This window comes from Bacillus sp. P4_E1 (assembly GCF_056401715.1).
The window spans coordinates 1-57,671 of the sequence record NZ_JBFUIV010000022.1; the positions used below are offsets into that span (position 1 = coordinate 1).

Below are 57,671 nucleotides of genomic sequence, written 5' to 3' on the forward strand. Positions count from 1 at the left end.
AGTCAAAAAAGAAAAAGAGTCAAAAAAGAAAAAGTGAAGAAAGATACAATACCTCAAGTAGAGCATGTTCTTGATCTGTACTTTAAAACAGATGATCCAAAAAAGAAAAACAGCCTCCTAAAGTCGGTTTTAGAAAAGGCTGTTTATAAGAAGGAAAAGTGGCAAAGGCTCGATGATTTTGAACTTGTGCTTTACCCTAAGCTCCCTCAAGATGGCGACATATAAGCGTTCGCGCTTTGTCGTCACCTTGTTGGTGTAATTAGGTTTACTCCATTAAGCCCTAAAGCATCATTCGTCGAAACAGCCAATACGACAGGCTTCCCATTTCTAAGCGTCGCTTTTGCTGCCATTAATACTGGAGAGTCTGTCATTGCATTTGCAAATTTACTCATCGAATTCCCTGTTAGTGGTGCAATCACCATGCAATCTAGTGGAATTTTCGGTCCTAGTGGCTCTGCGCCAACGATTGAATTAATTGCCTTAAAACCGGTTATTTCTTCGATCTTTTTAATCCATTCTTCCCCTTCGCCAAATCTAGTATTTGTTGATTGGACAGTATAAGAAACAACGGGACGTACTTCTGCACCTTCTGCAATTAACTTCTCTAAATGTGGCATAACTTCTTCATACGTACAATGTGACCCTGTAAATCCGAAACCAATTCGTTTTCCCTTCAAACTCATTTCTCATCATCCTCCTTTGCGATTGCATCTGCTATTAATAACTGAGAAAGAACATTCGCTAATATTTGTCCTGCTGTTTTCGGTGCAACAATCCCAGGAAGACCAGGTGCTAATAGTGCCTTCACTCCACGCTTCTCCGCATAGCGAAAGTCCGTGCCACCTGGCTTAGAAGCTAAATCAATAACTAGCGTATGAGCTGGCATTTTTGAAAGAACATTCGCTGTCACAACAAGATGCGGAATTGTATTAATAACAATATCGATATTACCTACTTCTTTCTCTATGTCTTGCATATGAAAAGGAGAAAACATCATTTCTGTAATACGAGCAATATGTTCCGAACGTCTCGCTCCAACTTTGACATGTGCTCCTAATGATTGAAAGGCTCTTGCAACACTCATACCAGTTCTACCAAATCCTAAAACCATTACATTCGATCCATGAATTGTGTAATCAGTATGTTGAATAACCATCATTAGTGTACCTTCTACGGTCGGAATAGAGTTATAGATTGCAACATCATCACGATCAAATAATTTTACAAGTTTGCGATTTGTAGTAGCTACGAGATTTTCCAAGTAAGGTGTACCAATACCTGAATATATAGTGAAGTTTTCTGGCGTCTTTTCAATTTGTTCTTTCGTTATGGAAACTTTCTCATTTGAAAAAATAGTATCTACTTCTCCTCTGGCATTCGTCCCTGCAACCGGCAAAATAATTGCATCTAAGGAAGTGAAATTTAAATCTTGTATACTTTCCTTTGCTGCCCCTGTGAAGCCATGATCTAACTGTTCAAACCCTATTAATGAAAGTTTCGCGTCCAGTTCGACTAGCTTGCGAATTACTTCTAGCTGCCGTGCATCTCCTCCTATGACAGCAATATGCATCTCAGTCAACATTCCCTAATTCACCTTCTTTTTCTTTCATTTATAAGAAAAATGCCTACTTTTTCTTTTTCCTCCACATCATATGTAATGTACGAGTTTGAGGTGATTGAAAAACAAAAAGCACACGTGATTTATCTTCTTTATATAAAGATAAAAAAAAGACAACCAAAATGGTCATCTTTCACTATGATCTTGAATGGTTCGTAAGATCGCAAAGTATCATATCATTTCCAACCTTCTTTATTTTGCTCCATTCTACTCTCACTTCTTGCTGTTCTCTTTTAAAACCTCCCCATTTCCCAGCAGGTATAATAAGCGCTTGTATTTTTCCATCTCTCTCATCAATTTCTAAATCTGCATGACCTAAAACTCCCATTTTTTCTGCTCTTTCTAAATCCACAATCTCTTTGCCACTTAATTCACTTAAACGCATTAAATCTCCCCCTATCCTACTTTTTATGAAGGTTATCCTATAATAAGTACCTATTCTGCATATATAAAAAAAATAACCGTATCTCATATAAAAGAGATACGGTTATTTCCGAAAGCGAATGAATTACAAGATCGATTAAAGTTTCATTCCTTTTGGCAGTTTTCCATCCGGACTAATAAGTGCCGCAGAGAATTCATCGGTAAACATATTGCGAATTAACTCGTCTACATTTTGCTTTGTTACAGTGTTTACACTTTCAATAATCTCATCAAGAGAACGATGTTTACGAAGAAGCAATTCGTTTTTACCATTACGGCTCATACGACTATTCGTACTTTCTAAACTTAACATTAAGTTTCCTTTTAATTGTTCTTTACTGTTAACAAGCTCTTTTTCTGTAATACCTGTATTTTTCAACGTATTTAACGTTTCTTGCATTGTTTCATACAGTGTATCTAATTGTTTACTACCTGTTCCACCGTAAAGTGTTAACATTCCTGTATCTTCATAAGAAGAGTGATAAGAGAATACTGAGTACGCTAACCCGCGTTGCTCACGTACTTCTTGGAATAAACGGCTACTCATACTACCGCCTAAAACATTATTTAATACAATTAAGTTATAAATATCTTCGTGTCCCATTTGCAAGCCTTTATATCCTAAACATAAATGAGCTTGTTCTGTTTCCTTCTTACGTGCTACTTTATTGAAATGGAAAATTGGGCTATGTACTTGTTCACGGTTTGTTGTCCCTTCGTAACTACCGAAATATTGCTCTACAGTTTGTAAAAATGCTTCATCAATATTCCCTGCAATTGATACAACAACATTTTCAGGTGTGTAATGATCTTTCATATATTGACGTAACGTATCACCTGTAAATGTTTCAAGCGTTTCTTCTGTTCCTAAAATAGGATATCCAAGCGGATGCGTTTCATATGTTGCTTTCGTTAACATATCATGCACAATATCATCTGGCGCATCTTCGTACATTTTTATTTCTTCACATACAACATTCTTCTCTTTTTTCAGTTCTTCCTCATCAAATGTTGAATTAAAGAACATATCTGCTAAAACATCTAATGCATATTTAGCATGCTCATCTAGCACTTTCGCATAGTAACATGTATATTCTTTTGAAGTAAAAGCATTTACTTGTCCACCAATGCTATCAAATGATTCTGCAATCTCTCTTGCACTTCGCGTTTCTGTTCCTTTAAAGAACATATGTTCCAAAAAGTGTGAAACCCCATTATTTTTTTCATTTTCATTTCTTGAACCTGCGTGGATCCATATACCAATCGCAACCGAGCGTACAGTTGGTATATTCTCCATAACAATTCTTACACCATTTTTACACGTATATTTTTTAATCAAAAACTTTCCTCCTAATGCCAGTTTCTCTAAATAATTGCTATTATTTAATGATAACAAGTTTAGAGATGAATGTCATGCAAATGTATTTAATCCACACGTTTTTCATCTAGTAATTCTGTAATATTCCCCACTTTATATCCTTGTTCCTTTAAATTTTTAATCATAGTATCTAGCGCTTCTGTTGTAGATGAAGTAGGATGCATTAGCACAATAGCACCTGGATGTATTTTTCGCATTACTCTCTGCAATAGCACACCCGGTTCTGGCCGCTTCCAATCAATTGTATCTACAGTCCACATAATCGTCCCCATTTGGAAATCATCCGCTATTTTTACTACCTCATCCCGAAAGCTTCCACTTGGCGGAGCAAACCATCTCACTTTCTGATTTGTAGCTGCTTCTATCATTCGATTCGTTTTTTGTAATTGATCTCGTATTTCATCTGTAGACAGCGTTTTCATATTAGGGTGTGTATAAGAATGATTTCCTACTTCTTGATTTGCATCGACAATCATTTTGGCAAATCGTAAGTTTTCTTTCACCCAGCGTCCTTCTAAAAAGAAAGTCGCCTTCACATCATGTTTTTTCAATATCTCTAATATACGTGGCAAATACTCATTACCCCAGGCCACATTAATTGTTAATCCCACCATCTTTTTATTTGGATGTCCTCGATAAATGGGAGCTGGTGGTAAATCTTCTAAGTGAACACTCGGTGATACTTCCTTAAATTCAAGTTGTTTTTGATCAAACTTCTTGATTTTCTTCATATTATTATAGGACGCTTCTATATCCACTTGTTTTCCATTATACCCAGGCGTCGCCTTCCAAATCTTATCAATCATCGCATTTTGCGGCATAATCTCGTACTGTTTTACATGCTTTTGAATCTCTTCATGCAAGTTATCCTGCGCAAAAACGGAATAAGAGCCACAACCCATATATAAAGAAAATATAAATATGTACGCTAATATACGAGCTTTCATATAAACCCTCCCATTAACTATAAAAAAGAAACCATTTTCTTCTTATCTTTGTTAATTTGAGCGTTATGATGAAAACTATACCTATACTCACATAAAAATCTAAATGAATCACATTTTTTACATAACAAAAAAAGCCAGCTAAACTGGCTTTCACTTATTGTTGCTCTTGTGCGTTTTCTTCTTTAGCTGCTTCTTCTTTAGCTGCTTCTTTTTCTTGCTCTTCTTTTAGCAATACTTTTCTAGATAAGTTTACACGACCTTGTTTGTCAATCTCGATAACTTTAACTGAAATCTCATCACCGATTTTCACAACGTCTTCTACCTTACCTACACGCTCAAGTGCAAGTTCAGAAATGTGAACAAGTCCATCTTTACCGCTAAATAATTCAACGAACGCACCGAATTTTTCAACGCGTTTAACTTTTCCTAAGTAGATTTCGCCTACTTGTACTTCGCGAACGATATCTTCGATAATTTTCTTCGCTTTTTCATTCATCTCTTGATTAATTGATGAAATGAATACTGTACCATCTTGCTCGATGTCAATTTTAACGCCAGTTTCTTCAATGATTTTATTGATTTGTTTACCACTTGGTCCAATAACATCACGAATTTTATCTGGGTTAATTGCCATTGTAATAATCTTCGGAGCATACGCAGATAACTCAATGCGAGGTTCAGCGATAACAGATAACATGTGATTTAGAATGTGCATACGACCAACTTTCGCTTGTTGTAATGCTTCTTCTAAAATCTCACGAGATAAACCATCGATTTTAATGTCCATTTGTAGTGCAGTTACACCTTTTGCAGTACCTGCTACTTTAAAGTCCATATCACCTAAATGGTCTTCCATTCCTTGAATATCTGTTAAAATTGTGTAATGCTCACCAGATTTCACTAGACCCATTGCAATACCAGCAACTGGTGCTTTAAGTGGTACACCCGCATCCATCATCGCTAATGTACTACCGCAAATACTTGCTTGTGAAGTAGAACCATTTGACTCTAATACTTCAGATACAAGACGAACTGTATATGGGAAATCCTTTTCAGATGGAAGTACAGGTTCAAGAGCACGTTCTCCTAGTGCTCCGTGACCAATTTCACGACGACCTGGTCCACGCATTGGTCTTGTTTCACCAACACTAAATGAAGGGAAATTATAATGGTGCATAAAGCGTTTTGACTCTTCTACACCTAGACCATCTAAAATTTGCACATCGCCTAATGCACCTAATGTACAAATACTTAATGCTTGCGTTTGTCCACGTGTGAATAGACCAGAACCATGTGTACGAGATAAAATGCCAACCTCTGATGCTAAAGGACGAATTTCGTCACCTTTACGACCATCTGGGCGGATTTTTTCAACTGTAATAAGACGACGTACTTCTTCTTTTACAATTTTATATAAAATCTCACTTACTTGTCCTAATGTATCAGCATCAGCTTCCTCAGCTTCGTAATGCTCAATTACACGCTTTTTCACTACGCTAATTGCATCTTCACGTGCATGTTTTTCGTGCACTTGAATTGCAGAATGCATATCTGTCTCAGCCATTTCACGTACAGCTTGGTTCAAATCAGCATCCACTTCATAAAGTTTCACTGCTGTTTTCTCTTTACCGACAGCTTGTAAAATCTCTTCTTGGAATGCAATTAGACGTTTAATTTCATCGTGTCCAAACATAATTGCTTCTAACATTGTTTCTTCAGGTACTTGATCCGCTCCTGCTTCAACCATGTTAATTGCATCTTTCGTACCAGCTACAACAAGGTGCATATCACTTTGTTCTTGCTGTTCTACTGTTGGATTAATAACGAACTCGCCATTAATACGACCAACTGTCGCACCTGCGATTGGACCTTCAAATGGAATATCTGAAATAGATAATGCTAATGAAGAACCAAGCATAGCTGCCATCTCAGAAGAACAATCTTGATCAACACTCATTACGATGCTGACAACTTGTACTTCATTACGGAAACCATCTGCGAAAAGTGGACGGATTGGACGGTCAATTAAACGACTTGCTAAAATTGCTTTTTCACTTGGACGGCCTTCGCGCTTAATAAAACCGCCTGGGATTTTTCCAACTGCATATAAACGCTCTTCATAGTTTACTGTAAGCGGGAAGAAATCTACATTTTTTGGCTCTTTTGATGCAGTTGCTGTAGATAGAACTGCTGTGTCGCCATATCTTACTAATACTGCTCCGTTTGCTTGTTTTGCAAGCTGACTTGTTTCAATTGTTAGCTGACGACCAGCTAAATCTATCGAGAAGACTTGCTTTTCCTGACTCATTTAAGTACCCCTCTCAATTTAAAATATTCAATTCTTCTATGTAAATGGGTAGTATATCACAATATTCTTTCCTCTAGTATTGCCGAAAATTAAGTAAGCTATAAAGAGTAGAAGATATATTTTTACCTAACAAAAAAGCGGGAATATTCCCGCTTCTTTGACTATCGACGTAAGCCAAGCTTTGTGATTAATTCACGGTAACGTGTGATATCGCTATTACGAAGGTAAGTAAGTAAGTTACGACGTTTACCAACCATCTTTAATAGACCACGACGTGAATGATGATCCTTCTTGTGAGTACGTAAGTGCTCGTTTAGAGTGTTAATTTGCTCCGTTAGGACAGCAATTTGAACCTCTGGAGAACCAGTATCAGTCTCATGAGTTCTAAATTGTGCAATGATTTCATTTTTACGCTCTTGTGTTAAAGCCATCCTATTTCACCTCCTAATAATTAAACCCCCAGTTACCTAGCAAGCATCGGTGAGTCGCAATGCCAAGTAATGGTTGTCATAAAGTACATAACATAGAATACTACTTTTCATTTGAAAAAGCAAGTATATTCTTTACGCTCGCAAAATATTCTTGGGCAACCTTTTTATCTTGAGCGATTTGCGCAACTAACTCATCAATTCCATTAAACTTTTTTTCTTCTCTTATACGCATGTGCCATTCCACTGTAACACTTTGATCGTATATGTCTTTATTAAATTCAAATAGATGCACTTCAATAGATAATTGACGCTCATTCTCTTTGAAAGTTGGTTTATATCCGATATTACATACACCATCATGCCATTCATCATGAACCTTCAACCTTACCGCATATACACCTACAGGTGGCAACAAATATTCATCACTTAAACCTACATTTGCAGTTGGGAAACCAATTTGACGTCCACGCTTATCACCGTGTACAACTGTTCCTTCTACCGTGTAAGCTCTCCCTAAAATAGATGGAATTTGTTCCATTTCACCGTTTCGAATTAACTTTCGTAATGAAGTAGAACTTACTTTTTCTTCTTGATATTCAACTTTTTCGATCACGGTCTGTGTAAACTCCCCTCTTGCATGAAATGGTAAAGTCTCCATCTTCCCTTTTCCTAAACGTCCATATGAATAATCAAAGCCTGCTACTACATGCTTTACATTTAAACCAATAATATACTCATCGACAAACTGCTGTGGTAATAATCCAGCAAATGGCTCATCGAATTTCACCACATATAAGATATCAATTCCTAAACTTGCGATGATTTCTTCTTTAAGGCGCATCGGTGTAATATACTCCACATGCGCTTCTTTTTTTCCTAATACAACAGATGGGTGTGGATGGAACGTCATGACAGCACTTTTACATCCTCTTTCATCCGCTATTTTTTTCGCTGTTCGAATCACACGTTGATGTCCTAAATGAATGCCATCAAAATATCCTAATGCCATTACAGTAGGTGGTAATTCTATTTTATTTTGTTCATGTGGATGAGTTAAATGAATAAGTTTCACGCTTGAATTCACCTTTTTCTGTAATAATCCTTCCAATAATTCATTATAGCTTTAGTTCTTGATTATTCACAAGTACTTTCATTGGCTTTAGCATTCCAGGGTGTTTTGGGTGATGTTCATAAATTGCTAAGCAACGATCATTTTTATCAAATACTGTAATAAATGGTGCTGTTGTTTCTAATTCATTCTTTAAGAACATACCGTTCTTTATTTTTTCAGCTTGCTTTTCATCTACAACCATTTTTGGAAACTTACTTAGCGCCTCATCAATTGAGATGAAAATAGACTCTACTGTTCCATTTTGCACGTTTTCTTCAATTTCTTCAAATGATATGCAATCTTCTAGTAAAAATTCACCAGATGCTGTTCTTACAAGGTGAGACATATGTGATGGAAATCCAAGTTTTTCACCTATCATTACTGCTAGTGTTCTTACATATGTTCCTTTACTACACGTTACACGGAAACGAAATGAAATATTTTCCCCTTCAAAAACTTCACGTTCATCAAGTAATACAAATTCATGAATTGTAATTGTACGAACTGGACGTTCAACTTCTTGTCCTGCCCTTGCATATTCGTATAGTTTTTTCCCGTTAACTTTTACAGCTGAGAACATCGGCGGCATTTGTTCAATTGTCCCTGTTAATTCCGCTAGTACCTCTTCTACTTCTTTACGTGTAATGACACGATTTACATCTTGTTTCTCCACAACTTCACCAGAAGCATCTTCTGTTGTTGTCGAAAATCCTAATGTCACTTCACCTTCGTATGTTTTTGTTTCACTTGTTAAAAATTGCGCAATTTTTGTTGCACGCCCAACGCAAATAGGTAATACTCCTGTTACATCTGGATCCAGTGTCCCTGTATGACCAATTCGTTTCTCACGCAATATCTTTCTTAATTTGAACACACAATCATGTGATGTCATTCCCTTTGGCTTATGTAATAATACTACACCTTCCATATACTCACCTCATCATTATTCTTTTGTAGTAATTGCAATTATGCAAAACTTATTTTACATTGAAAAAATGGATAGACAAATGTCTATCCATTATTCTTCACGTTTACCGTCTTTATTAATTTCATGTAAAAGTGTATCAATTCGATGACCATATCCGATAGACTCATCAAACTCAAAGGTAATTTCTGGTGTTTTACGAAGACGAATACGTTGGCCAATTTCTGAACGAATAAAGCCTTTTGCCTTCGCTAAACCTTTTAATGTATTTTCTTTCTGTTCTTCGTCACCTAAAACAGAAATGTATACTTTAGCAATTTGTAAATCTCCACTCACTTGTACATCTGTTACTGTAACAAATCCAATACGTGGGTCTTTAATTTTACGACTGATAATGTCGCCTAATTCTTTTTTCATTTGCTCGCCCACACGGTTCGCACGTAATTTCATAACTCTTCACCTCATTCAATACCATTCCAAATGTGTTATCGTACGTTCAATTTCAGGAAATGAATCGATATACTCAAGTACACGATTCATTTCTTTTTCACAGACAACACGATTTGAGGATACGGAAACAATTGCAATTTCTGTACGTTGCCATACATCTTGATGCMCAACTTCAGAAACAGCTACATTATAGCGCTGTTTCACACGAGTTAACACACGTTGCAAAATTGCTCGTTTCTCTTTTAAAGAATGCACATCGTAAATCATACACTCGAATGAGAGTGAAGCGATAATCATCGCTTCACTTCTTCCATAACGTATGCTTCAATGATGTCCCCTTCTTTAAGATCATTATATCTCTCAATTGTAATACCACACTCATAGTTTTGTGCAACTTCTTTTACGTCGTCTTTGAAACGTTTTAACGTATCAAGTTTTCCTTCGAAGACTACTACGCCATCACGGATAATACGAACGCCACTATCACGTGTAATTTTACCGTCTATTACGTAACAACCTGCGATTGTTCCAACTTTTGTTACTTTGAATGTTTGACGAACTTCCGCTTGACCGATTACTTTTTCTTCGAATTCTGGATCCAGCATACCTTGCATTGCTGATTCAATTTCTTCGATTACTTTATAGATAATACGGTGTAAACGAACATCAACTTTCTCTAATTCAGCTGTACGCTTCGCATTCACATCAGGGCGTACGTTAAATCCAATTACAATTGCATTAGATGCAGAAGCTAAAATAATATCAGATTCTGTAATCGCACCTACGCCTGTATGGATAATTTTTACTTTTACGCCTTCAACATCAATTTTACGAAGTGATGCTGCCATTGCTTCTACAGAACCTTGTACGTCTGCTTTCACAATTAAGTTAATTTCTTTTACATCGCCCTCTTGGATTTGTTGGAATAAATCTTCCAGGCTGAATTTAGATTTCTCACCACGTTGTGCAACTAACGCTTCTTGTGCACGTGATTCACCGATTTGACGAGCTTTCTTCTCATCAGCGAATGCCATGAAACGATCTCCCGCTTGTGGCACTTCATTTAAACCTGTAATTTCAACAGGAGTTGATGGACCAGCAACTTTTACACGACGACCAATATCACTTACCATTGCACGAACACGACCGAATGATGTTCCAACAACAATTGGATCCCCAACTCGAAGTGTACCGTTTTGAACAAGTAATGTCGCGATAGTTCCTTTACCTTTATCAAGCTGTGCTTCAATTACAGTACCAGCTGCATAGCGATTTGGATTTGCTTTATATTCTTCTACTTCACTCACAAGAAGGATCATTTCTAGTAAGTTGTCAATTCCCTCGCCTTGAATTGCAGAAATTGGTACGAAAATCGTGTCTCCGCCCCAAGCTTCTGGAACTAATTCATATTCTGTTAATTCTTGCATTACACGATCAGGATTTGCCGCTGGTTTATCCATTTTATTCACAGCAACAATAATTGGTACTCCAGCTGCTTTCGCATGGCTAATCGCTTCAACTGTTTGTGGCATAACACCGTCATCAGCTGCAACAACAAGAATTGTAATATCTGTTACTTGTGCACCACGAGCACGCATTGTTGTAAATGCCGCGTGACCTGGTGTATCTAAGAACGTAATTTTCTTATCATTTACATCAACTTGGTATGCACCGATATGCTGAGTAATTCCACCAGCTTCGCCAGCAGTTACTTTTGAATTACGGATAGAGTCAAGCAATGTTGTTTTACCATGGTCAACGTGTCCCATAATTGTAACAACAGCTGGACGTTCTTTTAAGTTTTCTTCATCATCTTGCTCATCGATGAATGTTTCAAATTCAGTTTCACTTACAACTACTTCTTCTTCTACTTCAATACCGTAATCAGTAGCAATTAACTCAATTGTATCTTTATCTAAGTCTTGGTTAATTGTCGCCATAATTCCTAGCATGAAGAGCTTTTTAATAATTTCAGATGGCTCTTTGCTTAACTTTTTAGCAAGGTCACCTACTGTAAGGCTTCCAGAGAAAGTGATTTTATCTGGTGTTTCTACTATCGGTGTTTGTTGTCTTCCAGCAAAGTTATCTTGACGTTTATCTTCATTTGCTTTGCCTTTTTTCTTATTCTTATTGCTGTTCTTTTTACTGCGAACAACTTTCTCTTCTACTTCAAACTCATCTGCAACAGAAGGTTTTTCCGCTCCAGCGCTATATTGATTATCTAATTTGTTTACTACTTCATCTTCTAACATTGTCATATGATTCGAAACCTCGATATTCATCTCTTTTAGTTTTGTCATAAGATCTTTACTTGAGATATTATTTTTTTTTGCATATTCATGTACTCGAATTTTACTCATACCTTCACCCCCGGTAATTTGTATCGAGCATGCTACGTAGCTTTTTCGCAAAGCCTTCATCTAAAACAGCTACAACGACTCGCTCGTCTCTCCCAATCGCATGCCCTAATTGTTGTCGATTTTCGACTTTTCTCATTGGTATGTTGTAGTACGTGGTTTTATCAATGATACGTTTTGTAGTGTTCGCTGACGCATCTTCAGAAAGCAATACTAGCTTTGCTTTGCCACTTCGTACTTCTTTTAAAACGAGTTCTTCACCCGAAATAAGTTTTCGAGCGCGGTTTGCTAGTCCTAAAAATGATTTCCAATCAGACACTTATTTCGACTCCTTCTCAACAAGCTCAAGAAGCTCTTCGTACAGAGAACTGTCGATTTTCGCTTTTAGATGATGTTCCAAAATGTTTTTCTTTTGGGCTTGAATAATGCTTTCTTTATCTTTTGATAAATATGCACCTCGTCCTGATTTTTTTCCTGATAAATCAATAGACACTTCGCCCTCTTTGGAACGAACAATGCGAACTAGCTCTCGTTTTGATTTCATCTCTTGCGTCGCAATACATTTTCGTAACGGAACTTTTCGATTGCTCATACTCATCACCTCTATTCGATTTCGTCTTCAGCTGAATCGAATCCGAATGCGATTACGCTATCTTCTTCTGTCACAATACCAAGTTGTTTCGCATCAGACTCACTTTTAATATCAATTTTCCAGCCTGTTAATTTAGCTGCAAGACGCGCATTTTGTCCACGCTTACCAATCGCTAATGAAAGCTGGTGGTCTGGAACAACAACAGTTGTTGCTTTCTCTGCTTCATCTACAAGTACTTTAACAACCTGTGATGGACTTAAAGCATTTGCAACATATTCAACTGGGTCATTCGACCAGCGAACGATGTCAATCTTTTCACCTTTTAGTTCATCTACAACGCGTTGTACACGTTGTCCTTTCGGTCCTACACAAGAACCTACTGGATCAACATCGATATTCTCTGCATATACAGAAATTTTAGAACGGTCGCCTGCTTCACGTGCTACAGAGCGAATTTCTACAGTTCCATCATAAATTTCTGGAACTTCCATTTCGAATAAACGTTTTAAAAGACCAGGATGTGTACGTGATACGTAAATTTGTGGTCCTTTTGTTGTCTTTTCTACTTTTGTAATAAATACGCGAATACGATCATGTGGTTTATATTGCTCATTTGGCATTTGCTCACTTACAGGTAATAAAGCTTCTACTTTACCTAAGCTTACATAGATGAAACGAGCATCTTGGCGCTGTACAATACCAACCATAATGTCTTCTTCACGATCACTAAATTCTGAATAAATTACACCACGTTCCGCCTCACGAACTCGTTGTGTTACAACTTGTTTTGCAGTTTGCGCTGCAATACGACCAAAATCTTTTGGCGTTACTTCAATTTCTAGTACGTCACCATCTTGGTAGTTTGGATTAATTTGTCTTGCCTCTTCTACAGAGATTTCAAGACGTGGATCAAACACATTATCTACAACGTCCTTACGTGCTAAAACTTGAATTGTTCCCACTTCTGGGTTAAAGCTCACACGAACGTTTTGTGCTTGGTTAAAATTGCGTTTATAAGCAGAGATTAATGCTGCTTCAATCGCATCAATAATAATATCTTTGCTAATACCTTTTTCTGACTCTAATACGAGCAAAGCATCTAACAACTCAGTGCTCATGAAGATCCCCCTTCTTACTAAAACGTAACAGCAAGTCGCGCATTTGCAACTTTATCCATTGGAATTTGGATTTCTTTTTTACGTGTTTTAATTGTTAATAGTAGTGTAATTGTATTACCGTCGTAGGAAAGTAGCTTTCCTTCAAACATCTTCTCACCATCAATCGGCTTATATGTTTTAATTGCCACTTGTTTTCCTACCGCTTGCTGGAAGTCTTTCTCTTTCTTTAATGGACGTTCCGCTCCAGGAGATGATACATCCAAAAAGTAAAGATGAGGAATTGGATCCTCTTTATCTAAAGCTTCGCTTAAACGTTCACTTACCGCACCGCATTCTTCAATTTCGACTCCCTTTTCAGAATCGATGAATACGCGTAAGAACCAGTCTTGTCCTTCTTGCACATACTCTACATCTACAAGTTCAAGATTTAACTCTTCAACGATTGGCTGCGCAAATGCTTCTACAATTTCTGTGACTTTCTTATCCATAAACAGCCTCCTTCCTGCCGCCATGTACCATTTACAAGAAAAGATCCCGTTCATAAAGACGGTCTATCTTATTCTTTCTCGTTAGCTAACAAAAGCCCCTGCCGTTAAGCAGGGAATATCTGTCTTAGTATTACCAAATTTAAGAAGTAAAACTTGTAACAAAATATGTATATACGACAGAAATATCTTTACTATCTACATAAGCAAAATGTAGATAGTAACACGAAAGAGTGGGTTTCCCCACTCTCTTTTTCACAAAATATACATGACATGGTTATCTCGGTTTATAGTATACCATAGCAAATGTTGATTTGCAAAGATTTTTCCTACCTATTAGAACAGTGACAATTGGTTTTGATCCGGTAAATCTCCTAGACAACCTTGACCATCTAAATACTCAATAATCGTTTTAGAAACCTTACTGCGCTGCTGTAAGTCTTCTTTTGATAAGAAATCACCATTTTTACGAGCTTCAACAATACTGAAAGCTGCGTTTGTACCAAGACCGGGAACTGCATTAAATGGAGGAATTAAAGTATCCCCATCAATTATAAATTCGGTTGCATGCGAGCGGTATAAATCAACCTTTTGGAATGAATAACCACGCTCACACATTTCAAGTGTCATTTCTAGTACCGTTAATAAACTCTTCTCTTTCGGTGCTGCATCCAATCCTTTTTGTGCAATCTCATCAATTTTTACACGTATGGATGCTGAACCTTTCGCCATCGCCTCTACATCAAAGTCATCTGCACGAACTGTAAAATATGCCGCATAGAATAAAAGTGCGAAATGTACTTTAAAGTATGCAATACGTACAGCCATAAGTACGTAAGCAGCCGCATGGGCTTTAGGGAACATGTACTTAATCTTCTTACATGAATCAATATACCAACCTGGTACATTGTTATTTCTCATTTCCTCTTCCCATTCTTCAGGTACACCTTTACCTTTACGCACCGACTCCATGATTTTGAAGGCTAATGATGGATCCAAGCCTTGATAAATTAAATATACCATGATGTCATCACGACAACCGATAACTTCACTCAGTGTACACGTACCGTTATAAATTAATTCATTCGCATTACCTAACCATACATCTGTACCATGGGACAGTCCAGAAATTTGGACAAGCTCTGAAAACGTCGTTGGTTTCGTTTCTTCTAACATTTGTCTTACGAATTTCGTACCAAACTCTGGTATACCAAGTGTACCTGTTTTACAGTTAATTTGTTCTTCCGTTACCCCTAAAGATTCTGGACCAGAGAAAATTTTCATTACTTCTGGATCATCCGTTGGGATTGTTTTCGGGTCAATACCACTTAAATCTTGAAGCATACGAATAACAGTCGGATCATCGTGTCCTAATATATCAAGTTTCAATAAATTATCATGAATTGAGTGGAAGTCAAAGTGCGTTGTTCTCCACTCAGCACCTATTGAATCAGCCGGAAACTGAATTGGTGAAAAGTCAAAGATATCCATGTAATCTGGTACAACGATAATACCACCTGGATGCTGTCCGGTCGTACGCTTTACACCTGTACATCCTGCAACTAAGCGATCAATCTCTGCATTTCGAATTGTTAAGTTATGATCATTAGCATAACCTTTCACATACCCATAAGCGGTTTTTTCCGCAACCGTACCAATTGTTCCTGCGCGGTATACATAATCTTCACCGAACAGTAATTTCGTATAGTTATGGGCGCGTGGTTGGTATTCTCCGGAGAAATTCAAATCGATATCCGGTACCTTATCCCCTTTAAATCCAAGGAACGTTTCGAAAGGAATGTCATGGCCATCTTTCACATATGGAACATTACATGTTGGGCATTCTTTATCTGGTAAATCAAAACCAGAACCTACAGAACCGTCATTAAAGAACTCTGATTGTTTACACTTTGGACATACATAGTGCGGTGGTAATGGGTTTACTTCTGTAATTTCCATCATCGTTGCAACAAATGATGAACCTACCGATCCACGCGAACCTACTAGATAACCGTCCACTAACGATTTTTTCACAAGCTTATGTGAAATTAAATAAATAACGGCGAATCCATGTCCAATAATACTTTTCAATTCTTTTTCCAAACGAGCTTCTACAATTTCCGGTAGTTCATCTCCATAGATACTTCTTGCCATTATATAGCTCATATCACGTGTTTCATCATCAGCACCTTCAATTTTCGGTGTGTATAAATCATCTTTTACTGGACGAACATCACCAATTAATGATGCGATTTTGTGTGTATTTGTCACAACAATTTCTTTTGCTTTGTCTTCACCTAAGAATGAAAAACAATCTAGCATTTCATTTGTTGTACGGAAATGTACAGGCGGTAATGAATGGCGATTTAACGGATTAGCTCCTCCCTGCGAACTGACTAAAATTTTCCGATATATCGCGTCCTCTGGATCTAAATAATGCACATTCCCAGTAGCAACAACTGGCTTATCTAACGTCTCACCTAGTTTTACTAAGTTAGAAATTATTGTTTTTAACTGTCCTTCATCTCGAACGAGTTCACGTTCCACTAAATGACGTAACACTTCTGGAGGCATAACCTCAATGTAATCGTAAAACTGTGCAATTTCTTCTACTTCTTCAGGCGCTTTTTGCATCATAGCTTCAAACACTTCACCTTTGTCACAAGCTGTCCCTACTAAAATGCCTTCGCGATATTTTTTTAATAGTGATCGTGGTACACGTGGTACACGATAAAAGTAATTCAAGTGAGAATATGAAACAAGTTTATATAAGTTTTTCAACCCAACATCTGATGTGGCAAGTAACGTCATATGACTTGGACGCCCACGTTTATACGCATCCCCTTGTCCCATACTATCGTTTAGTTGATCGTGATATTCAAATCCCTTTTCAATCACATCTTTTAACATCTTCACAAGTAAATATCCCGTTGCTTCTGTATCATAAATCGCACGGTGATGTTGCGTTAATTCAATATCAAGCTTTTTACACATCGTATTTAATCGATGATTTTTCATTTCTGGGAATAAGAACCGTGCAAGTTCTAACGTATCAATAACTGGATTTTTCGTTTTTTCTATCCCAGCCTTTTTAAAACCTACGTTAATAAAGCCCATATCGAAGCTTGCGTTATGAGCAACAAGTGTATGGTCACCCATCCATTCCTCAAACTTTTTAAACACTTCGTCCACTTCTGGTGCATCAGTTAACATATCATCTGTAATACCTGTTAATTCAATAATCGTCGCCGATAATGGTTGATGAGGATTTGCGAAAGATTCAAAGCGATCAATAATTTCTCCACCTTTTACCTTTACAGCAGCTAACTCAATGACTGTATCATATACAGCAGATAACCCTGTTGTCTCAACGTCAAAGACAACATATGTTTCTTCTGCAAGTAGACGATGTGCTTCGTTATATGCTATCGGCACACCATCATTAACTAAATTTGCTTCTACACCATATAGAACTTTAACTCCAGCCTTTTTACCAGCAGAATATGCTTCTGGGAACGACTGTGCAACAGCATGGTCTGTAACTGCAATAGCCTCATGCCCCCATTTTCCAGCTTGGGCAACGAGCTTAGAAACAGAAGTAACAGCATCCATTTGACTCATTGGAGTATGAAGATGAAGTTCTACTCTTTTTTCCCCTTCTTTTGCTTTATCTTTACGAGAAGGTCCCGTTATTTCATTTATATCATTTGCGATCATAACTAAATCACGCACGAATGTATCATTTTGAACTGAACCACGCGCTTTTACCCAAGTTCCTTTTTTCAAGGATTGTAACATCGGGATATCTTCTTTATCACGTGAGAACATCTTAATCATAATAGAGTCCGTATAGTCAGTTATCTTTAAAGTTAATAATGTACGTCCACTACGAAGTTCTTTCGTCTCTACATGGAAAACATACCCTTGAACGGTTTTTCTTCTTTCTTCATCTTGAATTTCACGCAGCGGCGTAATCTCTTCATCTGGCTTAATAAGATAACCAAGCACAACTGGTCCTTCGTGAACAACATCACTTTCTTCAGCTTGCCTTTTAGCCATCTCTTCCATAGCCTGTATAACTCGTTGACGATCTTCTTCCTGTGTTTGCTCACGAAACTTTTGCATTTCTTCTGCATTTTGCTTTATATGTGTGTCTAACTGAAAACGCGGGAATCCAAAAGCTTCGTATTGATCACCTACTGGTTTCGCAACGTTTTTCTTTAAAGTAGTAGATTCCAGCTCATTATTCACATTTAATAGCAACTTCACGCCATTGACCTGCGGAAGTTGCTTCTTTAAGTACGCGAACATAGGTGAAAATGTAATTCGTTCTGTACAAAGCGGCCAATATGCCTTCACTTCTTCTTCTGTAAATTGTTTATTCTCTGCTTCTAATGCAAATGTTGTTCTTGCAATATGAGAAAATGATTGCTTAAGCTTTGTTTCTAGCAACTCATATAATTCTGTCGGCAAAATACGTGGCACTTGTAAGTCAAAATGCCAACTTTTATTCGCTTTATCAATAACTAGCTTTTCAATACCACCGCCATGTAAATATTGATTTATAAGGTCTTCTGGTATTTGCAACTGTTGGAGCAAAATTTGAAATCGCTCTTGTTGTTCATTTGTTAATGACATAAGCACTCTCCTTCCATTTGCTATTATAAATTGAAACGTACTACAAAGAAAGATTTCTTCCTTCTTCTTTTACAAAATACGTTTACAAAGAAAGAGAAGGTACCTCATTACGAGGTACCTCTTCTTATTTTAAAATATTAGCAATATATGTTTGAAGTTCTTCTACTTTCACTTCTTCAGACTCGCCTGTAGCACGTACTTTCACTTCTACAATACCTTCATCTGCTTTTTTACCAACTGTAACACGAACTGGAAGGCCGAATAAATCTGCATCTGCAAATTTAACACCTGCACGTTCTGCACGATCATCTAGTAATACTTCGTATCCTTGCTCTTGTAATGAGTTATAGATATTTTCACCCATTTCACGTTGTGCATCAGATTTCATATTTACTGGAATTACATGCACATGGAACGGTGCAACAGATTTTGGCCAAACTAAACCATTCTCATCATTAAACTGCTCTGCGATTGCTGCCACTGTACGAGATACACCGATACCGTAACAACCCATAATAAGTGGTTTTGTTTTTCCGTTTTCATCTAGGAACGTTGCGTTCATTGCTTCACTATAACGAGTTCCTAATTTGAATACATGACCAACTTCAATTCCACGTGCGAAAAGAATTGTTCCATTTCCATCTGGAGATTGGTCTCCTTCTTGGATGAAGCGTAAATCTGTATATTGACTTACTTTAAAGTCACGTTCTGGATTTACATTTACATAATGGAACCCTTCTTCGTTCGCTCCTGAACATCCGTTGACAATTGATGCTACAGCATGGTCAGCGATAATTTCGATATCCCCTGTAACACCAATCGGTCCTAAAGAACCTACTTCACAGTTTAATAACTCTTTTATTTCTTCATGTGAAGCAAGCTCAACGACTGAAGCTCCGTATACATTCTTCACTTTTACATCATTGACTTCATGATCGCCACGAACAAGTACTACTACTAATTTCGCATCTACTTTAAACACCATAGATTTAATGCATTTTTCCGCTGCGATATTTAAGAATGCAGATACTTCTTCAATAGCTTTTTGATCTGGAGTTGCTACTTTTTCAAGTGCTTTTTCGGCTTCATCGCTCTTCGTATACGTAGCAACAACAGGAGCCATTTCAATATTTGCCGCATAATCAGATGTATCAGAATACGCAATTGTATCTTCACCTACATCAGATAACACCATAAATTCGTGTGTATCTTTTCCACCCATTGCTCCAGAATCAGCGATAACTGCACGGAAATTCAAACCACAACGAGCAAAGATATTAGAATACGCTTTGTATAAACCGCTATATACTTCATCCAAACTTTCTTGTGTTGCATGGAAAGAATACGCATCTTTCATTAAAAATTCTCTTCCGCGTAATAAACCGAAACGTGGTCTTTGCTCATCACGGAATTTTGTTTGAATTTGATATAATGTTAATGGTAGTTTTTTGTATGATTTAATTTCATCACGTACAAGATCTGTAATTACTTCCTCATGAGTTGCCCCTAGCGCAAACTCGCGAGCATTACGATCTTTCATACGCATTAATTCTGATCCGTAAGAATACCAACGACCTGATTCTTGCCATAATTCAGAAGCTTGCATAGCTGGCATTAATAGTTCTACTGCCCCTGCGCGCTCCATTTCTTCACGAACAATACGTTCTACTTTGTGTAACACTTTTAAACCAAATGGTAGAAAACTATAAATACCAGAAGCATTTTGACGCATAAACCCTGCGCGAAGTAATAATTGATGACTCTTAATTTCAGCATCTGCTGGAACTTCACGTAATGTAGGACTGAATACCATACTTTGTTTCATTTATTCGCACCTCTTCATTTTACTCTTACACGCAATAAAATCCCTCACCTCGAGTTAGGTGAGGGATTTTATTCTATGAGCTCTATTTCATTATAAACTTCTTCTTATTTTACAAGAAAAACTTACGGATGTCATTCCATGTTACAACTAACATAAGCAACATTAATAATGCAAACCCAATAAAGTGAACCATTCCTTCTTTTTGACGATCAATTGGTTTTCCTCGTAATGCTTCAATTAAGAAGAAGAACAAACGTCCACCGTCTAAAGCTGGGACTGGTAATAAATTAAATAAACCAAGGTTAATACTTAAAACTGCCGCTAAACTTAGTACACGCGTAAATCCATAATCTACAACTTGATCTGTTAGATTATAAATTCCTACTGGACCTGACAACTCATTAATAGAAAATTGACCCGTTACTAATTTCACAAGAGAATCAAAAATTAGTTTCGTCCATTCGTATGTTTGTTCAAACCCTGATTTAATAGAACCCATCACTGTTTTCTCTACAGGAGAATAAACACCAATTCTACCAACTTCGTCTTTTCCTTCTTTATCAAGCGTTGGTGTTACTTTCACATTAAATTGCTCACTATCACGCTTTACATGTAACGTAATTTCTTTATTTGGGTTTTCACGTACAATCGTTACAACATCTTTCCATGTACTAGTGTTTTTCCCATTGATTGCTTGAATTGTATCGTTTTCTTTTAATCCAGCTTGTTCTGCAGCACTATTCTCCATTACTTTTCCGACCATTGGTTTGTCAACAGGAACTCCTTGTACAAATCCAAGAATCACAAAAATAACAAATGCTAGAATAAAGTTCATTGCAGGACCTGCAAAGATTGTTAGAGCACGTTGGCCCAATTTTTTAGAGCCAAATTGTCTATTGTACGGAGCGATTTGAATTTCTTCTCCCGCAGAAATGATACGAGCTTTTTCATTTACTCGGAATGTTTGCAGCTCTTCCTCGTACTCTTCATAACCCAAAATTGTAAGATTATGCTCTAAATCAGCTTGTTCGACTTCAATGACACGAACATTTGGATATTTTTCATGTCCGTCAAAAACTAATTTCACAACTTCGTCTTTTTCATTTAATACAAGTCCAACCTTTTTTCCAGGTTTTAACTCAACTGTGTCCGCATCCTCGCCAGCCATTCTTACATAGCCACCAAGGGGCAGTAATCGAATCGTATACACCGTTTCATTCTTTTCAAATGAGAATATTTTCGGACCAAAACCAATCGCAAACTCGCGGCACAAAATACCTGCTCTTTTTGCGAAATATAGATGCCCTAGCTCATGGAAAAATACGAGTGCACCGAAAATTAATATAAAGGCAATCGCTGTATTCAATTCCATAACCACCTTTGCTAAATTTGTTCCATCACAAACCGTCTTGTGGCTGCGTCAATTTCCTGAATTTCCTCTAAGCTCGGACGTGCAATGACAGTGTGATGGTGCATTGCTTTTTCAATGAGGTCTTCCACTGTTAAGAAACCAATTCTCTTTTGTAAAAAAGCTTCAACAGCTACTTCATTTGCCGCGTTCATTACAGCCGGCATACTTCCACCTGTCTTTCCAGCTTCATACGCAAAACGTAGACAACGGAAACGCTCTTGATTCATTTTCTCAAAATGCAATGTTCCCATTTCCCATAAATTTAACTGTTTCGTGTCTGAAAGAGGCAATCTATCAGGATATGTAAGCGCGTATTGAATCGGTACTCGCATATCAGGTGAGCCAAGCTGTGCCATTACACTACGATCTTCAAATTCAACCATAGAATGAATAATACTTTCTTTATGTAGAACAACATCGATTTGCTCATAAGGGATACCAAAAAGCCAGTGTGCTTCAATTACTTCTAGCCCCTTATTCATCATTGTAGCAGAATCAATTGTAATTTTCGAACCCATTGACCAGTTTGGATGACGAAGTGCATCTTCTACGGTCACTTGATGCAATTCATCTCTCGTTTTATCACGAAAACTTCCGCCTGAAGCAGTTATAATTAAGCGAGAGATTCTTTTTTCATTTTCACCATTCAAGCATTGAAAAATAGCTGAATGTTCACTGTCTACTGGAAGTAACGATACATTATGTTTTCGTGCTGCTTCCATTACAAGATGCCCTGCAGTTACTAACGTTTCTTTATTTGCAATTCCAATTGTTTTTTTCGCCTCAATTGCGCGGAGTGTCGGTAACAACCCTACGCTACCTACAACAGCATTCACTACAATTTCTGTATCTGGGTGCAGCGCTACTTCTAATAAGCCTTCGCTACCATATACTACTTTTGTATTACCAGAAACAGCTTGTAATTTTAAAACATCTTCCTCTCTTTGCACAGAGACAATTTGCGGGGAAAATTCTTGAATTACCTTTACTGCATAATCAACATTTTTCCCTACAGAAAAAGCAACGAGACGGAATTGGTCTGGGTGCGAGCGTAACACATCTAATGTTTGTGTACCGATTGATCCGCTTGCACCTAGTAAACTAATGTTTTTCATGACTCCAACCCCTCGTTCATTTATTAATTGTATTGTAATAAGAAGTATAGAATTGGTAACACAAATAACCAACTATCTGTTCGATCTAAAATACCACCATGTCCAGGTAAAATTGTACCTGAATCCTTTACACCATAATGGCGTTTAAATGCAGATTGCACTAAATCACCAATTTGTCCAAAAATAGAAATGATAATCGTCAGAACGATTAAAACTCCTACATTCGCTTCAACTGGGAAGAACATATTGTAAACAAGTGCAACAACAATTCCACAAACAATACCGCCTAATGAACCTTCAATCGTTTTATTCGGACTAATTTCTGGCCATAATTTTCTTTTTCCAAATGCTTTCCCTATGAAATATGCACCTGAATCAGTTGCCCATATGACAAATAGTGCACAGAACACATATTTGATTCCTAATATTCTCGTTTCATTTAAATATAAGAATCCCATTCCAACATATGTCGTTGCCATAAGTAAAAATGAAGCATTGTCAAAAGTAAATGTATTCTTAGAAAGGACTGTATATGATAAAAGTAATAAAACAATCACAAATGTGATTTCTAATTTACCTAACCCAATCCACGTAAACAGTTCTGATGCACTACTCGGAATTAAAATAATCCACAATAATACTGCAGCTAAAACTGTTGGTACCGAAATAAGCGTAAGCTTGTTCATACGAATTAATTCATATAAACCTATAGAAGCAAGTGCATACACTAAAACTGTAAAAGGCACGCCACCGTAAATTACGATGGGAATGAATAGCGCGGCAGCAATCACTCCAGTAATAATTCTCTGTTTCACTACCAAACCCTCTCTTTCTACACGCCTCCGAATCTGCGCCCTCTATGTTGAAAGTCTGTAATCGCATTCAGCAAATGTTCCTCGGTAAAATCTGGCCAATACACATCTGTAAACCAAAATTCCGAATAAGCAATTTGCCATAACATGAAATTACTAATACGTAGCTCTCCGCTTGTACGGATTAACAACTCTGGATCAGGTAAAGAACTCGTCATTAAGTAAGAAGAAATCTTTTCTTCACTTATTTCTTCCGAACGAATTTTTCCTTCCTCACTATCTTTCATCATATGTTGCACAGCAGAAACGATTTCATCTCGACTTCCATAGTTTAACGCGAAATTAAGAATTAATCCCGTATTCTCTTTCGTATCTTCCATGGCTTTTTCCATCGCTCTGCGCGTATGCGTAGGAAGACGATCTTTTTGCCCTATTACTCGGACTTGTACGTTTTCTTCAATCAACTCTGGTAAAAATGCACCTAAAAATTCTTCTGGAAGCTTCATCAAATAATCAACTTCTTTTTTCGGTCTTTTCCAGTTCTCAGTCGAAAAAGCATAAAGAGTTAATACTTTCACATCAAGCTTACTTGCAAATTTTGTGATTTTCTTCACAACTTGCATACCTTCATGATGACCAGCAATGCGAGGCATGGCTCTTCTCTTTGCCCATCTTCCATTACCATCCATAATAATAGCAATATGTTCTGGGATATATCCTTTTTTCACTTTTTCAATGAGATGATCAAACGATGTGACCTTTTTACTTTTAAAAAAAGGAAACTTTTTAAACATCATTCATACCCTCCAACAAGCAGACGTATGCCTAAAAGTGTAAAAAGACCCCCTTAAGAAGAGGGTCATATTTGCGAAATTATCGCTATTACACTTCCATAATTTCTTTTTCTTTGTTTTTTGCGATTTCGTCAACTTTTGCAATATATTTATCTGTTTCTTTTTGGATATCTTCAGTATATCCTCTTAAATCATCTTCTGTAATGTCGCCAGCTTTTTCAAGCTTCTTAAGGTCATCATTACTGTCACGACGTACGTTACGAACAGCAACTTTTGCTTCCTCAGCATATTTCTTCACAACTTTTACAAGATCGCGACGACGCTCTTCTGTTAATGCAGGAAATGCAATACGAATTACAGTTCCATCATTAGAAGGGTTTAAGCCTAAATCTGCTTTTAAAATTGCTTTTTCAATATCACCGATAGAAGTTTTATCATAAGGTTGAATTACAAGCAAACGTGCTTCTGGAACTGTAATGTTCGCTAATTGCACAACTGGTGTTGGTGCACCATAGTAATCAACTTGTACCTTATCTAATACAGACGAGCTTGCACGACCAGCGCGAACTGTTGCTAATTCACGAGAATAAGCAGCAACTGCTTTTTCCATTTTTTCATTTGAAGACTTCAATACTTGTTGTCCCATAATTTATTTCCCCCTTACAACTGTTCCAATATTTTCGCCTAAAACGGCACGTTTAATGTTACCTTTTTCCATAACCGAGAATACAATTAATGAAATATCATTATCCATACATAAAGAAGAAGCTGTAGAATCCATTACACCTAAACCTGCTTTTAATACATCTAAGTAAGTAAGTGTTTCGTATTTCGTAGCTGTTGGGTCAATAGATGGATCTGCACTATATACGCCATCCACATTATTTTTCGCCATTAAAATAACGTCCGCTTCGATTTCAGCTGCACGTAATGCTGCTGTTGTATCTGTAGAGAAGTATGGGTTACCTGTACCTGCAGCAAAGATAACAACACGTTTTTTCTCTAAGTGACGAATTGCTTTACGACGAATGTAAGGCTCTGCCACTTGACGCATCTCAATTGAAGTTTGTACGCGAGTTTGAATTCCAATATTCTCTAAGCTATCTTGAAGAGCTAATGAATTCATAACTGTTGCTAACATGCCCATGTAATCTGCTCCTGCACGATCCATGCCCATTTCACTTCCAATTTTCCCACGCCAAATGTTACCGCCACCAACAACAACAGCAACCTCTACATCAAGTTCTGCAATTTCTTTCACTTGTTCCGCAACTGACTTAATAACAGCTGGGTTAATTCCAAATCCTTGCTCGCCAGCTAAAGCTTCTCCACTCAGCTTTAAAACGACACGATTATATTTCGGTTTACTCATAATGAACCTCCAATTGCTTACATCTTTATTTTAAAAAAGGGAACACAATGTGTTCCCTAATCTGTATTAGTTGTTACCTTTTACTTGGTTCATTACTTCTTCAGCAAAGTTGTCTTCGCGTTTTTCGATACCTTCACCAACAGCGTAGCGAACGAATCCTTTTAATGTTCCGCCTTTAGACTCAACGAATTGACGAACTTTCATGTCAGGATTCTTAACGAATGTTTGGTCAAGTAAGCAAATCTCTTCAAAGAATTTGCCAAGACGGCCTTCTACCATTTTCGCAACGATTTTTTCAGGCTTGCCTTCGTTTAAAGCTTGTTGTGTTAATACTTGACGCTCATGCTCAACTTCTTCAGCTGTTACAGCATCGCGGTCGATGTATTTAGGGTTAACTGCTGCGATGTGCATTGCTACATCTTTAGCAGCTGCTTCGTCAGTAGAACCTTCAAGAACTGTTAATACACCAATACGTCCACCCATGTGTAGGTAAGCGCCGAATGCATCAGCATCAGTTTTTGATACGATTTCGAAACGACGAAGTGTAAGTTTTTCACCAATTTTAGCGATTGCTTCGTTGATGTGCTCTTCTACTGTTTTGCCGCCTTCGATTGTTTGAGCCATAGCTTCTTCAACGTTAGCAGGTTTGTTAGCTAATAAGTGAGCAGCTAATTCTTTAATTAACGCTTGGAAACCTTCGTTTTTCGCAACGAAATCAGTCTCAGAGTTTAATTCTAAGATTAAACCTTCGTTACCGTTTGTTTCGATGAAAGTTAAACCTTCAGCAGCGATGCGGTCTGCTTTTTTAGCAGCTTTCGCAATACCTTTTTCACGTAAGAAGTCAATTGCTTTCTCCATGTCGCCGTTAGTTTCTGTTAAAGCTTTTTTGCAGTCCATCATACCTGCGCCAGTTTTTTCGCGAAGTTCTTTTACCATTTGTGCAGTGATTGCCATATTTTTCATCCTCCTAAAATATGTATTTATACCTTTTATAAAGGTGTTTATACCTTAAAAAAGGTGATAAAAGGCCGAACCCCTTATCACCTTTCCAAATTTGTTACGCAGTAACAGTTTCTTCACCTTGTTTTGTTTCAAGGATCGCGTCTGCCATTTTAGATGTAAGAAGTTTTACAGCACGAATTGCATCATCGTTTGCTGGAATAACGTGATCGATTTCGTCCGGATCACAGTTTGTATCAACGATACCGATGATTGGAATGTGTAATTTGCGTGCTTCAGCAACTGCAATACGCTCTTTACGAGGGTCTACTATGAATAATGCACTTGGAAGACCTTTCATATCTTTAATACCGCCTAAGAATTTCTCAAGACGCTCTAACTCTTTTTTAAGTTGAACAACTTCTTTCTTAGGAAGTACTTCGAAAGTACCATCTTCTTGCATTCTTTCGATATCTTTAAGACGCTTGATACGCTTTTGGATTGTTTGGAAGTTTGTTAAAGTTCCACCTAACCAACGTTGGTTAACGAAGTACATACCAGCACGAGTTGCTTCTTCTTTAATAGCTTCTTGTGCTTGTTTTTTAGTACCTACGAATAAAATGTCTCCACCTTCAGCAGCGATGTCACGCATCGTTCTGTAAGCTTCCTCAACTTTTTTCACAGTTTTTTGTAAGTCGATGATGTAGATACCGTTACGCTCTGTGAAGATGTAACGCTTCATTTTTGGGTTCCAACGACGAGTTTGATGTCCGAAATGAACACCAGCTTCAAGCAATTGTTTCATAGAAATTACTGACATAATTTAGTTCCTCCTAAATGGTTTTTTTGATATCCTCCGTTTACTTCATCTCTAAGCGAAACTACGAACGTAGCACCAACACTTAAATCAGTAAACGTGTGTACTTTGTACTGACACCACTGCTTACTATATCATACTGAAATATTACAATCAAGTCGAAAATGCGAACAATGTAAAACTTTCTTTTTTTCACGCTCAAATCCTAGTATTACCAACCTTCAATTCCTTTAAGCAAGGAATTGAAGGTTAATTAATAGTTTTCTAATGAATGTTGTCATGACGCCTTACGTAAGCAAAATCATTCACTTAAAAAAACAAAAAACTCTCCTCAAGCGAGGAGAGTTTTTTTATAAATTAGTTTGTTTTTAATTTAGCAAGTTCCTGTAGAAACTTGTCGTTTAGCACTTTAATGTATGTTCCTTTCATACCTAAAGAGCGAGACTCAATAACACCAGCACTTTCTAATTTACGTAGTGCATTTACGATTACCGAACGAGTAATTCCTACGCGATCAGCAATTTTACTTGCAACAAGTAAACCTTCTGTTCCATTTAATTCTTCGAAGATATGCTCGATTGCTTCTAACTCACTGTAAGATAATGAGCTAATCGCCATTTGAACAACAGCTTTACTACGTGCTTCCTCTTCGATTTCTTCTGCTTTTTCACGTAAGATTTCCATACCTACAACAGTTGAGCTGTATTCAGCAAGAATTAAATCATCGTCTAAGAACTCTTGACCAAGACGAGCTAATACTAGTGTACCTAGACGCTCACCGCCACCAACGATTGGTACGATTGTAGTTAAACCTTGACCGAATAATTCTCTATTTTCTACTGGGAATGCTGTGTAGTCACTATCCACACCTAAATTTGAAGATGTTTCTGTAACATTGAATAAACTTTGCGTATACTCTTCTGGGAATTGACGCTCTGCAAGCATGTGCTTCATACGTTCGTTTTCGATTTGTTGGTGAATCGCATATCCTAATAATTTACCGCGACGACTTACAACGAACACGTTCGCTTCAATTACTTCACACATTGTGTCAGACATCTCTCTAAAGTTTACAGGCTTTCCTGCTGCGCTCTGTAATAACGCATTTAATTTTCTCGTTTTTGCTAATAATTCCATTTCAAAATTTCCTCCTACATGTTACTTACATATTTTTTCATCACTTGGAAACTAGGGCGAGTCACCTGATGACACTATTACAAAATAAACTGGCTCACATCTTTATTTTTAGCTATTGTCGCTAATTTTTCCTCAACATATTGAGGTGTTATCGTTATTTTCTCTAACGTAATTTCAGATGCCTCAAACGATAAATCTTCAAGGAGCTTCTCCATAACAGTATGAAGTCTTCTCGCTCCAATATTATCTGTATCCTGATTAACTTGATAAGCAATCTCAGCAATCTTACGAATAGCTTCGTCTGAAAATTCAATTTCTATACCTTCAGTCGCTAATAACGCCGTGTACTGTTTAATTAGCGCATTGTCAGGCTCGATTAATATTTTAACAAAATCATCCGCCGATAATTTTGTTAATTCTACTCGAATCGGAAATCTCCCTTGCAATTCCGGAATTAAATCCGACGGTTTAGACATATGGAACGCTCCAGCTGCAACAAATAAAATATAATCGGTTTTTACTGATCCGTATTTCGTTGCTACATTCGATCCTTCTACAATCGGTAAAATGTCACGTTGCACACCTTCACGCGATACATCTACGCTATTCGACTGCTTACCAGCAATTTTGTCAATTTCATCGATAAAAATAATCCCGAGCTGTTCAGCACGATAAACAGCCTCTTGTGTAACTTCATCCATATCAATTAAGCGCTGTGCCTCTTCATTTGTCAAGAGTTTTCTTGCTTCTTTTACAGAAAGTTTACGTTTTTTCGTTTTTTTCGGCATGATACTTCCTAGTGCATCTTGGAAATTCATTCCCATTTGTTCCATGCCAGTTCCTTGCAACATATCAAACATAGAAGACTGTTGTTCCGTCACTTCGATTGATATCACTTCATCTTCAAGAAGGCCTGCCGCAAGCTTTCTTTCCACATCTTGACGTTTCTTTTCGATTTCATCATCTTCCTGTGCATCAGATGTTTGGTTTGAATTTTGATTACCACCAAAAAGCATTTCTAATGGATTTTTAAATCCAGATTGCTTCTCCGGACTCGGCACTAAAATTTCAACAAGACGTTGATTCGCTTGCTCTTCTGCTTTATCTTGAACTTTAACTACCATTTCCTCTTTCACAATGCGAACAGACGTTTCAACAAGGTCACGGACCATCGACTCTACATCTCGACCCACATATCCAACTTCTGTAAATTTCGTCGCTTCAACCTTAATAAAAGGTGCTCCAACGAGTTTCGCCATTCGCCGTGCTACCTCTGTTTTACCAACACCTGTCGGTCCAATCATTAAAATGTTTTTAGGTGCAATTTCATCACGTAAATTTTCAACTAATTTACTGCGACGGTATCGATTTCGTAGAGCTACAGCAACCGCTTTCTTTGCATCTTTTTGACCGATGATGTATTGATCTAATTTTTCCACAATTTGACGCGGAGTAAAATGTAAATGCATATAAAATGCCTCCCTTACGATTCTACAATTCTTCAACAATTATGTTGTGGTTCGTATAAACACAAATATCGCCTGCAATTTCTAAACTGGCCTTCGCAATTTGTTTCGCTGTTAAATGTTCACTTGCATGTTGCTTTAAAGCACGACCAGCAGCAAGTGCATAATGTCCGCCTGAACCAATTGCTAAAATACCATCATCTGGTTCAATCACTTCTCCTGTACCTGAAACAAGGAGCATCGTTGTTTTATCCATGACAATGAGCATTGCTTCTAGCTGACGTAGCATTTTATCACCACGCCATTGTTTCGCCATCTCAACTGCAGCGCGCTGCAAGTTGCCATTATACTCTTCTAATTTTCCTTCAAACATTTCAAAAAGAGTAAATGCATCAGCAACTGATCCTGCAAAACCAGCTAAAACTTTCCCTTGGAAAAGTTTGCGAACTTTGCGAGCTGTATGTTTCATTACAACAGCATTTCCCATCGTTACCTGACCATCTCCAGCCATTGCACATTCTCCATTATGATGAACTGCAAATATCGTTGTAGCGTGGAAATTTCCCATAGAAAAAACTCCTTTATATGTTTTTATAGCCTTAAAAGCAATTTATGCCCGCGGGTGATGCTTCATGTACACAGAACGCAATCTTTCTTTAGAGACATGCGTATAAATTTGTGTGGTTGACAAATTCTCATGACCTAATAGCTCCTGCACAGTACGTAAATCCGCTCCTTCATCCAACATATGTGTAGCAAATGTATGCCTTAACATATGGGGACTTATCCGCATTGTAAGTGAAGCTTTCTTAATGAGTTCGTTCAAAACATAACGTACACCCTGATCTGTTAACGGCTTACCTTTCGCATTTAAAAATACCATATGAGATTGTTCTTCAGTCTTTTGAGCTAACTGTTTTCTCCCGTTCTCTATATAAGTAATTAAAGCATCTTGTGCATAGCTTCCGAACGGAATATATCTTTGTTTTTTCCCTTTTCCCATCACTAAAATTGTTCCCACTGCAAAGTCAATGTCGGTAAGTTGCAAATTAACGCATTCGCTTACACGAATCCCAGTTGCATACATCAACTCTAATAAAGCTTGATTCCTTTGACCTAATGGTGCCCCTGTATCAGAAACTTCAAACAATTCCTCTAACTCTTCAGCATATAAAAACTTTGGGATTGACAATTCTTTCTTGGGAAGTGACGCAAGTGCAAACGGATTATCTTTTTGATAACCTTCACGCATCAAAAAACGATATAAACTTCGTAAGCTTGATACTTTCCTTGCGACAGATTTACGGGCTAACTTCTGATCGTGCAACGTCGTCAAGTATAAACGAACATCCGCGTATGTAACATCTAAAAAAGAGGATATGCCTTCTCGCTCCATAAATTGCACAAAATGTTCTAAATCATTTTGATAACTTGCAATTGTATATTTTGAATAATTTCTTTCAATTTGTAAATATCCAACGAATAATTGTAACAATTTCTTCACATTCACATCCATATAATTCACCTCAATAAAGGCTACTAAATCGTATCACAACTTAGTAGCCTTTGCAAGAAATTTAATTAAATATTTACAAAATTTTGAATTGTTTCCAAAGCGCGTGTAGCATATGCTTCATTTCGCTCTTGTTTCTTTTTAATTTTCTTCTCTAACGGTGTAAATAAACCGAAGTTTGCATTCATTGGCTGGAAGTTTTTCGCATTTGTCGCAGTAATATAATTTGCCATACTTCCCATTGCAGTTACAGGTGGTAATACAACTGGCTCTTCACCTTTTACAAGTCGAGCAGCGTTAATACCCGCTAATAATCCTGATGCTGCTGATTCAACATAACCCTCTACACCAGTCATTTGACCAGCGAAGAATAAATCATCACGTTGTTTATATTGATATGTTGGACGAAGTAAATTAGGCGAATTAATAAACGTATTACGATGCATTACACCATAACGTACAATCTCTGCGTTTTCTAGTCCTGGAATTAGCTGTAACACTTCTTTTTGTGGCCCCCACTTTAAATGTGTTTGGAAGCCTACAATATTATATAATGTTCCTGCTGCATCATCTTGACGTAATTGAACAACCGCATACGGTGTTTTCCCTGTTTTCGGATCTTCTAACCCAACAGGCTTCATCGGTCCAAATACTAACGTCTGTCTTCCTCTACTTGCCATAACTTCTACTGGCATACAACCTTCAAAGAAAATTTCTTTTTCAAATTCTTTTAAAGGCACTGTCTCAGCAGCAATTAAAGCCTCATAAAAACGATCAAACTCTTCTTCTGTCATTGGACAGTTTAAATATGCCGCTTCACCTTTATCATAACGGGATTTTAAATATACTTTATTCATGTCAATGCTGTCTTTCTCAACGATTGGCGCTGCAGCATCATAGAAATAAAAATAATCTTCACCTGTTAGTTTTTTTAATTGTGCAGAAAGATCCGGAGACGTAAGTGGACCTGTCGCGATAACAGTTGGTCCCTCTGGAATTTCAGTGATTTCCTCATTCATTACAGTTACGTTCGGATGATTTTTCACATATTCAGTCACTTTCGCCGCGAATTCATGACGGTCTACAGCTAAAGCACCTCCTGCTGGTACAGAGCACTCATCAGCTGCACGAATAATGACAGAATCCATTAGACGCATTTCTTCTTTAATAACACCAACAGCATTTGTCAATGTGTTTGCGCGAAGTGAGTTACTACATACTAATTCAGCAAATTTATCTGTATGATGAGCTGGTGTTTGCCTTACTGGTCTCATTTCATATAATTTTACTTGGACACCACGCTTTGCAATTTGGTAAGCTGCTTCGCTTCCTGCAAGACCTGCGCCAATGACGTTTACTACTTGTGTTGTCATATATATCACCTTTCCTTTTCTTCCCGAAAAAAATGTGAGCAGTTACGCTCACATTTGTTGTTCTTCTTCATAATCACACGAAATACATTGTACTTGCACGCCTTTTTTTAACTTTTTCTCTACGAGCATACCTTCACACTTCGGACATTTACGACCAATCGGCTTATCCCAAGATACAAAGTCACATTCTGGATACGTACCGCATCCGTAGAAAAGGCGTTTCTTTTTATTACTACGGCGTTCAATAATTTGCCCTTTATCACACTTCGGACAAGTAACACCGATTTCTTTTACAATCGGTTTTGTATTACGACATTCCGGGAAATTTGAACAAGCCATAAACTTCCCATATTTACCCATTTTAAAGACCATCGGGTGACTACATAATTCACAGTCTTCCCCAGCTGGTTCATCTTTAATTTCCACTTCACGCATTTCTTTTTCCGCTTTTTCTAAGCGCGGTTCAAATCCTACGTAGAAATCATCAACAATTTTCACCCAATTTGCATTTCCTTCTTCTACTTCATCAAGGCTTTGCTCCATATTGGCAGTAAATTCAATGTTAATAATTTCTGGGAAAAACTCTAAAATAAGTTCGATTACTATTCCACCAAGCTCAGTCGGAACGAAGCGTTTATTATCTAAAGCAACGTATCCTCGTTTTTGGATTGTTTCAAGTGTCGGTACATAAGTAGACGGTCTCCCAATTCCAAGCTCTTCAAGTGTTCTTACTAGACGAGCCTCTGTGTAACGCGGCGGAGGCTGTGTGTAATGTTGCTTTGGTTCTATATCTTTTGAAAATACAGTTTCACCTACTTCTAACGGTGGCAACATCTTATCCTTTTCTTCCGCACCATCATCTTTCGACTCTACGTACACTTTCATAAATCCTGGGAACTTTACAACTGATCCACTTGCACGGAACTGAACATTGTTATTAATGAGTTTCGCTGTAACAGTATCCATTATAGCAGATGCCATTTGACTTGCAACAAATCGCTCCCAAATCAGTTTATACAAACGGAGTTGATCACGACTTAAGAAACTTTTTAGTTCCTCTGGCTTTCTCATTACCGAAGTAGGACGAATCGCCTCATGCGCATCTTGTGCTTTCGACTTTTTCGTTTCTTTCCTCTTCTCTGTTCCTATGTATTCCGCACCAAACGCCTCAGTAATGTAATCACGAGCCTCTGTTTGAGCTGTTTCTGAGATACGTGTTGAATCAGTTCTCATATACGTAATAAGACCTACAGTCCCTTGTTTTCCAAGATCTATCCCTTCATACAGCTGCTGTGCAAGCATCATTGTTTTCTTTGCTCGCATATTTAACTTACGCGCTGCCTCTTGTTGCAAGGAAGATGTTGTAAACGGTAATGCAGGGTTACGCTTTCGCTCTTTTCGCGTTACATTTTCAACCGAAAACGCATTGTCTTTCATCTTTTCGATTATTTCGTTCACTTGTGCTTCGTTCGTTAATTGAACTTTTTCACCATCTACACCGTAAAAGCTTGCTTCAAATGTGTCTTTCCCTTTCACAAATTCTGTTTTAATTGTCCAGAATTCTTCAGGTTCAAAACTTTGAATTTCTTTTTCACGTTCGATGATTAAACGAACTGCTACAGATTGTACGCGTCCTGCACTTAATCCTTTTTTTACTTTCTTCCATAATAAAGGACTAATATTGTAACCAACAAGACGATCGAGTATACGCCTTGCCTGTTGTGCATCTACTAAATCCATATTAATTGCACGAGGATATTTAAATGATTCTTTTATTGCATCTTTTGTAATCTCATTAAATACAACTCGGCAATCTGATTCAACGTCCACATTTAACGTATTTGCTAAATGCCAAGCAATTGCTTCTCCTTCACGATCCGGATCGGCCGCGAGATAGACTTTCTTTGCTTTTTTTGCCGCTGATTTTAAATCTTTTAAAACGGGACCCTTACCACGAATGGTAATATACTTCGGAGTGAAGTTATTCTTTACTTCTATCCCCATTTGGCTTTTAGGTAAATCGCGGACATGTCCCATGGACGCGACGACTTTGTATTTTTTCCCTAAATATTTTTCAATGGTCTTCGCCTTAGAAGGCGACTCCACGATTACGAGGTAATCTGACATGCTAGTGCCTCCTTAAGAGGTGGATTCAAGTCTTCATCAATCTTATTGATTTCTCTTGTTTTTGTCAATCAAGAATGAATATACCATACAGCGACAATCTACCATTTGTCAATAATTGTTTAATAAAAACATAAAAATATATGGTTAATTTAAAATTTCTTCAAGGATATCCTCCGCATTTCTTACTAGCTTGGCGCCTTGTTGAATTAGATGATTCGTTCCCGCTGCACTCTCTATAAATATAGGTCCAGGAAGCGCAAACACCTCTCTATTTTGTTCTAGCGCAAGGTCTGCAGTAATAAGGGATCCACTTCTCGTTTTTGCTTCTACAACTAAAACACCTTTACTTATACCGCTAATAATTCGATTTCTTTTTGGGAAATACCATTTTTTCGGCACATAATGGGGCGGATACTCTGTCAATAACAATATATAATCTTTCCACGTGTCATATAAACCTCTATTCTCCTTTGGATACATATAAGATAATCCATGTCCTAATATTGCAATGGTCGGGCAATGCTGCCTTACTGTAACTTCATGAGCAATTGTATCTATCCCTCTTGCAAACCCACTAACAATAAGCCATTCTTTTTCAAGTAAAGGTTGTAAAATAAACTTCATACTCTCCTTTCCATATAAAGACGGTTCTCTCGTTCCAACAATCGCTAATTTATTTACTTTATTTAGAAAATCTCTTTCTCCTTTTCCGTATAAAACAAAAGGGGGATCTTGTATTTCTCGCAGTAATTGTGGATAGTCCTTATCCCATATTGTTATATAAAATATTTTCTTTTTTTCTAACTGGGATACATATTGTTGGAGATTTGAAATTTGAAGAAAATTTACTAGTTCTAAAGATTTTTCCGAGGATATTCCAGCGTAATATTCAAATTGTTTCGGACTAAAAGTGTATATTCCCTTCAGTTCTGGATCAACATATAGTAGTCTCTCCATCGCCTTCCAATGATCCGCCAACATGTAATGAAGGTGCAATAAACGTTCTCTTTTCATCTCAATTCTCCTTACCCATAATTTTTATTATGTAAACAAAAAATGTGTAAAAAGACACCCTCTAATAAGAAGGTGTCTTTCAAAAAGATTAGTAGTTTTTACAAGTCTCAAATAATCCCTTTTCTTTTAAAACAGAGATTAATGTTTCACCCATAACAGCTGGTGTTTCCGCTACTTTAATACCACAAGCTTCCATTGTTTTAATCTTTTCAGCAGCAGTTCCTTTGCCGCCAGAAATGATCGCCCCAGCATGACCCATACGTTTGCCTTCAGGCGCTGTTTGACCACCAATGAAGCCTACAACTGGTTTTGTCATATTAGCTTGTACCCATTCTGCTGCTTCTTCTTCTGCCGTACCGCCGATTTCACCAATCATAATTACAGCATGCGTTTCTTCATCTTCATTAAATGCTTTTAACGCATCAATAAAGTCCGTACCGTTAACAGGGTCTCCCCCGATACCTACAGCAGTAGATTGGCCAATACCTTCTTGCGTTAACTGATGTACAGCTTCATACGTTAATGTACCAGAGCGAGATACGATACCAACATGACCTTTTTTGTGAATATATCCTGGCATAATACCAATTTTACATTCGTCAGGTGTAATGACACCAGGGCAGTTTGGTCCAAGTAAACGTGTATGTTTACCCGCCATATATCTCTTTACATTTACCATATCTAATACAGGGATTCCTTCAGTAATACATACTACTAAATCAACCTTTGCATCAACAGCTTCCATAATTGCATCAGCCGCAAAAGCGGGTGGAACGTATACAACTGAAGCGTTTGCGCCTGTTGCTTTCACAGCATCTTCTACTGTATCAAATACTGGTACGCCTTCAATATCAGTGCCACCTTTACCTGGTGTTACACCACCTACAATTTTCGTACCGTATTCAATCATTTGCTTTGTATGGAATAACCCTTGAGAACCTGTAATACCTTGAACAATAACTTTTGTATCTTTATTAACTAATACGCTCATTTTTCTCCCCCGCTTTCTATTAGCCCACTAGTGAAACAATTTTTTGTGCACCGTCTGCCATAGATTCTGCTGCAACAATATTTAAACCAGACTCATTTAAAATTTTCTTTCCTAGCTCTACGTTTGTACCTTCAAGACGTACAACTAAAGGCAACTCAAGACCTACCTGCTTCGTCGCTTCAATAACACCTTCTGCGATAACATCACACTTCATAATGCCACCAAAAATGTTAACGAAGATACCCTTTACATTTTTGTCAGAAAGGATAATTTTGAATGCTTCTGTAACTTTTTCAGCTGTTGCGCCGCCACCAACATCTAAGAAGTTAGCCGGGTCACCATGGTAATGTTTAATGATATCCATTGTAGCCATTGCTAAACCTGCACCATTAACCATACAACCGATATTTCCATCTAAAGGAATGTAGTTTAAATCATATTTAGAAGCTTCAATTTCTTTTGAATCTTCTTCTTCAAGATCACGAAGTTCTAAAATGTCTTTATTGCGATATAACGCATTAGAATCAAAGTTTAATTTTGCATCTAACGCCATAACTTTACCGTCACCTGTTGTAACAAGTGGATTAATCTCAGCGATAGAGCAATCTTTTTCGATAAACGCACTGTATAAGCCCATCATAAACTTCACAGCTTGTCCTACAAGTTCTTTTGGAATATTGATGTTAAACGCGATTCTACGCGCTTGGAAACCTTGTAAACCTACTGCTGGATCAATATATTCTTTAAAGATTTTTTCAGGCGTTTTTTCTGCTACTTCTTCAATTTCTGTTCCACCTTCTTCAGATGCCATTAAAACAACTTGAGAAGTTGCACGATCTAATACAAGACCTACATAATATTCTTTTTTAATATCGCAACCTTCTTCGATAAGTAAGCGTTTTACTTCCTTACCTTCAGGACCTGTTTGATGCGTCACAAGTGTAGTTCCTAAAATGCTTTCTGCATATGTACGAACTTCTTCTAAATTTTTCGCAACTTTTACACCGCCAGCTTTGCCGCGTCCACCAGCGTGAATTTGCGCTTTAACTACACATACTTCCGTTCCTAATTCTTTCGCTGCTTCTACAGCTTCTTCTACTGTAAATGCAACCTTCCCGTTCGGAACGCTAACCCCATAGCTTCTAAGGACTGCCTTACCTTGGTACTCATGGATATTCATGGTCCCATCCTCCCCTGTTTTCCTGTTTTACTCGAAAAGTTTTTTAATGTTTAAAAAACATTACATTGCCATTGTATAAGATGATTGGCACGCTGTCTACAATAAAGTGTCAGAAAACTGAAATCGCTTTATTCTTTTTCGAAAATAATAATGTTTATATACCAAAATAAAAAATAAGCTGTGAATATACAGCTTATTTTTGAATCATATCTTTAATTGGCGCGAATGATTTTCGATGTTCTTCTAATACTCCATGTACTTCAATCGCTTCTAAATGCTGTTTCGTCCCATATCCCATATGTTGTTCGAATCCATATGCAGGATACTTTCCTCCTAACTCTTTCATCATGCGATCTCTCGTCACTTTCGCAATAATAGATGCAGCTGAAATAGAGACACTTTTCGCATCACCTTTAATGATTGATGTTTGCGGAATTGATGTAGGAAGCTTCATCGCATCGATTAATAAATATTCTGGTGTACATGATAAATTAGCAACGGCATCTAACATCGCTTGCTTCGTCGCTTGATAAATATTTATTTCATCAATAACTTGTGGTGATATAATTCCAACTCCAATCGCAATTGCATGCTCTTTAATTTCATCATAAAAACGCTCACGTTTCGCTTCACTTAATTTTTTCGAGTCATTTAATCCTGGAATATAAAAATCTTCCGGAAGGACGACTGCCGCCGTCACAACCGGTCCTGCTAACGGCCCACGACCCACTTCATCAATACCAGCAATGTATGTGAGCCCTTTTTCACGTAACTCATTTTCGTACTTTGACATTTCTAGAAATTTTTCTCTTTCTTTTTGCGCTAACTCTTTTTGTTTATACCACTTCAAAATTAGTTTTTGAACACCTTTTCGCTCATCTTTCACTAACATTTGAAAACGCTCGTCTTCTTCATTCATAATTTCTTGCAGCAAACATTCCGCTTCATGAATAGTCATTTTTTGCATCTATTTACACTCCTTTTAAACGTAACCAAAAAGAAAAGACGTACAAACGCACGTCTTATACTTCTTCTACTTTTTCCGCATCTTCTACCTGCTCTGCAAACTCTTCTGGTGTTTCAAATGTCATTTTTCCTAATCTTCCACCACGAAGCTCACGAAGTATAAGCTCAGATGTTTTATCATAATCAATCATTCCGCCGCCCATTAAGCAACCTCTATTTTTTCCAATTGCATCAAATAACTCCACAATTTCTTCTGGAATGTCATTTAAATTATATCGCTCTTTTAAACGTTCCGGATAATGTTTTTCCATAAAACGTAACGCATAAATAGCTACATCCTGTAGATTTAATATAGAATCTTTAATTGCACCAGTCGTCGCTAAACGAAGACCAACTAATTCATCTTCAAATTTAGGCCACAAAATACCTGGTGTATCTAATAATTCCATTTCTTTCCCAACTTTAATCCACTGCTGGGCCGTTGTCACACCAGGACGATCTCCTGTTTTTGCTATATTCTTCTTCGCTAATTTATTAATTAGTGTAGATTTACCAACGTTTGGAATACCTACAATTAAAGCACGAATTGCTCTTGGTCTAATGCCTTTAGCAACCATTTTATCGAATTTTTCTTTGACAAGAACTTTACAAGCTGCTGCAATTTCTTTCATACCTTGTCCAGCTTGCGCATTAATTGAAATTGCCTTTTGACCTCTTTCATCAAAATATGCAATCCACTGCTTTGTAAGACGATCATCCGCCATATCCGCTTTATTTAAAACAACAAGCCTTGGTTTATGTGTAATAATTTCATCAATCATTGGATTACGAGAAGATAAAGGTAATCGAGCATCTACAAGCTCAATTACAACATCAATTAACTTTAATTTTTCTGTTACTTGGCGTCTAGCCTTTGCCATATGTCCTGGGAACCATTGAATTACCATGTTGCCACCTTCTTTTTCTTTTATTTCACAATACGCGCATCTTTTAACGGCCAATATAGCATATTTGCTTTACCAATCACTTGGTCCATTGAAATTGTACCAATCGAACGGCTATCTTTACTAAAACGACGATTATCGCCTAAAACAAATAATTGACCTTCTGGAACAGTTTTCTTTCCTGTCATTTCTTCAAGAGTAAAATCATATGTAAGCGGTCCGTCAGCAAGTTGTTTTTTCTGCTTATCTAAATACGGCTCCTCATAAGGTTTCCCGTTAACATATAGTTTATCATTACGGTATTCGATTTCGTCGCCTGGCAGGCCAATAATACGCTTAATATAATCTTTTTCTTCCGTCGCTCGGAATACAATAATATCAAAGCGTTTCGGATCACCTATGTGATAGCCAATTTTATTAACAATCATTCGATCACGGTCATGTAAAGTCGGCGACATCGATACACCGTCTACGAGAATTGGGGCAAAGAAAAACTGTCTAATTACGCCCGCTAATACAACAGCAATCAAAATTGCTTTGATCCATTCCCAAAGTGAGCTCTTCTCTTTCTTCATGCTTTCCCCTCCACTGTTATGTAAGCTGCTCGTATTATACCAAAATTTCATATAGATTGGAAAAAGGGAGCTTGTGTATTTACAAGCTCCCATACATGTCTTATCGAATTTCTTTAATACGTGCTTTTTTACCGCGAAGGTTACGTAAGTAGTATAACTTAGCACGACGTACTTTACCACGGCGAAGTACTTCGATGTTCGCGATTCTTGGCGTGTGAACTGGGAATGTACGCTCAACACCTACACCGTAAGAAATCTTACGAACTGTGAATGTTTCACTGATTCCGCCACCACGACGTTTAATTACAACACCTTCGAAAAGCTGAATTCTTTCACGAGTTCCCTCAACTACTTTTACGTGTACACGTAAAGTGTCTCCAGGACGGAATGAAGGAAGGTCAGTTTTCAATTGGCCTTTTGTGATTTCTGTGATTAATTGTTGCATATTAAATTCTCTCCTTTAAACAGATGCTCTTATAAAGTCTTATTAAATTACAGCGGAACATCGTTAATACGGCTACTGATTTCAGTAGCACAAATGTTATAATAGCATATTGCTAGGACTGTTGCAATAGAAAATATATCAAGCCCTTATCGGTCTTCTTTAATCTGTTCCAGCCATTTCTCTTCTTGCTTAGATAATTCTCGTTCTTCCAGTAAATCCGGTCTACGTGTGTATGTACGACGTAGTGACTCTTTATGGCGCCATTCATCAATGTTTTTATGATTTCCTGACATTAGTACATCCGGTACCTTCATACCACGAAAATCAGCAGGACGTGTATAATGTGGGTGTTCTAACAAACCTGTGCTAAAAGAGTCTTCCACTTGTGACGTTTGATTCCCAAGCACTCCTGGCAAAAGACGTACAACACTGTCAGTGACTACCATAGAAGCCAATTCTCCACCCGTTAATACGTAATCCCCAATAGAAATCTCATCTGTTACAAGATGCTCACGAATTCGTTCATCGTATCCTTCATAATGGCCACATACAAAAATAACATGCTCTTCTCCAGCAAGCTCTTCTGCCTTCTTCTGCGTGAAACGCTCTCCTTGTGGACACATTAAGACGATTCTCGGCTTACGGTCTGTTTCCTTCGTTAACTCTTCTACCGCGTCAAAGATAGGCTGTGGGGTTAATACCATACCAGCGCCCCCACCATACGGATAATCATCTACACTATTATGCTTACTAGTTGTATACTCACGAAAATTGACAACACGAAGCTCTACCGCTTCTTTTTCTTGTGCTTTCTTTAAAATTGAAGAACCAAATACACCCGTAAACATATCTGGAAACAATGTTAAAATGTCAATTTTCATTATAGTAGCCCTTCCATTACATGAATGGTTACTAATTTATTTTCAATGTTAACTTGAAGTACAACGTCATCAATATAAGGAATTAACAAATCTTGACCCTTTGGACGTTTAATCACCCAAACGTCATTCGCACCAGGAGATAGAATCTCTTTGATTGTCCCTAACGCTTCTCCTTCTTCCGTTACAACGTTGCAACCAATAATTTCATGGTAGTAGTATTCACCTTCAGCTAGTTCGCCTAACTGCTCTTCTGGTACTTTTATTAAAGAACCTTTTAACTTCTCTACTTCATCTACATTGTTGTATCCTTCAAGTGTTAATAAATCAAATGTCTTATGTTGACGATGAGAAGTTACCTTCACTGTAAGGTAGTCTGTACCTTTCTCATCCCATATGTATAACGTGTTCCCTACTTTATATCGCTCTTCTGGAAAATCAGTACGAGAAATAACACGAATTTCTCCTTTTACGCCATGAGTATTTACAATTTTCCCTACATTAAACCATTTTGTCATAAATAGTATGTCACCCCTGGTTTCTATATAAATTAAGCATTTCCATTTTATATATGGACCATGCAATTTCTCTTTAAATGTTAAAAAAGGGAGAGGAAATAACTCCTCGCCCTTTTTACGTTTATTGAATTTCCAGTGTGACGTTCTCATCATTATGATGTCCCACTGAATACAAGAGCATTCTAATCGCTTTCGCAACTTTCCCTTGCTTTCCAATGACTTTTCCAACATCCTCAGGATGTACAGTTAATCGATACTTTATTTCTCCGTTGCAAAGTTCCTGTGTAACTTTTACATCTCCAGGATGATCCACAAGAGGTTTAACAATTGTCTCGACTAACATCTTCATTGTCATTGCCTCAATTACTTACCTTGTTTAGATAAGTGGAATTTCTCCATGATACCTTGGTTAGAGAAAAGGTTACGAACTGTATCAGATGGTTTAGCACCATTTCCTAACCATTTTAATGCTGCTTCTTCGTTGATCTTAACTTCCGCTGGTTGAGCAACCGGATTGTAAGTACCGATTTCCTCAATGAAACGTCCGTCACGAGGAGAACGAGAATCTGCAACAACTACACGATAGAAAGGAGTTTTTTTAGCTCCCATACGTTTTAAACGAATTTTAACTGCCATTTATAAAGCACCTCCGAATTTATTTCACACAGATAATTATATTAGCAAAAAGACTATTGCTTTGTAAAGTATTTTTTCTTAACAGAGCCATCTTTTTTCCTTACATGAATGGAAACTTCAATCCACCTAGTCCTTTTTTCTTACCTTTTTGCATTCCCGTCATCGTCTTCATCATTTTTTTCATATCATCAAATTGCTTGATTAGACGATTGATTTCTTGTACCGTTGTACCGCTACCTTTGGCAATGCGCTTTTTACGACTAGCATTGATTATTTCCGGTTGTTCTCGTTCTACTTTAGTCATAGAACGAATAATTGCCTCAATATGCCCAATTTGTTTTTCATCAACTTGTGCATTTTTCAGCCCTTTAATTTTATTTGCACCAGGAAGCATTCCTAACAATTCGTCAAGCGGTCCAAGTTGACGCACTTGTCCAAGTTGTTCTAGGAAATCGTCAAGCGTAAACGAAAGCGTACGCATTTTTTGCTCAAGTTCTTTTGCTTTCTCTTCATCAACTGTAGCTTGCGCTTTTTCAATTAATGTTAAGACGTCGCCCATCCCTAAAATACGGGATGCCATACGTTCTGGATGGAACGCTTCAATTGCATCTAGTTTTTCACCCATACCAGCGAATTTAATTGGTGTATTTGTTACAGCCTTAATAGATAATGCCGCACCACCGCGCGTATCACCATCTAATTTCGTTAATACAACACCTGTTAATCCTAACTGTTCATGGAAACTTTGTGCTACATTTACCGCGTCTTGTCCTGTCATCGCATCGACAACAAGGAAAATTTCATCCGGTTTCGCAACTTCTTTGACTTTTGCTAATTCACCCATTAGTTCTTCATCAATATGCAGGCGACCCGCTGTATCGATTAAAACGTAATCGTGATGATCTTCTTTTGCTTTCGCAATCGCTTGTTTCGCAATTTCAACCGGACTTACTTGATCTCCTAAGGAGAAAACAGGCATGTCCAATTGCTTCCCTAATGTTTCAAGCTGTTTAATCGCTGCTGGACGGTAAATATCCGCTGCAACAAGCATCGGTTTACGATTATGCTTTTTACGAAGCAAATTTGCAAGCTTACCTGTCGTCGTTGTTTTACCCGCACCTTGCAGACCAACCATCATTATAACAGTAGGTGGCTTATTAGCAACAGCAATTTTGCTTTGCTCTCCGCCCATAAGTTCTGTAAGTTCTTCCTGTACGATTTTAATTACTTGTTGTCCAGGTGTCAAACTTTTCATTACATCTTGTCCGACAGCACGCTCAGACACACGCTTTATAAAATCTTTTACTACTTTAAAGTTAACATCCGCTTCTAAAAGAGCTAGACGAACTTCTCTCATCATTTCTTTTACATCGGCTTCAGAAACTTTTCCTTTGCCGCGGATTTTTTGCATTGTCTGTTGAAGTCGGTCGGCTAATCCTTCAAATGCCATATTGCCGCCCTCCTAATCTAATTTTTCGATAGCTTCAACAACTTGTTTCATTTCTTCATTCACATGCTCTTCTTCGCTGAGTAGCTGTTTTAGCTTTGCAACAAGTCGCTGTCGCTCTTGAAACTTTTGAAGTAATACTAATTTATCTTCATATTCTTCAAGCATCGCTTCAGTCCGTTTAATGTTATCATACACGGCTTGGCGACTTACATCAAATTCTTCCGCAATTTCACCAAGAGATAAATCATCTAGATAATAAAGCGACATATAACTTCTTTGTTTTTGCGTTAACAACGATTGATAAAAATCAAATAAATAGTTCATTCTCGTTGTTTTCTCGAGCATGTTGGATCATCCTTTGTTAAGTGATTTACCTTTACATGACTTAGTTTACATGGAGTATAAAAGAGTGTCAAGTTTTTTTCTTAACATCACATATTTTTATAAAAAAAGAAGCGGAAATACCGCTTCTTTCACTTACACTTCTTCTGTTTCTACTACGTTCGCAAACAAACCATAAACATATTGTTCTGGATCAAACTGTTGCAGATCATCCATTTGCTCTCCGAGCCCAACAAATTTCACCGGAACATCCATTTCGTTACGAATCGCTAAGACGATACCACCTTTAGCAGTTCCATCTAACTTCGTTAAAACAATACCAGTAACATTCGTTGCTTCACGGAATGTTTTCGCTTGGCTTAAACCATTTTGCCCTGTTGTTGCATCAATAACAAGTAATACTTCATGAGGAGCCCCTGGTACTTCACGCTCAATTACGCGCTTCACTTTCTCTAACTCATTCATTAAGTTTACTTTATTTTGTAAGCGTCCCGCTGTATCACATAGCAATACATCCACTTTACGGGCCTTTGCCGCTTGTACAGCATCATACATAACAGCCGCTGGATCAGATCCTGACCCTTGTTTAATTACTTCTACACCAACACGATCGCCCCATACTTCTAATTGCTCAATCGCCCCAGCACGGAATGTATCTCCTGCCGCCAATAGGACAGACTTACCTTCTGATTTAAATTTATGTGCAAGCTTACCAATCGTCGTCGTTTTCCCCACACCATTCACACCAACAAATAAAACTACTGTTAATTGATCCTCTTGTATATTAACTTCATTACTAAAATCGCTGTCACCTTTGTAAATGCCCACTAGCTTTTCAGAAATAACAGCCTGTACTTCTTTCGGATCTTGAATGTTACGACGTTGCACTTCTTCTTTCAACTGATCAATTAATTCCATCACTGTCGAAACTCCGACATCCGCACTAATTAAAATTTCTTCTAATTCTTCAAAGAAATCTTCGTCTATTTTGCGGTAACGGTACACTAAGTCATTTACTTTATCAGCAAATGAATTTCTCGTTTTTTCTAATCCTTGTTTAAACTTCTCTGTTACCGTATCCGTTTGTTTTGAAATTTTTTCTTTTAATTTTTTTAAAAAGCTCATACTTCCCATCCTTCCTATCTACTTGCAACAAGTTCTTCGCCATCATCTAAACGAACAGAAACAAGCTTCGACACCCCTGATTCTTGCATTGTTACACCGTACAATACATCAGACTCTTCCATTGTACCTTTTCGGTGTGTAATTACAATAAACTGCGTTTCATCACTAAATTTCTTTAAATACTGCGCAAAACGAGCAACGTTTGCCTCATCAAGAGCTGCTTCCACTTCATCTAGAACACAGAATGGAACTGGGCGTACTTTTAAAATACCAAATAAGAGCGCAATTGCCGTTAAAGCACGCTCTCCCCCTGAAAGTAAACCTAAATTTTGTAGTTTCTTCCCTGGTGGTTGCGCTACAATATCAATACCCGTATTTAGTAAATCTTCTGGGTTTGTCATTACTAAATCCGCTCTTCCACCTCCGAATAATTCAGAGAATACAGATTGAAACTCTGTTCGAATCCCTTCGAACGTAGTAGAAAAGCGTTTTTTCATCTCTTCATCCATTTCCGTAATAAGTTGATGCAATGTCGATTTCGCTTCTTCTAGGTCATCTCTTTGCTCTAATAAGAATGTATGGCGCTCTGCTACACGTTCATATTCATCAATTGCCCCTAAATTTACTGCGCCTAACTCTTCAATGGATAGTTTAATTAGTTTCACCTTTTTACGTGCATCTTCTGCAGGCATCATCATTGTATACTTAAGTTTTGCTGCTTCAAATGAAATAGTATATGTTTCACGTAAATGTTGCAATCTATTTTCCAGCTCTACATCAAGTCGGTTAATTTTCACTTCTTGATCTTTCAGCATCTCAAGAATATATTTATGTTTACCTATTGTTTCTTTCACACCGCACTCTAAATGCTCGACTCTTTCTTGCAATGATACGCGTTGTTCACGACGAGAACGAATTAACTCCGAAGTTTGATTACGATCATACGCTTTCTTCTCAATCATATTCGTAATTTGTTCTTCGCCACTTGAATTAGATGTCATCTCTTGCTTTAAGAACGCTAAATCTTCTTTCGTTTTTACAAGCGTCGCATCAGTCTCTTCCTTTTCCTTCGTCAAACGTTCGACTTTTTCTTTTTGATTAGACAAACGTTGTTGTTGTTCAGCAGCTTGTACTTTTAGCTCCGTCATTTCCTTCTGAACTTTTTCTTTTGAAGAATATTGTTCACTTTTTTGTTTCGTTAAAACGACGATTTTGCTATCTAATTCCCCAATCTCAACTTGAAGAGTCGCTAAAATCTTTTCTAACTCTTCTTTGCGCCCTTGCATTTTTACTTGATCTTGTAAAAATCCTTCAATCTCTAAATCGTAAATCGATAAACGATCATTAATACGATGTTCATCTAATTCTAAACGATTAATTTCTTCTCTTAGCTTCTGTTCATCTACACGTTCGGTCTCTACACCTTGGCGTAGCTCTCGTATTTGTACTTCTTTTTCTTGAATCTCTTGCTTTACTGCTTTAACAAAGTTTTCTAGCTTTGTTGTTTTTTCTTCCATGTCAGTTAGTTTTTTAGTCCACTCTTCAAGTTCACGTTGACGTCCCAATAAAGAGGATTTCGCCTGTTTTACAGCTCCACCCGTCATAGAACCACCCGGGTTCACTACGTCACCTTCGAGTGTTACAATACGATAGCGGTATTGCAGTTGTTTCGCTAACTCATTTGCTCCGCGTAAATCTTTCGCAACAACAACTGTACCTAATAAACTTGAAACTACATTCTCATATTTATTATTGTACTGCACAAGTTCTGCCGCTACACCGACAAACGATGGATGCTGATTCACAATGCGTAATTGATCAAATGATAGCGATCGGCTTTTAATAACAGCTTGAGGTAAAAACGTTGCACGGCCATGTTTATTTTGCTTTAAAAATGCAATTGCATTACGAGCATGCTCTTCTGTTTGTACTACGATATGTTGCATCGCTGCCCCAAGGGCGATTTCCATTGCGATTTCATATTCTTTCGGCACAGTCAGAAGTTCTGCAACAGCTCCCTCAATACCTTGTAGTCTATTTTCTCTAGCCTTTAATACTTCACGTACCCCTTGATAGAAGCCAGAGTAGTCCTCTTGCATCTCTTCTAACATTTCTTTACGAGAGCGCGCCTGTTGCACAAATTGATACGCTTGATACAGTTTCGTTTCATTTTCACTATACTGTGACTTACATTTCCCAAGTGCCGTTTCTGTCTTCTGTATGTTAGAAATAATGCCAGCTATTTTCTCTCTCGCTTGCTCATAACTGTCTACAAGTTTCGCCTTTTTCGCTGTAATTTCCACACGCATCTGTACATACTTTTCATTTTCTTCATCAAGTCGTTCGTTTTTAGAGTTTTGCTGTTTTGATTGTTCTTCAATCATAGATAATTCATTACGAAGACTTGCTTGTTGATTTAAAAGTTCAATATAGTCACCTTTTAAATTCTCAATTTGTTCCTCTAAATTCTCAGCAAAAGTCGCAAGTAATTGCTCGTTATCATGCAATTTCTTCTCCAATTCTTTTACTTGATTCACAAATTGCATTAAAGCTTCTGTACTTGTTTCAATTTCGCCATCATAACTTGTAGTTTTCTCTGTTAACTCAACAATTAGCTTTTCAAGCTGCGCACAATGTGTCGTTGCATTTTGCTTTCTTTCCTTTAACAGCTCGCGTTGCCCTTCTAGTTTTTCTAGTTCTTTACTAGACAGAAGTAGAACTTCTTGTAAGGAATTTACAGATTCATCAACGGCTTGTAATTGCCCGCGTAATTCCTCAAGCTCTTCTTCACTTTTTTGTAAGTTCGCCGACATTTTAGCTTCTTCATCTTTATTATGCCCAAATTGATTTCGAAGCGCTTCCCACTTTTCATGTAATTCTTCAATTTCATGTACAATAAGCGCAGCTTCTACTTTCTCTAATTCTTCTTTTTTCTCAAGATAATCTTTCGCAATAGAAGCTTGTCTTTCTAGTGGTTCTACTTGACTACTTAATTCGTGAATAATATCTTGTACACGATTTAAGTTTTCTTGTGTTTCCGCCAATTTCCCTTCAGCTTTCTTTTTACGAAGTTTATATTTCAGCACACCCGCAGCTTCTTCAAATACACCACGACGTTCTTCTGATTTACTACTCAAAATCTCTTCGACTTTCCCCTGGCTAATAATCGAAAAAGCTTCCCTTCCCATACCAGAGTCCATAAATAAATCAATAATATCTTTTAATCTACAAGATTGTTTATTAATATAAAAATCACTATCACCCGAACGAGATACACGACGCGTTACACACACCTCGTTATACTCAATCGGTAAGCGTTGGTCTTCATTATTTAAAGTTAATGTAACTTCAGCAACATTAACCGCTCTTCTCGTATCACTGCCGGCAAAAATAATATCCTCCATCTTTGCACCGCGTAATGACTTTGCAGATTGTTCACCAAGTACCCAGCGAATTGCATCAGTAATATTACTTTTCCCGCTCCCGTTAGGTCCTACTACAGAAGTTACACCTGGAACAAAATCGACAGATACACGCTCAGCAAAAGACTTAAATCCTGCTATTTCTAATCTTTTTAAAAACACGAAAGGCCTTCCTCCTATTCTCCGTTGTTGTAAACGTTGTCTGTACGAAAACAAACTACTATACGGATTTCCCACTCCTTTTATTTATAAATAAAAGGAAAGTTTCATTCTATGCATAAGGAATCCCCCTCATTCAAAGGGGGATTCCTCATGATTGTTCTTTTAATTTTTTCAATGCTTCTGCAGCAGCTTGTTGCTCTGCCTCTTTTTTTGACTTACCACTTCCAAGACCTAATGCCTCATTATTTAAAGTTACACGGGACACAAATTCTCGGTTATGGGCCGGTCCTTTTTCTTGCAAAATTTGATACTCAACATTGCCACTACCATCACGCTGAATCAATTCTTGCAATTGACTCTTATAATCCATCACATGAGAAAAAGCACCTTCATTAATTTTTGGATATACAACTTCTTTTAAGTAACCCCAAACTGTTTCTAGCCCTTGATCAAGATAAAGGGCACCAATAAACGCTTCAAAGACATCCGCTAATAAAGCTGGTCGTTCACGTCCACCCGTCATTTCCTCACCTTTCCCTAATAAAACAAGGCTACCAAATGACATTTCGTTTGCAAAACGAACAAGAGATGGCTCACATACAATAGCTGCACGTAGTTTTGTTAACTCTCCTTCGCTCATTGTCGGATATTTTTGAAACAGATACTGTGATACAGTGAGTTCCAATACAGCATCGCCAAGAAACTCAAGACGCTCATTGTCCTCATGCGGTTTTTTTCGATGCTCATTCACATACGATGAATGCGTAAACGCTTGAATCAATAATTTTTCATCTGTAAACGTAATACCTATCTCTTCTTGAAATACTTTAAAAGCTTCACGATATTTTGCTTCGTATTTTTTTTCTCTATGTTTTCGGTACGGCATAGGTCCCTCCAGATATAAGCCGAGAAGCCCCGTTAAAAAACGGGACTTCACTTAAGCATTATAGATGACTCTCTATGTAAGTCACAGCATCGCCAACAGTAGCAATCTTTTCAGCATCTTCATCAGAAATTTCCATTTCGAATTCATCTTCTAATTGCATTACAAGTTCTACTACATCTAGGGAGTCTGCGCCTAAATCTTCTTTGAAGCTTGCAGCTGGTACTACTTCAGTTTCTTCTACTCCTAAACGATCAACGACAATTTTGGTTACACGCTCTAAAACATCTGCCATTCTATTCACCTCCCCTCAAATATTATATAAAATATTGTCCAAAAAAACTAGGTGAAATCGATTCTTTTATTACATTACCATACCGCCATCAACATTTAACGTTTGACCTGTAACATATTTACTTTGATCAGAAGCAAAAAACGTTACAGTATTTGCGATATCTTGTGCTTCTCCAAACTGAGCTGCAGGAATTAATTTTAACATTTCGGCTTTTATATTTTCATCTAATACATCCGTCATATCAGTTGCAATAAACCCTGGAGCAATTGCATTTACAGTAATATTTCGGCTCGCTAATTCTTTTGCTGATGTTTTTGTTAATCCAATTACACCAGCTTTAGCAGCAACATAATTTGCTTGTCCTGGGTTTCCTGTTACACCAACAACAGAAGCGATATTAATAATACGTCCATGACGTTGACGCATCATATAGCGCGATACTGCTTTCGTACATAAGAAAACACCTTTTAAGTTTGTATTAATAACTGTATCCCATTCTTCTTCTTTCATACGCATTAATAAATTATCTTTTGTTACACCAGCGTTATTTACAAGAATATCAACTTGTCCAAACGTATCTACAGTTTGTTTCACCATTGCAGTAACATCATCAGCATTTGCAACATCTGCTCTTACTGCAATGGCATCTGAACCTAATTTCTTTATTTCATCAACTACTTCATTCGCCTTTTGCTCATTACCAGCATAATTTACTACAACATTTGCCCCTTGTTTCGCTAAATCAATAGCAATCGCACGACCAATCCCACGTGAAGCACCAGTTACTAATGCTACTTTCCCTTTTAACATCAGCTTTCTCCTCTCAAATTTGAAATGGTATCTTTTAATGTCTCTTCATCATATACCGCATATGCTTTCACTGAAGAATCAATCGACTTCATAAGACCAGCAAGTACTTTTCCAGGTCCGATTTCAATAAATGTATCTACCCCTTGATTCACCATATACTCAATAGATGGGTACCATAATACAGGCGAATAAAGCTGTTCAATTAGCTTTGCTTGAATATCTGTACCACGCGTAATAACATCTGCCGTAACATTTGCAATAACAGGAATATTCGTGTCTTGAATTGTAATTTCATTTAAAACACTTTGGAATTTCTCAGCAGCTGGTTTCATAAGCGAGGAATGAAACGGTCCACTTACTTTGAGCGGAATTGCTCTTTTAGCACCATTTTCTTTCGCTCTTTGAGAAGCAAGCTCTACTCCTTGCTTTGTTCCAGAAATAACAATTTGCTTCGTACTATTCATATTAGCAATTTGTACTGCATATCCTTCACTTGTTACTTCTTCTGTAACTCGTTTCAGCATATCCGGATCCGCACCTAAAATAGCTGCCATTGCACCTTCCCCGCCTGGAACAGCTTCTTCCATATATTCCCCGCGTTTCCTTACAGCATATACAGCGTCTTCGAATGTTAATGCACCAGCAGCTACAAGAGCGCTATATTCACCTAAACTATGTCCTGCGACAAAATCAGGTGTAATATCATACTCCTTCAAAGCTGTTAAAATTGCAAAGCTCGTTGTTAATAGTGCCGGCTGCGCATTTGTCGTTAATGTTAACTTTTCTTGCGGTCCTTCAAAAATCACTTCTGAAAGAGAATCATGCAAAACCTCATCCGCTTTTGCAAACACTTTCGCAACCTCTTTATTATTCTCCGCTAACTGTCTACCCATTCCAACTGCCTGTGAACCTTGGCCCGGAAAAAGAAATGCTATTTTTCCCATTTCAAATCCTCCTCTTATTGAAGCGGCTCCTTCTCCATTACACTTGAAATTGTAGGAATTACTTCTTTCGCTACCATTTCTCTCGTTTGACGAATCGCACTAAATATCGATTGGTCATTAGAAGAACCGTGAGCCTTAATGACAGGAGCTTTCAATCCAAACAACGCCGCTCCCCCATACTCCGAATAATCCATTTTATCTTTCAATACCATAAGTTTTGGTTTTAATACCGCTGCTGCTAATTTGCTCGTAAACGAACTCATTAATTGTTCTTTTAACATAGAGAATAACGCAAGTGCTGTTCCTTCTAATGATTTTAGCGCTACATTACCCGTAAAACCATCACATACAACAACGTCTGCTACACCTTGCAATAAATCTCTTGATTCAACGTTTCCAACGAAATTAATTGGTGCATCCTTGAGCATAGCAAAGACTTGTTTTGAAAGCTCGTTTCCTTTACCATCCTCTGTTCCAACGTTTAAAAGTCCAACGCGTGGATTTTTAATTCCTCTTACCTTCTCTGCGTAAACAGAGCCCATTACTGCATATTGATATAAATGAATTGGTTTTGCATCAACGTTGGCTCCAACATCTAACATAACAAAACCTTCTCCATCAACAGTTGGCATTGTAGGTGATAAAGCTGGTCGTTCAATTCCTTCCATACGACCAACAACAAACAATCCAGCTGCCATCAAAGCTCCTGTACTACCTGCTGATATACAAGCATCCGCTACGCCGTCTTTTACTTGCTGCGCCGCTAGTACCATTGAAGCTTGTTTTTTTCGACGAACCGCTCTTACTGGTTCGTCTGTCGATTCAATTTTTTCGTCCGTATGAAGTATAGTAATTCGCTCTTCACTCGTTAAATATTGACGAATTCCCTCTTCTTTCCCTACTAACGTAATATGTAAATCTGAGTATTCCTTAATAGCTTTCATTGCTCCTAATACTACAGCCTTTGGTGCATGATCGCCGCCCATTGCATCTATTGCGATTTTCATAAGTTGTTACCTTCCTCACTATAATTACTAGATCGATACATTTCAAAAGTGCCTGTAAAGACAAGTTCTTCTCCAACAAAACTACGCACTTTGACAACCGTCCGTCCTTTATCATTCTCTACATCTTCAACACGTACTTTTGCAACAACACGCTCTCCTAATTTTACAGGACGAATATATCGAATGGTGGACTTTGCAGTTAAAGCTAATTCTTCATCAATAACCGCAACAGCTAGTGAGTTTGCTTGTGCAAACAAATGATGCCCACGAGCAATTTGATTTCTTTTAAATACATGTTCTACCTTTACTTCAAAGATAGAAATCGCATGTCTATCTAATTCTATATCAATAATTTCTCCGACAACCTCTTCTAACGGTAAAGATTTCACGTCTTCTTCATGTTGTTTTGTAGCCACATGCTTAATTCGTTCTCTTAATTCAGGAATAGATAATTCCATACGATCAAGACGAACAGTTTGTATGCTCACTTGAAATTTTTCCGCTAAATCTTCATCCGTTATAAAAGGATTCGTTTCTATTGTTTGTTGTAATAATTCTTGTCTTTCTTTTTTACTTCTTCTTTTTTTCATACCGCACCATCCATTTTTATGACTAGGTACTAAAAGTAGTATATAATCATTAAAAGTAGAATGCAACAAAAACTTTTGCAGACTACTTTTAATCGAGCTTCTCTCCCTGGAACACACCTGTCCCATCAAGATAAGTACGCAGCGAAGCATACTGATCATTATGCCAAAACGCTTCTGAATCAACTAGTATCGCTGCATCTTGTCTTGCTGTTTCTAACGCCCGATAATCATGTACCATATCAGCAACCTTAAATTCTGGTAGACCACTTTGCTTACTTCCAAAGAAATCCCCAGGACCTCGTAACTCTAAATCTTTTTCTGACAATACAAATCCATCATTTGTTTCAGTCATAATGCGCATTCTTTCTTTTCCCGTTTCTGATTTCGGGTCCGCAATTAATAAACAATATGATTGTTCACTACCACGCCCAACACGCCCCCTTAGCTGATGGAGCTGTGATAAACCGAAACGTTCCGCGTCATAAATAACCATAACAGTCGCATTTGGTACATTCACGCCTACTTCAACAACTGTTGTCGACACAAGAATTTGCACTTTATTTTCACTAAACTGTCCCATTATCTCTTCTTTTTCTTGAGATGATAGTCTCCCATGCATTAATCCAACTTGGCATTTCCCTTGATAATGATGAGTCAGCATACTATGTAAGTCGATAGCATTTTGTACATCAAGCTTCTCAGACTCTTCAATAAGAGGGCAAATAACATATGCCTGTCTTCCTTTTTTTATCTCTTTCTCCACAAAGCCGAGGACACGATCTAACATATCATGTTTTGCCCAGTACGTTTCGATTACCTTTCTACCAGCTGGCATTTCGTCGATAATAGAAACGTCCATCTCTCCAAATGCAGTGATAGCTAACGTACGCGGGATTGGGGTCGCCGTCATAAACAATACATCTGGGCTTTCACCTTTCTCACGTAAAACCCGGCGCTGCGCCACACCAAATCGATGCTGTTCATCGGTAATAACGAGACCTAACCTATGAAATATAACTTCGTCTTGAATTAAAGCGTGCGTTCCAACAAGGATGTCTACTTCTCCCTGTTCTAATCTCGACAAAATTTCTCGACGTCTCGCACCTTTAACAGAACTTGTTAGCAATTCAACCTTCATACCGAAATGTGAAAACGTCTCCGCGAGCGACTGATAATGTTGCTCGGCTAAAATTTCTGTAGGAACCATCAAAGCACCTTGATAATGAGCCAATTTCGCCGCATAAAGAGCAATCGCAGCAACAACTGTTTTCCCAGAACCTACATCCCCTTGCAATAATCGATTCATTCGGTACGGAGATATCATATCTTTCATTATTTCATCTACAACCCGGCGTTGTGCACCAGTTAATGGAAACGGAAGCGCATCAGTAAACTCTTGCAATTCTACTAATGAAATTTCCTTTTTCGTCCCTTTCGAGTTTTCCCTTTCCATTTTCCGTAATGTTTGCATTTTCAACTGAAACAAGAAAAACTCCTCATATACAAAACGGCGACGCGCTTGCTTTAAGTCTTCCTGTCCCACTGGAAAATGTAACCCTCTGAGCGCTTCATAGCGTGATAATAATTTATATCGACTTAACAAACCATCTGGTAACACTTCGACTATAGAATCTCCATACTCCTTAAATGCTTGTGCAACAAACCGGCGCATCTGTTTTACTGTCAGTTTTCCTTTCACTGAATATACAGGTTCTACTTCTTGTTGTCGTACAACCGGTCCAAAATTCAGTTCTGATACAGCAATTGTTTGGCGATGCTGATCCCATTTACCAGTAATCGTTACCGTTTCATCTAAATTTAACTTTTGTTTATAGTATGGTCTATTAAAACATACAGCTGTAATTAAATAACGACCGACGAGAACACGAACTGTAAGACGTGACTTCTTCTTCCCATAATATTGCAGTAAAGGAGCACTATGAACTTTCCCCTCAACCGTTACACGCTCGTCATGCTTTACTTCAGCAAGATCTTTCATCGCATAGTCTTCATAGCGGTACGGAAAATGTTCTAATAGATGAGAAACTGTATAAATTCCCATCTCGTGTAACAACTCAGATGTTTCTCCTCCGATTCCCTTTACATCCGTAACAGGAACTTGTACAACTTCATTCAAGATTCTCACGCTCCGTCACATTATTTTCTTTGATTCATTCTATTGATTATCCATTATTATCATTGACATCTGTAATCGCTCTCTTTCACCTTATATATTCTATCATAGGCATTCTAAGAGAAACTACTCTAATCCCTCTATATAAAGTGAAACTATAATCAGTGGGCGCTTACGGGCAGTTAATCTCCCACTTAACTTCTTTGCTCCAGCCGAATATAGGGGGTGGAAGTTTTACTGCCCACAAATAGCGGGATAAAACAAAGTTGTACAATACGTAAGAAAAGAGCCTCACTATTAGCAGCAAGGCTCTTTTCTATCATCAATATGCTAGCCTTTTGAATAAAAACTAGTAATAAACTTCATATCACTATTTCTTATCCATTAGCAAGTAAGTAACCCATTTATTTTCAAATCGAATCTTTTCTTATTCTACAGAGAAGATGAAAGAATACACCGGTTGGTTCCCTGCATGTACTTCTACTTCTGCATCTTCAAAGTTCTCTTCTACAAACGCAACTAATTTAGCCACTTCTTCATCTGTTGCATCTTCACCTTGTAGAATCGTTACGATTTCAGAATCTTCATCAATTAGCGCTTCTAGTAATTGCTTTGCAGCTCCTACTTTCTCAGCATTTGTAGATACAATTTTCCCATCTGCAATACACATGAAATCATCTTTTTGAATCGCTACACCGTCAATTTCCGTATCACGAACAGCATACGTAATCTGACCTGTTTTCACATGAGCTAAAGCTTCTTTCATGTTTTCTTCATTCTCTTCTAGCGTTCCAACTGGATTAAATGCTAACATTGCAGCCATACCTTGAGGAACTGTTTTTGAACGAATAACAATAACTTCTTGTTCTACAACTGAC

Annotated in this window: 54 protein-coding genes and 2 pseudogenes (1 of these 56 running past the window's edge); 1 reads left to right on the forward strand and 55 read right to left on the reverse strand. The window is 37.6% G+C overall.

The window, feature by feature from the left end; all coding sequences use genetic code 11:
• A pseudogene (locus tag AC1DS7_RS23795) lies at positions 1–225 on the forward strand (recombinase family protein); the annotation flags it as partial.
• A 32-nt stretch (positions 226–257) separates the two neighbouring features.
• Here the strand turns inward: AC1DS7_RS23795 and dpaB are convergent.
• From dpaB to AC1DS7_RS24070, 55 genes and pseudogenes are all read right to left on the reverse strand, one after another.
• Positions 258–683 (reverse strand): annotated as a pseudogene (gene dpaB, locus AC1DS7_RS23800) (dipicolinate synthase subunit B); the annotation flags it as partial.
• Positions 680–1,582 (reverse strand): dipicolinic acid synthetase subunit A, encoded by a 903-nt coding sequence (gene dpaA / locus AC1DS7_RS23805; protein WP_002088148.1) that lies wholly within the window; start codon positions 1,580–1,582, stop codon positions 680–682. The pseudogene dpaB and the gene dpaA, both read right to left, overlap by 4 nt.
• 172 nt (positions 1,583–1,754) lie before the next feature.
• Positions 1,755–2,003, reverse strand: a complete 249-nt coding sequence (locus AC1DS7_RS23810) for a YlmC/YmxH family sporulation protein (RefSeq protein WP_002014571.1) — start codon at positions 2,001–2,003, stop codon at positions 1,755–1,757.
• Positions 2,004–2,138: 135 nt separating this feature from the next.
• On the reverse strand, positions 2,139–3,380 hold the full coding sequence (locus AC1DS7_RS23815) for a M16 family metallopeptidase (RefSeq protein WP_002088150.1): 1,242 nt from the start codon (positions 3,378–3,380) through the stop codon (positions 2,139–2,141).
• An 86-nt stretch (positions 3,381–3,466) separates the two neighbouring features.
• Positions 3,467–4,366 (reverse strand): polysaccharide deacetylase family protein, encoded by a 900-nt coding sequence (locus AC1DS7_RS23820; RefSeq protein WP_002033683.1) that lies wholly within the window; start codon positions 4,364–4,366, stop codon positions 3,467–3,469.
• Positions 4,367–4,520: 154 nt separating this feature from the next.
• A complete protein-coding gene (gene pnp, locus AC1DS7_RS23825) occupies positions 4,521–6,674 on the reverse strand; it encodes a polyribonucleotide nucleotidyltransferase (protein WP_476999243.1) in 2,154 nt (717 codons plus the stop codon).
• A 161-nt stretch (positions 6,675–6,835) separates the two neighbouring features.
• Positions 6,836–7,105 (reverse strand): 30S ribosomal protein S15, encoded by a 270-nt coding sequence (rpsO, locus tag AC1DS7_RS23830; protein WP_001229392.1) that lies wholly within the window; start codon positions 7,103–7,105, stop codon positions 6,836–6,838.
• Positions 7,106–7,205: 100 nt separating this feature from the next.
• On the reverse strand, positions 7,206–8,177 hold the full coding sequence (gene ribF, locus AC1DS7_RS23835) for a bifunctional riboflavin kinase/FAD synthetase (RefSeq protein ID WP_002128800.1): 972 nt from the start codon (positions 8,175–8,177) through the stop codon (positions 7,206–7,208).
• Positions 8,178–8,220: 43 nt separating this feature from the next.
• On the reverse strand, positions 8,221–9,144 hold the full coding sequence (gene truB, locus AC1DS7_RS23840) for a tRNA pseudouridine(55) synthase TruB (RefSeq protein WP_002033681.1): 924 nt from the start codon (positions 9,142–9,144) through the stop codon (positions 8,221–8,223).
• Positions 9,145–9,234: 90 nt separating this feature from the next.
• Positions 9,235–9,591, reverse strand: a complete 357-nt coding sequence (gene rbfA / locus AC1DS7_RS23845; RefSeq protein ID WP_000776437.1) for a 30S ribosome-binding factor RbfA — start codon at positions 9,589–9,591, stop codon at positions 9,235–9,237.
• Positions 9,592–9,606: 15 nt separating this feature from the next.
• Positions 9,607–9,888 (reverse strand): DUF503 domain-containing protein, encoded by a 282-nt coding sequence (locus AC1DS7_RS23850; protein ID WP_476999244.1) that lies wholly within the window; start codon positions 9,886–9,888, stop codon positions 9,607–9,609.
• On the reverse strand, positions 9,885–11,951 hold the full coding sequence (gene infB, locus AC1DS7_RS23855) for a translation initiation factor IF-2 (protein ID WP_002014558.1): 2,067 nt from the start codon (positions 11,949–11,951) through the stop codon (positions 9,885–9,887). Before infB ends, AC1DS7_RS23850 begins: the two co-directional genes overlap by 4 nt.
• Positions 11,952–11,955: 4 nt before the next feature.
• The gene (locus AC1DS7_RS23860) at positions 11,956–12,267 is read right to left on the reverse strand and encodes a YlxQ family RNA-binding protein (protein ID WP_002033679.1); all 312 of its coding nucleotides are present in this window, start codon (positions 12,265–12,267) and stop codon (positions 11,956–11,958) included.
• On the reverse strand, positions 12,268–12,540 hold the full coding sequence (rnpM, locus tag AC1DS7_RS23865; protein WP_002088161.1) for an RNase P modulator RnpM: 273 nt from the start codon (positions 12,538–12,540) through the stop codon (positions 12,268–12,270).
• A gap of 11 nt (positions 12,541–12,551) precedes the next feature.
• Positions 12,552–13,658: a transcription termination factor NusA gene (gene nusA / locus AC1DS7_RS23870; protein WP_002014554.1), complete on the reverse strand. Its 1,107-nt coding sequence runs from the start codon at positions 13,656–13,658 to the stop codon at positions 12,552–12,554.
• A 17-nt stretch (positions 13,659–13,675) separates the two neighbouring features.
• Complete coding sequence (gene rimP / locus AC1DS7_RS23875; protein WP_002088165.1) at positions 13,676–14,146, reverse strand: ribosome maturation factor RimP; 471 nt, start codon at positions 14,144–14,146, stop codon at positions 13,676–13,678.
• Positions 14,147–14,479: 333 nt separating this feature from the next.
• Positions 14,480–18,781: a PolC-type DNA polymerase III gene (locus tag AC1DS7_RS23880; RefSeq protein ID WP_002033677.1), complete on the reverse strand. Its 4,302-nt coding sequence runs from the start codon at positions 18,779–18,781 to the stop codon at positions 14,480–14,482.
• Between the two features lie 124 nt (positions 18,782–18,905).
• Complete coding sequence (locus AC1DS7_RS23885; protein WP_002142912.1) at positions 18,906–20,606, reverse strand: proline--tRNA ligase; 1,701 nt, start codon at positions 20,604–20,606, stop codon at positions 18,906–18,908.
• Positions 20,607–20,715: 109 nt separating this feature from the next.
• On the reverse strand, positions 20,716–21,972 hold the full coding sequence (rseP, locus tag AC1DS7_RS23890; RefSeq protein WP_002088169.1) for an RIP metalloprotease RseP: 1,257 nt from the start codon (positions 21,970–21,972) through the stop codon (positions 20,716–20,718).
• Between the two features lie 17 nt (positions 21,973–21,989).
• On the reverse strand, positions 21,990–23,132 hold the full coding sequence (dxr, locus tag AC1DS7_RS23895) for a 1-deoxy-D-xylulose-5-phosphate reductoisomerase (protein WP_002014547.1): 1,143 nt from the start codon (positions 23,130–23,132) through the stop codon (positions 21,990–21,992).
• 23 nt (positions 23,133–23,155) lie between these two features.
• On the reverse strand, positions 23,156–23,947 hold the full coding sequence (gene cdsA / locus AC1DS7_RS23900) for a phosphatidate cytidylyltransferase (RefSeq protein ID WP_002088171.1): 792 nt from the start codon (positions 23,945–23,947) through the stop codon (positions 23,156–23,158).
• Positions 23,948–23,964: 17 nt separating this feature from the next.
• Positions 23,965–24,741, reverse strand: a complete 777-nt coding sequence (locus tag AC1DS7_RS23905; RefSeq protein WP_002014545.1) for an isoprenyl transferase — start codon at positions 24,739–24,741, stop codon at positions 23,965–23,967.
• Positions 24,742–24,826: 85 nt separating this feature from the next.
• Positions 24,827–25,384, reverse strand: coding sequence for a ribosome recycling factor (gene frr, locus AC1DS7_RS23910; RefSeq protein WP_000531506.1), 558 nt, complete (start codon positions 25,382–25,384; stop codon positions 24,827–24,829).
• A gap of 3 nt (positions 25,385–25,387) precedes the next feature.
• Positions 25,388–26,110, reverse strand: a complete 723-nt coding sequence (gene pyrH, locus AC1DS7_RS23915; RefSeq protein ID WP_002014544.1) for a UMP kinase — start codon at positions 26,108–26,110, stop codon at positions 25,388–25,390.
• Between the two features lie 66 nt (positions 26,111–26,176).
• Complete coding sequence (gene tsf / locus AC1DS7_RS23920) at positions 26,177–27,064, reverse strand: translation elongation factor Ts (RefSeq protein WP_002088177.1); 888 nt, start codon at positions 27,062–27,064, stop codon at positions 26,177–26,179.
• 103 nt (positions 27,065–27,167) lie between these two features.
• Positions 27,168–27,869 (reverse strand): 30S ribosomal protein S2, encoded by a 702-nt coding sequence (rpsB, locus tag AC1DS7_RS23925; RefSeq protein WP_002088178.1) that lies wholly within the window; start codon positions 27,867–27,869, stop codon positions 27,168–27,170.
• A 354-nt stretch (positions 27,870–28,223) separates the two neighbouring features.
• A complete protein-coding gene (codY, locus tag AC1DS7_RS23930; RefSeq protein WP_002014541.1) occupies positions 28,224–29,003 on the reverse strand; it encodes a GTP-sensing pleiotropic transcriptional regulator CodY in 780 nt (259 codons plus the stop codon).
• Positions 29,004–29,080: 77 nt separating this feature from the next.
• A complete protein-coding gene (gene hslU, locus AC1DS7_RS23935) occupies positions 29,081–30,472 on the reverse strand; it encodes an ATP-dependent protease ATPase subunit HslU (RefSeq protein ID WP_002014539.1) in 1,392 nt (463 codons plus the stop codon).
• Between the two features lie 22 nt (positions 30,473–30,494).
• Positions 30,495–31,037 carry an ATP-dependent protease proteolytic subunit HslV gene (gene hslV, locus AC1DS7_RS23940; protein ID WP_002014538.1) on the reverse strand — a complete coding sequence of 181 codons (543 nt, stop codon included), beginning with the start codon at positions 31,035–31,037 and terminating at the stop codon, positions 30,495–30,497.
• A 42-nt stretch (positions 31,038–31,079) separates the two neighbouring features.
• Positions 31,080–31,979, reverse strand: coding sequence for a tyrosine recombinase XerC (xerC, locus tag AC1DS7_RS23945; RefSeq protein WP_078175468.1), 900 nt, complete (start codon positions 31,977–31,979; stop codon positions 31,080–31,082).
• 71 nt (positions 31,980–32,050) lie between these two features.
• Positions 32,051–33,355, reverse strand: coding sequence for an FADH(2)-oxidizing methylenetetrahydrofolate--tRNA-(uracil(54)-C(5))-methyltransferase TrmFO (trmFO, locus tag AC1DS7_RS23950; protein ID WP_002014534.1), 1,305 nt, complete (start codon positions 33,353–33,355; stop codon positions 32,051–32,053).
• A gap of 48 nt (positions 33,356–33,403) precedes the next feature.
• Positions 33,404–35,482, reverse strand: a complete 2,079-nt coding sequence (gene topA, locus AC1DS7_RS23955; RefSeq protein WP_002088184.1) for a type I DNA topoisomerase — start codon at positions 35,480–35,482, stop codon at positions 33,404–33,406.
• A gap of 144 nt (positions 35,483–35,626) precedes the next feature.
• Positions 35,627–36,496, reverse strand: a complete 870-nt coding sequence (dprA, locus tag AC1DS7_RS23960; RefSeq protein WP_215588454.1) for a DNA-processing protein DprA — start codon at positions 36,494–36,496, stop codon at positions 35,627–35,629.
• 88 nt (positions 36,497–36,584) lie between these two features.
• Entirely contained in the window at positions 36,585–37,487 is a 903-nt protein-coding gene (sucD, locus tag AC1DS7_RS23965; protein WP_002033796.1) for a succinate--CoA ligase subunit alpha, read from the reverse strand.
• A 19-nt stretch (positions 37,488–37,506) separates the two neighbouring features.
• The gene (sucC, locus tag AC1DS7_RS23970) at positions 37,507–38,667 is read right to left on the reverse strand and encodes an ADP-forming succinate--CoA ligase subunit beta (protein ID WP_002014529.1); all 1,161 of its coding nucleotides are present in this window, start codon (positions 38,665–38,667) and stop codon (positions 37,507–37,509) included.
• 193 nt (positions 38,668–38,860) lie between these two features.
• Entirely contained in the window at positions 38,861–39,634 is a 774-nt protein-coding gene (locus tag AC1DS7_RS23975) for a ribonuclease HII (protein ID WP_002014527.1), read from the reverse strand.
• 55 nt (positions 39,635–39,689) lie between these two features.
• On the reverse strand, positions 39,690–40,580 hold the full coding sequence (gene ylqF / locus AC1DS7_RS23980) for a ribosome biogenesis GTPase YlqF (protein ID WP_002014526.1): 891 nt from the start codon (positions 40,578–40,580) through the stop codon (positions 39,690–39,692).
• A 20-nt stretch (positions 40,581–40,600) separates the two neighbouring features.
• Positions 40,601–41,152, reverse strand: coding sequence for a signal peptidase I (lepB, locus tag AC1DS7_RS23985; protein WP_002066791.1), 552 nt, complete (start codon positions 41,150–41,152; stop codon positions 40,601–40,603).
• 100 nt (positions 41,153–41,252) lie between these two features.
• Entirely contained in the window at positions 41,253–41,597 is a 345-nt protein-coding gene (gene rplS / locus AC1DS7_RS23990; RefSeq protein ID WP_002014524.1) for a 50S ribosomal protein L19, read from the reverse strand.
• A gap of 146 nt (positions 41,598–41,743) precedes the next feature.
• Positions 41,744–42,478: a tRNA (guanosine(37)-N1)-methyltransferase TrmD gene (gene trmD / locus AC1DS7_RS23995; RefSeq protein ID WP_002014522.1), complete on the reverse strand. Its 735-nt coding sequence runs from the start codon at positions 42,476–42,478 to the stop codon at positions 41,744–41,746.
• Positions 42,478–42,993 carry a ribosome maturation factor RimM gene (gene rimM, locus AC1DS7_RS24000; RefSeq protein WP_002014521.1) on the reverse strand — a complete coding sequence of 172 codons (516 nt, stop codon included), beginning with the start codon at positions 42,991–42,993 and terminating at the stop codon, positions 42,478–42,480. The genes trmD and rimM overlap by 1 nt, the downstream gene beginning before the upstream one ends.
• Before the next feature lie 121 nt (positions 42,994–43,114).
• Entirely contained in the window at positions 43,115–43,342 is a 228-nt protein-coding gene (locus AC1DS7_RS24005; RefSeq protein ID WP_002088196.1) for a KH domain-containing protein, read from the reverse strand.
• A 14-nt stretch (positions 43,343–43,356) separates the two neighbouring features.
• The gene (gene rpsP / locus AC1DS7_RS24010; protein ID WP_000268750.1) at positions 43,357–43,629 is read right to left on the reverse strand and encodes a 30S ribosomal protein S16; all 273 of its coding nucleotides are present in this window, start codon (positions 43,627–43,629) and stop codon (positions 43,357–43,359) included.
• Positions 43,630–43,729: 100 nt separating this feature from the next.
• Positions 43,730–45,079, reverse strand: a complete 1,350-nt coding sequence (gene ffh, locus AC1DS7_RS24015; protein ID WP_002014519.1) for a signal recognition particle protein — start codon at positions 45,077–45,079, stop codon at positions 43,730–43,732.
• A gap of 12 nt (positions 45,080–45,091) precedes the next feature.
• Positions 45,092–45,424, reverse strand: a complete 333-nt coding sequence (locus tag AC1DS7_RS24020; RefSeq protein ID WP_002033794.1) for a putative DNA-binding protein — start codon at positions 45,422–45,424, stop codon at positions 45,092–45,094.
• Positions 45,425–45,556: 132 nt separating this feature from the next.
• The gene (gene ftsY / locus AC1DS7_RS24025; protein ID WP_002088200.1) at positions 45,557–46,546 is read right to left on the reverse strand and encodes a signal recognition particle-docking protein FtsY; all 990 of its coding nucleotides are present in this window, start codon (positions 46,544–46,546) and stop codon (positions 45,557–45,559) included.
• Positions 46,547–46,560: 14 nt separating this feature from the next.
• Entirely contained in the window at positions 46,561–50,130 is a 3,570-nt protein-coding gene (gene smc, locus AC1DS7_RS24030) for a chromosome segregation protein SMC (RefSeq protein WP_476999245.1), read from the reverse strand.
• Positions 50,131–50,278: 148 nt separating this feature from the next.
• Positions 50,279–51,016: a ribonuclease III gene (gene rncS, locus AC1DS7_RS24035; protein WP_002033792.1), complete on the reverse strand. Its 738-nt coding sequence runs from the start codon at positions 51,014–51,016 to the stop codon at positions 50,279–50,281.
• A 58-nt stretch (positions 51,017–51,074) separates the two neighbouring features.
• Positions 51,075–51,308, reverse strand: a complete 234-nt coding sequence (acpP, locus tag AC1DS7_RS24040; RefSeq protein WP_002014515.1) for an acyl carrier protein — start codon at positions 51,306–51,308, stop codon at positions 51,075–51,077.
• Between the two features lie 69 nt (positions 51,309–51,377).
• Entirely contained in the window at positions 51,378–52,118 is a 741-nt protein-coding gene (gene fabG, locus AC1DS7_RS24045) for a 3-oxoacyl-[acyl-carrier-protein] reductase (RefSeq protein ID WP_002014514.1), read from the reverse strand.
• On the reverse strand, positions 52,118–53,062 hold the full coding sequence (gene fabD, locus AC1DS7_RS24050; protein WP_002128825.1) for an ACP S-malonyltransferase: 945 nt from the start codon (positions 53,060–53,062) through the stop codon (positions 52,118–52,120). Before fabD ends, fabG begins: the two co-directional genes overlap by 1 nt.
• 14 nt (positions 53,063–53,076) lie before the next feature.
• Positions 53,077–54,069, reverse strand: a complete 993-nt coding sequence (plsX, locus tag AC1DS7_RS24055; protein WP_002128828.1) for a phosphate acyltransferase PlsX — start codon at positions 54,067–54,069, stop codon at positions 53,077–53,079.
• Positions 54,066–54,659, reverse strand: a complete 594-nt coding sequence (fapR, locus tag AC1DS7_RS24060) for a transcription factor FapR (RefSeq protein WP_000747354.1) — start codon at positions 54,657–54,659, stop codon at positions 54,066–54,068. Before fapR ends, plsX begins: the two co-directional genes overlap by 4 nt.
• 88 nt (positions 54,660–54,747) lie before the next feature.
• Positions 54,748–56,796, reverse strand: coding sequence for an ATP-dependent DNA helicase RecG (gene recG, locus AC1DS7_RS24065; protein ID WP_002014510.1), 2,049 nt, complete (start codon positions 56,794–56,796; stop codon positions 54,748–54,750).
• 424 nt (positions 56,797–57,220) lie between these two features.
• Positions 57,221–57,671: the end of a DAK2 domain-containing protein gene (locus tag AC1DS7_RS24070; RefSeq protein ID WP_002033789.1), read on the reverse strand. It continues 1,226 nt past the right edge of the window; only the last 451 of its 1,677 coding nucleotides appear in the window; its start codon lies beyond the right edge, outside the window; its stop codon occupies positions 57,221–57,223.

What these genes read in the sequence shown, in the direction of transcription:
- rpsB (WP_002088178.1), bottom strand. Translation starts at nt 27,869, where the DNA reads ATGTCAGTAATTTCTATGAAACAATTGCTTGAAGCTGGTGTTCATTTC.
- AC1DS7_RS23905 (WP_002014545.1), bottom strand. Translation starts at nt 24,741, where the DNA reads ATGATGTTTAAAAAGTTTCCTTTTTTTAAAAGTAAAAAGGTCACATCG.
- infB (WP_002014558.1), bottom strand. Translation starts at nt 11,951, where the DNA reads ATGAGTAAAATTCGAGTACATGAATATGCAAAAAAAAATAATATCTCA.
- dprA (WP_215588454.1), bottom strand. Translation starts at nt 36,496, where the DNA reads ATGAAAAGAGAACGTTTATTGCACCTTCATTACATGTTGGCGGATCAT.
- dpaA (WP_002088148.1), bottom strand. Translation starts at nt 1,582, where the DNA reads ATGTTGACTGAGATGCATATTGCTGTCATAGGAGGAGATGCACGGCAG.
- rimP (WP_002088165.1), bottom strand. Translation starts at nt 14,146, where the DNA reads ATGGATAAGAAAGTCACAGAAATTGTAGAAGCATTTGCGCAGCCAATC.
- fapR (WP_000747354.1), bottom strand. Translation starts at nt 54,659, where the DNA reads ATGAAAAAAAGAAGAAGTAAAAAAGAAAGACAAGAATTATTACAACAA.
- sucC (WP_002014529.1), bottom strand. Translation starts at nt 38,667, where the DNA reads ATGAATATCCATGAGTACCAAGGTAAGGCAGTCCTTAGAAGCTATGGG.
- trmD (WP_002014522.1), bottom strand. Translation starts at nt 42,478, where the DNA reads ATGAAAATTGACATTTTAACATTGTTTCCAGATATGTTTACGGGTGTA.
- pnp (WP_476999243.1), bottom strand. Translation starts at nt 6,674, where the DNA reads ATGAGTCAGGAAAAGCAAGTCTTCTCGATAGATTTAGCTGGTCGTCAG.
- acpP (WP_002014515.1), bottom strand. Translation starts at nt 51,308, where the DNA reads ATGGCAGATGTTTTAGAGCGTGTAACCAAAATTGTCGTTGATCGTTTA.
- ffh (WP_002014519.1), bottom strand. Translation starts at nt 45,079, where the DNA reads ATGGCATTTGAAGGATTAGCCGACCGACTTCAACAGACAATGCAAAAA.
- rbfA (WP_000776437.1), bottom strand. Translation starts at nt 9,591, where the DNA reads ATGAAATTACGTGCGAACCGTGTGGGCGAGCAAATGAAAAAAGAATTA.
- rpsO (WP_001229392.1), bottom strand. Translation starts at nt 7,105, where the DNA reads ATGGCTTTAACACAAGAGCGTAAAAATGAAATCATTGCACAATTTAGA.
- AC1DS7_RS23810 (WP_002014571.1), bottom strand. Translation starts at nt 2,003, where the DNA reads ATGCGTTTAAGTGAATTAAGTGGCAAAGAGATTGTGGATTTAGAAAGA.
- fabG (WP_002014514.1), bottom strand. Translation starts at nt 52,118, where the DNA reads ATGTTAAAAGGGAAAGTAGCATTAGTAACTGGTGCTTCACGTGGGATT.
- ftsY (WP_002088200.1), bottom strand. Translation starts at nt 46,546, where the DNA reads ATGAGCTTTTTAAAAAAATTAAAAGAAAAAATTTCAAAACAAACGGAT.
- rncS (WP_002033792.1), bottom strand. Translation starts at nt 51,016, where the DNA reads ATGCCGTACCGAAAACATAGAGAAAAAAAATACGAAGCAAAATATCGT.
- plsX (WP_002128828.1), bottom strand. Translation starts at nt 54,069, where the DNA reads ATGAAAATCGCAATAGATGCAATGGGCGGCGATCATGCACCAAAGGCT.
- rpsP (WP_000268750.1), bottom strand. Translation starts at nt 43,629, where the DNA reads ATGGCAGTTAAAATTCGTTTAAAACGTATGGGAGCTAAAAAAACTCCT.
- codY (WP_002014541.1), bottom strand. Translation starts at nt 29,003, where the DNA reads ATGGAATTATTAGCAAAAACGAGAAAATTAAATGCGTTATTACAGAGC.
- AC1DS7_RS23975 (WP_002014527.1), bottom strand. Translation starts at nt 39,634, where the DNA reads ATGCAAAAAATGACTATTCATGAAGCGGAATGTTTGCTGCAAGAAATT.
- frr (WP_000531506.1), bottom strand. Translation starts at nt 25,384, where the DNA reads ATGGGACAACAAGTATTGAAGTCTTCAAATGAAAAAATGGAAAAAGCA.
- hslU (WP_002014539.1), bottom strand. Translation starts at nt 30,472, where the DNA reads ATGCATTTACATTTTACTCCGCGTCAAATTGTGGAAAAATTAGATCAA.
- trmFO (WP_002014534.1), bottom strand. Translation starts at nt 33,355, where the DNA reads ATGACAACACAAGTAGTAAACGTCATTGGCGCAGGTCTTGCAGGAAGC.
- truB (WP_002033681.1), bottom strand. Translation starts at nt 9,144, where the DNA reads ATGGAAGGTGTAGTATTATTACATAAGCCAAAGGGAATGACATCACAT.
- AC1DS7_RS24020 (WP_002033794.1), bottom strand. Translation starts at nt 45,424, where the DNA reads ATGCTCGAGAAAACAACGAGAATGAACTATTTATTTGATTTTTATCAA.
- sucD (WP_002033796.1), bottom strand. Translation starts at nt 37,487, where the DNA reads ATGAGCGTATTAGTTAATAAAGATACAAAAGTTATTGTTCAAGGTATT.
- nusA (WP_002014554.1), bottom strand. Translation starts at nt 13,658, where the DNA reads ATGAGCACTGAGTTGTTAGATGCTTTGCTCGTATTAGAGTCAGAAAAA.
- rimM (WP_002014521.1), bottom strand. Translation starts at nt 42,993, where the DNA reads ATGACAAAATGGTTTAATGTAGGGAAAATTGTAAATACTCATGGCGTA.
- AC1DS7_RS24005 (WP_002088196.1), bottom strand. Translation starts at nt 43,342, where the DNA reads ATGAAGATGTTAGTCGAGACAATTGTTAAACCTCTTGTGGATCATCCT.
- hslV (WP_002014538.1), bottom strand. Translation starts at nt 31,037, where the DNA reads ATGGGAAATTTCCACGCTACAACGATATTTGCAGTTCATCATAATGGA.
- rplS (WP_002014524.1), bottom strand. Translation starts at nt 41,597, where the DNA reads ATGCAACAATTAATCACAGAAATCACAAAAGGCCAATTGAAAACTGAC.
- ylqF (WP_002014526.1), bottom strand. Translation starts at nt 40,580, where the DNA reads ATGGTAATTCAATGGTTCCCAGGACATATGGCAAAGGCTAGACGCCAA.
- lepB (WP_002066791.1), bottom strand. Translation starts at nt 41,152, where the DNA reads ATGAAGAAAGAGAAGAGCTCACTTTGGGAATGGATCAAAGCAATTTTG.
- rnpM (WP_002088161.1), bottom strand. Translation starts at nt 12,540, where the DNA reads ATGAGCAATCGAAAAGTTCCGTTACGAAAATGTATTGCGACGCAAGAG.
- AC1DS7_RS23820 (WP_002033683.1), bottom strand. Translation starts at nt 4,366, where the DNA reads ATGAAAGCTCGTATATTAGCGTACATATTTATATTTTCTTTATATATG.
- tsf (WP_002088177.1), bottom strand. Translation starts at nt 27,064, where the DNA reads ATGGCAATCACTGCACAAATGGTAAAAGAACTTCGCGAAAAAACTGGC.
- AC1DS7_RS23885 (WP_002142912.1), bottom strand. Translation starts at nt 20,606, where the DNA reads ATGAAACAAAGTATGGTATTCAGTCCTACATTACGTGAAGTTCCAGCA.
- topA (WP_002088184.1), bottom strand. Translation starts at nt 35,482, where the DNA reads ATGTCAGATTACCTCGTAATCGTGGAGTCGCCTTCTAAGGCGAAGACC.
- fabD (WP_002128825.1), bottom strand. Translation starts at nt 53,062, where the DNA reads ATGGGAAAAATAGCATTTCTTTTTCCGGGCCAAGGTTCACAGGCAGTT.
- dxr (WP_002014547.1), bottom strand. Translation starts at nt 23,132, where the DNA reads ATGAAAAACATTAGTTTACTAGGTGCAAGCGGATCAATCGGTACACAA.
- AC1DS7_RS23880 (WP_002033677.1), bottom strand. Translation starts at nt 18,781, where the DNA reads ATGTCATTAACAAATGAACAACAAGAGCGATTTCAAATTTTGCTCCAA.
- pyrH (WP_002014544.1), bottom strand. Translation starts at nt 26,110, where the DNA reads ATGAGTAAACCGAAATATAATCGTGTCGTTTTAAAGCTGAGTGGAGAA.